Origin of the sequence: Streptomyces sp. NPDC006997, from assembly GCF_040635175.1 — a bacterium.
GTDB lineage: Bacteria > Actinomycetota > Actinomycetes > Streptomycetales > Streptomycetaceae > Streptomyces.
The window spans coordinates 1-55,190 of the sequence record NZ_JBEYHH010000030.1 but is presented as its reverse complement, the minus strand read 5'-3'; the positions used below and the strand labels follow the sequence as shown (position 1 = coordinate 55,190).

General features: G+C 73.6%; 53 protein-coding genes, 1 tRNA gene, 2 pseudogenes and 1 riboswitch (1 of these 57 running past the window's edge). Of the genes and pseudogenes, 24 read left to right on the top strand and 32 right to left on the bottom strand.

Annotated elements, in window-relative coordinates:
- The 3 genes from cysS to ABZ659_RS26650 form a co-directional block, all read left to right on the top strand.
- Positions 1–627, top strand: the 3' portion of a protein-coding gene (gene cysS, locus ABZ659_RS26660; RefSeq protein WP_360224662.1) for a cysteine--tRNA ligase. The gene continues 771 nt to the left of window position 1, outside the view; only the last 627 of its 1,398 coding nucleotides appear in the window; the start codon falls outside the window, past its left edge; its stop codon occupies positions 625–627.
- Between the two features lie 99 nt (positions 628–726).
- On the top strand, positions 727–1,665 hold the full coding sequence (gene rlmB / locus ABZ659_RS26655) for a 23S rRNA (guanosine(2251)-2'-O)-methyltransferase RlmB (protein ID WP_360224660.1): 939 nt from the start codon (positions 727–729) through the stop codon (positions 1,663–1,665).
- 117 nt (positions 1,666–1,782) lie between these two features.
- A complete protein-coding gene (locus ABZ659_RS26650; RefSeq protein WP_360224658.1) occupies positions 1,783–3,492 on the top strand; it encodes a DoxX family membrane protein in 1,710 nt (569 codons plus the stop codon).
- Positions 3,493–3,582: 90 nt separating this feature from the next.
- Here ABZ659_RS26650 and ABZ659_RS26645 read toward each other — a convergent pair whose 3' ends face one another.
- From ABZ659_RS26645 to ugpC, 3 genes are all read right to left on the bottom strand, one after another.
- On the bottom strand, positions 3,583–4,326 hold the full coding sequence (locus tag ABZ659_RS26645) for a nucleotidyltransferase family protein (protein ID WP_360224657.1): 744 nt from the start codon (positions 4,324–4,326) through the stop codon (positions 3,583–3,585).
- Between the two features lie 97 nt (positions 4,327–4,423).
- Positions 4,424–4,879 (bottom strand): hypothetical protein, encoded by a 456-nt coding sequence (locus tag ABZ659_RS26640; protein WP_360224655.1) that lies wholly within the window; start codon positions 4,877–4,879, stop codon positions 4,424–4,426.
- Positions 4,880–5,118: 239 nt separating this feature from the next.
- Complete coding sequence (gene ugpC, locus ABZ659_RS26635) at positions 5,119–6,207, bottom strand: sn-glycerol-3-phosphate ABC transporter ATP-binding protein UgpC (RefSeq protein ID WP_360224653.1); 1,089 nt, start codon at positions 6,205–6,207, stop codon at positions 5,119–5,121.
- Positions 6,208–6,420: 213 nt separating this feature from the next.
- Between ugpC and ABZ659_RS26630 the strand changes: the two genes are divergently transcribed.
- Positions 6,421–6,498, top strand: a tRNA-Thr gene (locus ABZ659_RS26630).
- A 232-nt stretch (positions 6,499–6,730) separates the two neighbouring features.
- Here the strand turns inward: ABZ659_RS26630 and ABZ659_RS26625 are convergent.
- The 4 genes and pseudogenes from ABZ659_RS26625 to ABZ659_RS26610 all read right to left on the bottom strand — a co-directional run.
- Complete coding sequence (locus ABZ659_RS26625; protein ID WP_360224651.1) at positions 6,731–7,615, bottom strand: aminoglycoside phosphotransferase family protein; 885 nt, start codon at positions 7,613–7,615, stop codon at positions 6,731–6,733.
- 35 nt (positions 7,616–7,650) lie between these two features.
- Complete coding sequence (locus tag ABZ659_RS26620) at positions 7,651–9,159, bottom strand: MFS transporter (protein WP_360224648.1); 1,509 nt, start codon at positions 9,157–9,159, stop codon at positions 7,651–7,653.
- A 98-nt stretch (positions 9,160–9,257) separates the two neighbouring features.
- On the bottom strand, positions 9,258–10,235 hold the full coding sequence (locus ABZ659_RS26615) for a zinc-binding dehydrogenase (protein ID WP_360224646.1): 978 nt from the start codon (positions 10,233–10,235) through the stop codon (positions 9,258–9,260).
- A 57-nt stretch (positions 10,236–10,292) separates the two neighbouring features.
- Positions 10,293–10,532: pseudogene (locus tag ABZ659_RS26610) on the bottom strand (FAD-dependent oxidoreductase); the annotation flags it as partial.
- A 74-nt stretch (positions 10,533–10,606) separates the two neighbouring features.
- Between ABZ659_RS26610 and ABZ659_RS26605 the strand changes: the two are divergent.
- Positions 10,607–11,305, top strand: a complete 699-nt coding sequence (locus tag ABZ659_RS26605) for a pentapeptide repeat-containing protein (protein ID WP_360224644.1) — start codon at positions 10,607–10,609, stop codon at positions 11,303–11,305.
- Between the two features lie 8 nt (positions 11,306–11,313).
- Here ABZ659_RS26605 and ABZ659_RS26600 read toward each other — a convergent pair whose 3' ends face one another.
- The gene (locus ABZ659_RS26600; protein WP_360224642.1) at positions 11,314–11,814 is read right to left on the bottom strand and encodes a hypothetical protein; all 501 of its coding nucleotides are present in this window, start codon (positions 11,812–11,814) and stop codon (positions 11,314–11,316) included.
- 242 nt (positions 11,815–12,056) lie between these two features.
- Here ABZ659_RS26600 and ABZ659_RS26595 point away from each other — a divergent pair, with 242 nt between their 5' ends.
- The gene (locus ABZ659_RS26595) at positions 12,057–13,463 is read left to right on the top strand and encodes a M1 family metallopeptidase (RefSeq protein ID WP_360224640.1); all 1,407 of its coding nucleotides are present in this window, start codon (positions 12,057–12,059) and stop codon (positions 13,461–13,463) included.
- Between the two features lie 79 nt (positions 13,464–13,542).
- Here ABZ659_RS26595 and ABZ659_RS26590 read toward each other — a convergent pair whose 3' ends face one another.
- Positions 13,543–14,118 carry a TerD family protein gene (locus ABZ659_RS26590; protein WP_360224638.1) on the bottom strand — a complete coding sequence of 192 codons (576 nt, stop codon included), beginning with the start codon at positions 14,116–14,118 and terminating at the stop codon, positions 13,543–13,545.
- Between the two features lie 157 nt (positions 14,119–14,275).
- Here ABZ659_RS26590 and arfB point away from each other — a divergent pair, with 157 nt between their 5' ends.
- A complete protein-coding gene (gene arfB, locus ABZ659_RS26585) occupies positions 14,276–14,713 on the top strand; it encodes an alternative ribosome rescue aminoacyl-tRNA hydrolase ArfB (RefSeq protein ID WP_360224636.1) in 438 nt (145 codons plus the stop codon).
- Between the two features lie 27 nt (positions 14,714–14,740).
- Here the strand turns inward: arfB and ABZ659_RS26580 are convergent, their stop codons facing one another.
- Positions 14,741–15,232 carry a flavin reductase family protein gene (locus tag ABZ659_RS26580; protein ID WP_360224748.1) on the bottom strand — a complete coding sequence of 164 codons (492 nt, stop codon included), beginning with the start codon at positions 15,230–15,232 and terminating at the stop codon, positions 14,741–14,743.
- 475 nt (positions 15,233–15,707) lie between these two features.
- Here ABZ659_RS26580 and cdgB point away from each other — a divergent pair, with 475 nt between their 5' ends.
- Both cdgB and ABZ659_RS26570 read left to right on the top strand, forming a co-directional pair.
- Positions 15,708–17,363, top strand: coding sequence for a diguanylate cyclase CdgB (gene cdgB, locus ABZ659_RS26575; RefSeq protein ID WP_360224634.1), 1,656 nt, complete (start codon positions 15,708–15,710; stop codon positions 17,361–17,363).
- A 118-nt stretch (positions 17,364–17,481) separates the two neighbouring features.
- A complete protein-coding gene (locus ABZ659_RS26570) occupies positions 17,482–18,432 on the top strand; it encodes a CBM35 domain-containing protein (RefSeq protein ID WP_360224632.1) in 951 nt (316 codons plus the stop codon).
- Between the two features lie 37 nt (positions 18,433–18,469).
- Here the strand turns inward: ABZ659_RS26570 and ABZ659_RS26565 are convergent, their stop codons facing one another.
- The 3 genes from ABZ659_RS26565 to ABZ659_RS26555 form a co-directional block, all read right to left on the bottom strand.
- The gene (locus tag ABZ659_RS26565; protein WP_360224630.1) at positions 18,470–19,399 is read right to left on the bottom strand and encodes a 1-phosphofructokinase family hexose kinase; all 930 of its coding nucleotides are present in this window, start codon (positions 19,397–19,399) and stop codon (positions 18,470–18,472) included.
- Between the two features lie 119 nt (positions 19,400–19,518).
- The gene (gene nagA, locus ABZ659_RS26560) at positions 19,519–20,733 is read right to left on the bottom strand and encodes an N-acetylglucosamine-6-phosphate deacetylase (RefSeq protein WP_360224628.1); all 1,215 of its coding nucleotides are present in this window, start codon (positions 20,731–20,733) and stop codon (positions 19,519–19,521) included.
- The gene (locus ABZ659_RS26555) at positions 20,733–21,677 is read right to left on the bottom strand and encodes an ROK family protein (protein ID WP_360224626.1); all 945 of its coding nucleotides are present in this window, start codon (positions 21,675–21,677) and stop codon (positions 20,733–20,735) included. Before ABZ659_RS26555 ends, nagA begins: the two co-directional genes overlap by 1 nt.
- A 166-nt stretch (positions 21,678–21,843) precedes the next feature.
- On the opposite strand from ABZ659_RS26555, the gene ABZ659_RS26550 reads away from it, so the two are divergent.
- Genes ABZ659_RS26550 through otsB form a run of 3 tightly spaced genes read left to right on the top strand, consistent with a single transcriptional unit; the run spans position 21,844 to position 24,284 of the window.
- Positions 21,844–23,109 (top strand): extracellular solute-binding protein, encoded by a 1,266-nt coding sequence (locus ABZ659_RS26550; protein ID WP_360224624.1) that lies wholly within the window; start codon positions 21,844–21,846, stop codon positions 23,107–23,109.
- Between the two features lie 39 nt (positions 23,110–23,148).
- Positions 23,149–23,385, top strand: a complete 237-nt coding sequence (locus ABZ659_RS26545) for a DUF3263 domain-containing protein (RefSeq protein WP_360224622.1) — start codon at positions 23,149–23,151, stop codon at positions 23,383–23,385.
- A 47-nt stretch (positions 23,386–23,432) separates the two neighbouring features.
- Positions 23,433–24,284: a trehalose-phosphatase gene (gene otsB, locus ABZ659_RS26540; protein ID WP_360224620.1), complete on the top strand. Its 852-nt coding sequence runs from the start codon at positions 23,433–23,435 to the stop codon at positions 24,282–24,284.
- 328 nt (positions 24,285–24,612) lie between these two features.
- Here the strand turns inward: otsB and ABZ659_RS26535 are convergent, their stop codons facing one another.
- Positions 24,613–26,013, bottom strand: a complete 1,401-nt coding sequence (locus tag ABZ659_RS26535; protein WP_360224618.1) for a trehalose-6-phosphate synthase — start codon at positions 26,011–26,013, stop codon at positions 24,613–24,615.
- A gap of 60 nt (positions 26,014–26,073) precedes the next feature.
- Positions 26,074–27,018: a glucosyl-3-phosphoglycerate synthase gene (locus tag ABZ659_RS26530; protein WP_360224616.1), complete on the bottom strand. Its 945-nt coding sequence runs from the start codon at positions 27,016–27,018 to the stop codon at positions 26,074–26,076.
- 163 nt (positions 27,019–27,181) lie between these two features.
- Positions 27,182–27,342: riboswitch (SAM riboswitch) on the top strand.
- A gap of 18 nt (positions 27,343–27,360) precedes the next feature.
- Here ABZ659_RS26530 and thrC point away from each other — a divergent pair.
- From thrC to groL, 4 genes are all read left to right on the top strand, one after another.
- On the top strand, positions 27,361–28,641 hold the full coding sequence (gene thrC / locus ABZ659_RS26525; protein ID WP_360224614.1) for a threonine synthase: 1,281 nt from the start codon (positions 27,361–27,363) through the stop codon (positions 28,639–28,641).
- On the top strand, positions 28,638–28,913 hold the full coding sequence (locus tag ABZ659_RS26520) for a MoaD/ThiS family protein (protein ID WP_108707492.1): 276 nt from the start codon (positions 28,638–28,640) through the stop codon (positions 28,911–28,913). The genes thrC and ABZ659_RS26520 overlap by 4 nt, the downstream gene beginning before the upstream one ends.
- Before the next feature lie 408 nt (positions 28,914–29,321).
- Positions 29,322–29,525 (top strand): cold-shock protein, encoded by a 204-nt coding sequence (locus ABZ659_RS26515; RefSeq protein ID WP_004986573.1) that lies wholly within the window; start codon positions 29,322–29,324, stop codon positions 29,523–29,525.
- A 402-nt stretch (positions 29,526–29,927) separates the two neighbouring features.
- A complete protein-coding gene (gene groL / locus ABZ659_RS26510) occupies positions 29,928–31,553 on the top strand; it encodes a chaperonin GroEL (RefSeq protein WP_360224611.1) in 1,626 nt (541 codons plus the stop codon).
- Between the two features lie 88 nt (positions 31,554–31,641).
- Here groL and ABZ659_RS26505 read toward each other — a convergent pair whose 3' ends face one another.
- From ABZ659_RS26505 to ABZ659_RS26490, 4 genes are all read right to left on the bottom strand, one after another.
- Entirely contained in the window at positions 31,642–33,162 is a 1,521-nt protein-coding gene (locus tag ABZ659_RS26505; RefSeq protein WP_360224609.1) for a polysaccharide deacetylase family protein, read from the bottom strand.
- Entirely contained in the window at positions 33,159–33,287 is a 129-nt protein-coding gene (locus ABZ659_RS26500; RefSeq protein WP_360224607.1) for a hypothetical protein, read from the bottom strand. Before ABZ659_RS26500 ends, ABZ659_RS26505 begins: the two co-directional genes overlap by 4 nt.
- Positions 33,284–34,696, bottom strand: coding sequence for a glycosyltransferase (locus ABZ659_RS26495; RefSeq protein ID WP_360224746.1), 1,413 nt, complete (start codon positions 34,694–34,696; stop codon positions 33,284–33,286). Before ABZ659_RS26495 ends, ABZ659_RS26500 begins: the two co-directional genes overlap by 4 nt.
- Positions 34,697–34,815: 119 nt before the next feature.
- The gene (locus tag ABZ659_RS26490) at positions 34,816–36,189 is read right to left on the bottom strand and encodes a nucleotide sugar dehydrogenase (protein ID WP_360224605.1); all 1,374 of its coding nucleotides are present in this window, start codon (positions 36,187–36,189) and stop codon (positions 34,816–34,818) included.
- 210 nt (positions 36,190–36,399) lie between these two features.
- Here ABZ659_RS26490 and ABZ659_RS26485 point away from each other — a divergent pair, with 210 nt between their 5' ends.
- Together ABZ659_RS26485 and ABZ659_RS26480 are read left to right on the top strand one after the other, a co-directional pair.
- The gene (locus ABZ659_RS26485) at positions 36,400–37,524 is read left to right on the top strand and encodes an NADH:flavin oxidoreductase (RefSeq protein ID WP_360224603.1); all 1,125 of its coding nucleotides are present in this window, start codon (positions 36,400–36,402) and stop codon (positions 37,522–37,524) included.
- 165 nt (positions 37,525–37,689) lie between these two features.
- Positions 37,690–38,028, top strand: a pseudogene (locus ABZ659_RS26480) (MFS transporter); the annotation flags it as partial.
- Between the two features lie 28 nt (positions 38,029–38,056).
- Here ABZ659_RS26480 and ABZ659_RS26475 read toward each other — a convergent pair.
- The 5 genes from ABZ659_RS26475 to ABZ659_RS26455 all read right to left on the bottom strand — a co-directional run bounded on the left by ABZ659_RS26475 (position 38,057) and on the right by ABZ659_RS26455 (position 41,998).
- Complete coding sequence (locus ABZ659_RS26475) at positions 38,057–38,626, bottom strand: hypothetical protein (RefSeq protein ID WP_360224601.1); 570 nt, start codon at positions 38,624–38,626, stop codon at positions 38,057–38,059.
- A gap of 35 nt (positions 38,627–38,661) precedes the next feature.
- Positions 38,662–39,183 carry a DinB family protein gene (locus tag ABZ659_RS26470; protein ID WP_360224599.1) on the bottom strand — a complete coding sequence of 174 codons (522 nt, stop codon included), beginning with the start codon at positions 39,181–39,183 and terminating at the stop codon, positions 38,662–38,664.
- A 96-nt stretch (positions 39,184–39,279) separates the two neighbouring features.
- The gene (locus ABZ659_RS26465) at positions 39,280–39,741 is read right to left on the bottom strand and encodes a DUF5707 domain-containing protein (protein ID WP_360224598.1); all 462 of its coding nucleotides are present in this window, start codon (positions 39,739–39,741) and stop codon (positions 39,280–39,282) included.
- Between the two features lie 203 nt (positions 39,742–39,944).
- Positions 39,945–40,889, bottom strand: a complete 945-nt coding sequence (gene murQ, locus ABZ659_RS26460; protein ID WP_360224596.1) for an N-acetylmuramic acid 6-phosphate etherase — start codon at positions 40,887–40,889, stop codon at positions 39,945–39,947.
- A gap of 215 nt (positions 40,890–41,104) precedes the next feature.
- Entirely contained in the window at positions 41,105–41,998 is an 894-nt protein-coding gene (locus tag ABZ659_RS26455; protein WP_360224744.1) for a MurR/RpiR family transcriptional regulator, read from the bottom strand.
- Positions 41,999–42,149: 151 nt separating this feature from the next.
- On the opposite strand from ABZ659_RS26455, the gene ABZ659_RS26450 reads away from it, so the two are divergent.
- Positions 42,150–42,533 (top strand): hypothetical protein, encoded by a 384-nt coding sequence (locus ABZ659_RS26450; RefSeq protein WP_360224594.1) that lies wholly within the window; start codon positions 42,150–42,152, stop codon positions 42,531–42,533.
- Positions 42,530–42,796 carry a DUF4031 domain-containing protein gene (locus ABZ659_RS26445; RefSeq protein ID WP_360224592.1) on the top strand — a complete coding sequence of 89 codons (267 nt, stop codon included), beginning with the start codon at positions 42,530–42,532 and terminating at the stop codon, positions 42,794–42,796. The genes ABZ659_RS26450 and ABZ659_RS26445 overlap by 4 nt, the downstream gene beginning before the upstream one ends.
- A 71-nt stretch (positions 42,797–42,867) precedes the next feature.
- Here the strand turns inward: ABZ659_RS26445 and ABZ659_RS26440 are convergent, their stop codons facing one another.
- Both ABZ659_RS26440 and ABZ659_RS26435 read right to left on the bottom strand, forming a co-directional pair.
- A complete protein-coding gene (locus ABZ659_RS26440) occupies positions 42,868–43,950 on the bottom strand; it encodes a GNAT family N-acetyltransferase (protein ID WP_360224742.1) in 1,083 nt (360 codons plus the stop codon).
- A gap of 34 nt (positions 43,951–43,984) precedes the next feature.
- On the bottom strand, positions 43,985–44,683 hold the full coding sequence (locus ABZ659_RS26435; RefSeq protein WP_360224590.1) for a hypothetical protein: 699 nt from the start codon (positions 44,681–44,683) through the stop codon (positions 43,985–43,987).
- 84 nt (positions 44,684–44,767) lie between these two features.
- On the opposite strand from ABZ659_RS26435, the gene ABZ659_RS26430 reads away from it, so the two are divergent.
- Both ABZ659_RS26430 and ABZ659_RS26425 read left to right on the top strand, forming a co-directional pair.
- Positions 44,768–45,445 (top strand): maleylpyruvate isomerase family mycothiol-dependent enzyme, encoded by a 678-nt coding sequence (locus ABZ659_RS26430; protein ID WP_360224588.1) that lies wholly within the window; start codon positions 44,768–44,770, stop codon positions 45,443–45,445.
- A 113-nt stretch (positions 45,446–45,558) separates the two neighbouring features.
- Entirely contained in the window at positions 45,559–46,251 is a 693-nt protein-coding gene (locus ABZ659_RS26425) for a copper homeostasis protein CutC (protein WP_360224586.1), read from the top strand.
- 238 nt (positions 46,252–46,489) lie between these two features.
- Here ABZ659_RS26425 and ABZ659_RS26420 read toward each other — a convergent pair whose 3' ends face one another.
- A complete protein-coding gene (locus ABZ659_RS26420) occupies positions 46,490–48,454 on the bottom strand; it encodes a UvrD-helicase domain-containing protein (protein WP_360224740.1) in 1,965 nt (654 codons plus the stop codon).
- A 240-nt stretch (positions 48,455–48,694) separates the two neighbouring features.
- Entirely contained in the window at positions 48,695–50,335 is a 1,641-nt protein-coding gene (locus ABZ659_RS26415) for a DNA repair helicase XPB (RefSeq protein ID WP_360224584.1), read from the bottom strand.
- A gap of 196 nt (positions 50,336–50,531) precedes the next feature.
- Here ABZ659_RS26415 and ABZ659_RS26410 point away from each other — a divergent pair, with 196 nt between their 5' ends.
- Entirely contained in the window at positions 50,532–50,765 is a 234-nt protein-coding gene (locus tag ABZ659_RS26410; protein ID WP_360224582.1) for a hypothetical protein, read from the top strand.
- Here the strand turns inward: ABZ659_RS26410 and ABZ659_RS26405 are convergent.
- The 3 genes from ABZ659_RS26405 to ABZ659_RS26395 form a co-directional block, all read right to left on the bottom strand.
- Entirely contained in the window at positions 50,743–51,009 is a 267-nt protein-coding gene (locus ABZ659_RS26405) for a hypothetical protein (RefSeq protein WP_360224580.1), read from the bottom strand. The genes ABZ659_RS26410 and ABZ659_RS26405 overlap by 23 nt on opposite strands.
- Before the next feature lie 185 nt (positions 51,010–51,194).
- Positions 51,195–51,323, bottom strand: coding sequence for a hypothetical protein (locus ABZ659_RS26400; RefSeq protein WP_360224578.1), 129 nt, complete (start codon positions 51,321–51,323; stop codon positions 51,195–51,197).
- Positions 51,324–51,490: 167 nt separating this feature from the next.
- Positions 51,491–54,031: a helicase C-terminal domain-containing protein gene (locus tag ABZ659_RS26395; protein WP_360224576.1), complete on the bottom strand. Its 2,541-nt coding sequence runs from the start codon at positions 54,029–54,031 to the stop codon at positions 51,491–51,493.
- Between the two features lie 106 nt (positions 54,032–54,137).
- Between ABZ659_RS26395 and ABZ659_RS26390 the strand changes: the two genes are divergently transcribed.
- Complete coding sequence (locus ABZ659_RS26390; protein WP_360224574.1) at positions 54,138–54,986, top strand: hypothetical protein; 849 nt, start codon at positions 54,138–54,140, stop codon at positions 54,984–54,986.
- Here ABZ659_RS26390 and ABZ659_RS26385 read toward each other — a convergent pair.
- A partial coding sequence (locus tag ABZ659_RS26385; protein ID WP_360224572.1) for a peptidoglycan-binding domain-containing protein occupies positions 54,983–55,190 on the bottom strand: 208 nt, incomplete at its 5' end. The two genes, ABZ659_RS26390 and ABZ659_RS26385, sit on opposite strands and share 4 nt — an antisense overlap.

Here is a 55,190-nt window from a genome sequence, read left to right as displayed (position 1 = left end):
GTCACCCTGAGCGGCGAGAAGATGTCCAAGTCGCTCGGCAACTCGGTGCTCGTCGCCGAGATGGTCAGGAAGTGGCGGCCGATCGTGCTCCGCTACTACCTCGGCACCCCGCACTACCGCTCGATGATCGAGTACAGCGAGGAGGCGCTGCGCGAGGCCGACTCCGCGTTCTCCCGGATCGAGGGGTTCGTGCAGCGCGTCGTCGAGCTGGCCGGTGCCGTCGAGCCCGCCGCCGAGGTGCCGTCCGCCTTCGCCGAGGCGATGGACGACGACCTGGGCGTCCCGCAGGCGCTCGCCGTCGTGCACACCACCGTCCGGCAGGGCAACTCCGCCCTCGCCGCCGACGACAAGGAGACCGCGGTCGCCCGGCTGGCCGAGGTCCGTGCCATGCTCGGCGTCCTCGGCCTCGACCCCCTCGACCCCCGGTGGGCCGGGGAGAGCGACCGGGGCGAGGACCTGCGCGGGGTGGTCGACAGCCTCGTCCACCTCGTCCTGGAGCAGCGTGAGGCGGCCCGGGGGCGCAGGGACTGGGCCACGGCGGACGCCATCCGCGACCAGCTCAAGCAGGCCGGGCTGGTCATCGAGGACGGTCCGCAGGGGCCCCGCTGGAGCCTCGGCGAGCGCTGAGCGCGGTGATCGATTGTGCCGCCCGGGCCTCCGGGCGGCACACTGCACAGAAGACGTACGCAGTTCCCCACTCCACTTCTCCCCACAGACAGGTAGGTCATGGCCGCGAACAACCGCCGCATGTCCGGCAAGAAGGGCGCGCAGGTCGGCAGTGGCGGCCAGCGGCGCCGGGGCCTGGAGGGCAAGGGCCCCACGCCACCCGCCGAGATGCGCAAGGGGCACGTCAAGCAGCGGGTCGCCGCCGCGAAGGCCCGCCGGGCGCAGGGACGCACGCCGCAGCGCCGTACCGGCAGGTCGGCGTCCGAGTACGTCGTCGGCCGCAACCCGGTCGTCGAGGCGCTGCGCGGCGGGGTGCCCGCGAGCACGCTGTACGTGCAGCAGTTCATCGACAACGACGAGCGGGTGCGTGAGGCGCTCCAGCTCGTCGCCGAGCGCGGCGGCATCAACCTGATGGAGGCGCCGCGCCCCGAGCTGGACCGGATGACGAACGGCCTCAACCACCAGGGCCTGGTGCTCCAGGTCCCGCCGTACGAGTACGCGCACCCGGAGGACCTCACCGCCGCCGCGGCCGACGCGGGCGAGGACCCGCTGATCGTCGCCCTCGACGGGGTGACCGACCCGCGCAACCTCGGCGCCGTCGTACGGTCCGTCTCCGCCTTCGGCGGCCACGGCGTCGTCGTACCCGAGCGGCGCGCGGCCGGGATGACCGCCGGTGCCTGGAAGACGTCCGCCGGTACGGCCGCCCGGACGCCCGTCGCCCGCGCCACCAACCTGACGCGCGCGCTGGAGGCGTACAAGAAGGCCGGGATCGTCGTCGTCGGGCTCGCGGCGGACGGGGAGGCCGAGGTGCAGGACCTGGCGGCGCTGGACGGGCCGGTCGTCATCGTCGTCGGCAGTGAGGGCAAGGGGCTGTCCCGGCTGGTCGGGGAGACCTGCGACGTGCGGGTGCGGATCCCGATGCCGGGCGGCGCCGAGTCGCTCAACGCCGGTGTGGCGGCGGGGATCGTGCTGTACGAGGCGGCCCGGCGCCGCGCCTGAACGCGCGTGCGGCGGGTCAACCGTACGGGGTAATCCGGGCGTTGAGGACGAGCTTGACGGGGTCCGGACACATCCCCCAGGTCAAAGCAGTGTCCTAAACACACGTCACTCGGTTAGATGAGTGTGGACACCAGAACACCCCGCACGCCCACGGGGGACCCGTCGGGATTCGACGACGCTCCCGCGCTGAGCATGGTGAAGGTGCCGAGCGATCCGGCGCAGGTCATCGTCAATCATGCGAGCTTCCGTGTACAGCTGGGCGCGTCGTCACGGCCGCCCCAGCTGCCGCGGATCGCCCGGCACGCGAGCGCCACCGAGGGCACCGCCCGGATGCCCGCCGTCGGCGCGAGCACAGGCGCGCGGCGCCGCCCCGTCGTCTGGAGCGGGCGCTCCCTCCCCGACGACAGCGGCGCGCACCGGCTGCTCCAGGCCGTGCGCGGTGCGGGCGTCCGCCCCGCCGACGAGTCCGACGCCGGGGCCGCCGCCACCCAGGTCATCCCCCGCGTCGACCCCCAGGACGGCTACGACGCCGGGTACGGCTACGGCGACGGTCTGGACGACGGCCTCGTCCAGACCGTCGAGGCGCCCGTCGTCGGTGCCCAGCGCGGACCCGGCGACGCCACCCGGCTGCTGCCGCACATGCGCACCGTCGCCAGCGCCGACGACGAGGCGGCCCAGGAGCGGGCGGCGTACGCGCCGCGCCCCCACGCCGACGACGGCCCCGGCACCGCAGACGACCCGCCCGAGGGCCCCGCCCCGCGCAGGCACGGCGACGACCCCGCCCGGCATGCCTACTACCCCGGCCGCCGGATGAACCTCGGCGTCGTGCTGCTCCCGCTGCGCGTCTTCCTCGGGTTCATCTCCATCTACGCCGGGATGGGCAAGCTCTGCGACCCCGTCTACTTCGACGGCGGCAAGCGCGGCTCGATGGTGAAGTGGCTCAACACCCTGCACCCCTGGGAAGTCGCCGAGCCGCTGCGGCAGTTCGCCCTCGAACACCCCGTCGGCTCCGGGCTCGTCATCGCCTTCTTCCAGGTCATCGTGGGGGTGCTGACCGTCCTGGGCTGCTGGCAGCGGGTCGCCGCCGTGCTGGGCGCGCTGCTCTCCGCCGCGCTGCTCGTCACCGTCAGCTGGAAGAGCGTCCCCGCCTACGACACCCCCGACATCATCTACCTCGCCGCCTGGTCGCCGCTGATCATCGCCGGGGCGCCCGTCTACTCCGTGGACGGGCGGCTGGCGAGCGGCGCCTGGCGGCGGCTCGGACCGCGCGCCGACATCTGGGAGCTGCGGCTGTACGTGCTGCGGCGCGGCGCCCTCGTCACCGCCATCGCCACCGGGCTGACGCTGCTCATCGGCTCGCTGCTCGGCAGCGCGGTCCGTGACGCCGACCGGGTCGTCGTCCCCGGGCCCGGCGAGGCCCCGCGCAACGAACTGCCGGGCTCGCCGCTGCCCCAGGACCCGGAGGGGCGCCGTACGTCTCCGTCGGCGTCGGCCTCCTCGCCCACCCAGGGTGCCACGCAGGGCGCCTCCTCGGCGCCGCCCACCGCGGGCGCCGCGGCCTCGCCGGGCGCTACCCGGGACACCGGCGCGGTCACCGGCGGCGCGCCCAGCCAGACGCAGGGCACGGCGGGGCAGGCGCCACCGCGGCAGACCTCGCCGGGGCAGCAGGCGCCGAGCACCAGCGCCGGGCCGACCTCCGGCGGTGCGGCGACGAGCGGGGGCGACCCGACGGGCGGTACGGGGGCCGGCACCGGGTCGGGCGGTGGCGCGGGCGGCGGTGACGCGACGTCCGGCCAGCCGGGCCTGGTGGGCGGCCTGCTGGGCTGACCCCGGCTCCCTGACTACCCGGCTACCGCGGCACGACGGAGGCCCCGCGCGTGAGGAACGCGCGGGGCCTCCGTCGTCGTAGCCGTGCTGTCAGCGCTGTGGGCGGTTGATGGCCGCCAGTTCCTTCGCCGCCTCCGTGAGGTCCTTCGCGGTGTCGATGGCGCGCCAGTAGGCGCCCTGGGGGAGCGGGAAACCGGCGAGGCGGAGTTCGCGGGCCAGCTGGGGGAACGTGCTGCGCTCGTGGTCGCCGCGGTCCGGGAGCAGCTTGGCGAAGGCGGGTGAGAAGACGTAGACGCCCGCGTTGATCTCGAACGTGGACGGCGGGGACTCTATGAAGTCCGTGACGTGTCCGAAGCCGTCCGTCTGCACGGCGCCCCACGGCAGCCGCGGACGGGCCAGGGCGAGGGTGGCGACGGCGTCGCGCTCGGTGTGGAAGTCGGCCATGTCGCGCAGCGAGAACCGGGTCCAGATGTCGCCGTTGGTGGCGTACCAGGGCCGGTCGGGGTGCGGGAGGCGGGCGGCGGCGTACTTGAGGCCGCCGCCGCGGCCGAGGGGCTCGGACTCGACGACGGTGGTGACGGAGACGGGCAGGTCGGCGGTGTCCAGCCAGTCCTGGAGCACCTCGGCGAGATGGCCGCAGCTCACCACCACGTCGGTGACGCCCTCCTCCGCGAGCCAGGACAGCTGATGGCCGATGATCGGAGTCCCCGTGCCGGGGATCTCGACCATCGGCTTGGGCCGGTCGTCGGTGTACGGGCGCAGCCGGGAACCCTGGCCACCGGCCAGGATGACGGCTTGGACGGGCCTGGCCGCGGCGGCGTTCGGATCAGTCATGTCCGGAAGCGTAGGCGCGTTCCGCGCGCGGCCGTCCAGCGGGTGTTCGGTAGGGGGCGGTAAAGGTCGGTAAAGGTCGGTAAAGGTCGGTACGGGGTCAGTGGTGGGCGGCGGCCACCCCCGAGGCGAAGGCGGTGTCGCAGACCGGGCGGGCGTAGGACTGGGCGCGCGTCGGGCCGTACACGCGGACGGCGGCGCGGCCGAGGGCGCGGGCCAGGGAGGCGCAGTGCCGGGCGAGCGCCGGGCTCTCGTTGACGGCCTGCTGGAGGTGGGTGAGGGCGACGCCCGGGTCCTTCGCCTGGAGCTCCGTCAGCAGCCGGTCCTGGAGGACCTGGTGCGGGGCGCGGGCGGCGGCCTTGGAGGAGGCGCCGACGGCTGAGGCGTCCGCCGCGGTGAGCACCGGGTGCGAGGGGTTCCCCGACCAGTTGACTCGGGTGACCGCGAGGGTCCCGGAGAGCACCAGGACGACGGGCAGGACGAGGGCGAGGGTGCGGCCGATACGGCGGGCGGGGCCCCGGCCGCGACGCGTCTGTTGGGTGGTGGAGTGCTTCACGCGAGTGAGGGTAGCGCCCGGTAATGATTTGGCGACATTTGGTGAGGGGGCGCCACCGTATCGAGGGACGGAAAAGGGGGCTCTTCGGGGTGCGGGGTTGACGCACGGTGCTCGAAATGGGCGGTGTGCCGGGGTATTTGTCGACAACGGAGACCATGCGAAACGGGCCCCGCGGCGGTTCGCGGGGCCCGTTTCGTCAATCTGGGTGATTCACCCGGCTTCGCCGGTTTCGGCGTGGCTCAGTCCGAGAGGCGCGCGCCCGAGGAGGTGGCGAACACGTGGCTCTCGCCGGCGCGCGGGATGATGTGCAGCGTGCTGCCCTTGTCCGGGACGTGACGGCCGCCGACGCGGACGACGAGGTCCTTGGACTCGCCGCCGACGTTGGCGGTGCCGTAGACGTACGCGTCGGAGCCCAGCTCCTCGACGACGTTCACGGTGATCGCCAGACCCTGGTCGGAGTCGGCGCCGGCCACGTCGAAGTGCTCGGGGCGGACACCGACGGTGACCGTCTTGTCGGTGGTGCCGGAGAGCGCGTCGCGGTCGACGGGGACCACGCTGTTGCCGAACTTCACGCCGCCGTCGGTGATCGGGACCTCGACCAGGTTCATCGCCGGGGAGCCGATGAAGCCGGCGACGAAGAGGTTGGCGGGCTTGTCGTACATGTTGCGCGGGGTGTCGACCTGCTGGAGCAGACCGTCCTTGAGGACGGCCACGCGGTCGCCCATCGTCAGGGCCTCGACCTGGTCGTGGGTGACGTAGACGGTGGTGATGCCCAGGCGGCGCTGGAGGGAGGCGATCTGCGTACGGGTGGAGACACGCAGCTTGGCGTCCAGGTTGGACAGCGGCTCGTCCATGAGGAAGACCTGCGGCTCACGCACGATGGCGCGGCCCATGGCGACACGCTGGCGCTGACCGCCGGAGAGCGCCTTCGGCTTGCGGTCCAGGTACTCGGTGAGGTCGAGGATCTTGGCGGCCTCTTCGACCTTCTGCCGGATCTCCGCCTTGTTGACGCCCGCGATCTTCAGGGCGAAGCCCATGTTGTCGGCGACCGTCATGTGCGGGTAGAGCGCGTAGTTCTGGAACACCATGGCGATGTCCCGGTCCTTGGGCGGCAGGTGCGTGACGTCGCGGTCACCGATGCGGATGGCACCGCCGTTGACGTCTTCGAGACCCGCGAGCATCCGCAGGGAGGTGGACTTGCCGCAACCGGACGGGCCGACCAGGACGAGGAACTCCCCGTCCGCGATGTCGATCTCCAGAGCGTCGACGGCGGGCTTGGTGGAACCCGGGTAGATCCGGGTCGCCTTGTCGAACGTGACTGTGGCCATGGTGAATGAGCCCCTTCTACCGGCAGGAACGTGCCGGACGATCCGTTGTAGGAAGGTGGTGTAGTCCACTGCTGTGGACACGCCCTCGGACGGTACCTCCCGTTCACCTGTTCTGTCAGTAGCCGAAGTGCTGTGAACTTCGCGGAAATTTTCGACAGGGCCCGGCTCGGGGCTGGGTACACTGCACGGGCACGTCGTCGCGCACGCGTGCGCGCCTCCTTAGCTCAGCTGGTCCAGAGCGGCTGTCTTGTAAACAGCAGGTCGTCGGTTCGAATCCGACAGGGGGCTCCACCGGTCCGGACCGCCCGGGTGGCGGTCCCGGCGACTCGGGCAGTCCGGACGCCGGTGCTACTCCCCCCCCGGAGGGGTCGCGGGCACGCGGGTTCGTCCAGAGGTGCTGGAACTGGTTGATGTGGCGGTTGGTGACGTCGCCGTCGATGATGCGCAGCATCGCGTCGTTGGCGCGCCAGGCGGAGTTCGCGGTCGCGGATCGTATGGCATGTAAAGAACCGGACGGCCTGCCTCAGACGGCCTCCCGCAGGACCCGGGCGACGTGCAGGTGCTCCGGGGACGGCGGGTGGCCGGCCTCCGCCTGCCAGACGCAGTTCTGGAGGACGCGCGCGAGGGTCCAGGCCCGCGCCCGACGGCGGTCCAGCGCGAGGACGGCGGTCAGGGCGTCGAAGCGGTGCCGGACGTCGGCCGGGTCGAAGCGGTTGGTGAGCGCCGGGAGGAGTTCGAAGCCGGGGTCGCCCGCGAGGGGCTTGGGGTCGATGGCGAGCCACGGGGCGCGGTCGGCGGCCAGGACGTTGCCGAAGTGCAGGTCCCAGTGGAGGAGCCGGTCCCCGGGTTCCGCGGCGACCTCGCGCAGGGCCGCGGCGCAGTCGGCGAGCAGCGCGCGGGCCGCCGGGTCGGCCACCCGGGCCAGCGCGGGCGGGGTGCGGTCCAGGAGGGCCGGGGCGATGTCGGCCAGGCGGCGCAGGCCGGGCGGTGCCGGGGCGGCGGTCAGGTGGGACAGCAGACGGCCGATGACGAGGGTCGCCTCGTGGACGTCCGGGAGGGCGGCGAGGGTGCGGGCGGAGTGGAGGCGCTCCAGGAGCATCGTGCCCGTGGGCGGGTCGTGCGTGAGGAGTCGTACCGCGCCGGCGCCGTTCCAGGCGCGCAGGGCGAGCGGCTCGCCCGCGGTCTCGGCGTCGGGGAGTTGGAGCTTCAGCACGGCGGGGGCGCCGTCGGCGCGGGCCACCGGCAGGACCAGCGCGCAGACGCCGTACATCGACGGCCCGGCCGGGCGCAGCGCCCACGCGTCGAGGAAGCGGGCGGCGAGCGCGGGCAGCGCGGCGACGAACGCGCGGCCGGCGGCGCCGTTGTGGCGACTCTGGGTGGCCGCCAGTTCCGGCGGGACCTCGATCACCTGCGGGACTGTAGCGGAGCGTCCCCCGACGCCTCTCAGCGCGTCGGCTCCGGTACCGGAGCCGTCGCCGGGGTGCCGTGCTTCGGGGGTTTCGCGGTGACCATCAGGGCCGCCACCACCGCCGCGAGCAGCATCACCGCCGCGGCCCACCAGATCGCGACCGTGTAGCCGTGGACGGTGCCCTCGCGGACGACCTCCGCGCGCCGTGCCGGGTCGGTGAGGTGGGCGGTGACGTAGGCGGTGGTGCTGGTGGTGGCGATGGTGTTGAGCAGGGCCGTGCCGATGGAGCCGCCGACCTGCTGGGCGGTGTTGACGGTGGCCGAGGTGACGCCGGAGTCCCGCGGGGCGACACCCGCGGTCGCGGTGGAGAACACCGGCATGAAGGTGAGGCCCATCCCGAGGCCCATCAGGATCAGCGCGGGCATGATCTCCGTCGGGTACGACGAGTCGACCGTCAGCCGGGTCAGCAGCACCATGCCGCCCGACGCCAGGACCATGCCCGGCGCCATCAGCAGGCGCGGGGCGACGCGCTGGAGGAGACGGGCGGAGACCTGGGTCGCGCCGACGATGATCGCGGCGGTCAGCGGCAGGAACGCCAGTCCGGTCTTCACCGGCGAGTAGCCCAGGATGACCTGGAGGTAGTAGGTCATGAACAGGAACAGTCCGAACATGCCGATCACGGCCAGCGCCATGGTGAGGAAGCAGCCCGCGCGGTCGCGGTCCCGGACGATGTGCAGCGGCAGCAGCGGCCGGGGCGCCCGGTTCTGCCACCACACGAACGCCGTCAGCAGGGCGACGCCGACCGCGAACAGCGCGAGGACGTACGCGTCGGTCCAGCCCCGCGGCTCGGCCTCGCTGAACCCGTAGACGATCGCGACGAGCCCGCCGCAGCCCAGCAGCGCACCGGGGACGTCGAGCCGGGCGCCGGTGTCGCCGGGCCGGTCGTGCAGCAGGACGAAGGCGCCGACGACGGCGACGACGGCGATGGGCACGTTGACGTACAGGCACCAGCGCCAGTCCAGGTACTCGGTGAGCAGCCCGCCGACGATGAACCCGATCGCCGACCCGCTGCCCGCCAGCGCCCCGTACACGCCGAACGCCTTGCCACGCTCCTTCGGGTCGGTGAACGTCGTCGTCAGCAGGGAGAGCGCGGACGGCGCGAGGACGGCGGCGAAGACGCCCTGGAGGGCGCGGGCGCCGAACAACATGCCCGAGCTGGTCGCCGCGCCGCCGAGCGCGGAGGCGCCCGCGAAGCCGATCAGGCCGATGACGAAGGTGCGTTTCCGTCCCACGAGGTCCGCGATCCGGCCGCCGAGCAGGAGCAGTCCGCCGAAGGCGAGGGTGTAGGCGGTGATGACCCACTGCCGGTCCCCGTCGGACATCCCGAGGTCGCGCTGGGCGGAGGGCAGGGCGATGTTCACGATGGTCGCGTCGAGTACGACCATCAGCTGGGCCAGCGCGATCACCACCAGGCCCCACCAGCGGCGCGGGTCGTGCTGGTGGTCCGTCGCGGTGCTGGTTTCACCTTTTCGGGTGACACTCATCCGGCCAGAAGACCACGAATCGGGACGGGTCGCATCCGCGCGGGGGGCGTTGGGGTGGGTCGCCTCTCTGCCGGGCTGGATGCCGTGCGGTCTCCTGGTCACGGCTCCAGCACCACCTTGCCGATCGTGCGGCGGGACTCCAGCGCGCGGTGGGCGGCGGCGGCCCCGGCGAGTGGGAAGCGCTGCACGGCCGGGGTGAGGCGGCCCTCGGCGGCCTCGGTGAGCGCGCGCAGCTCCAGGGTGCGCATCGGGTGGGGACCGCCCGCCTTCGCCATCATCGCCGGCCCGAGCACCTGCTCCGACACGCCCTCGACGAGGTACGGCACCGAGCCCTCCTTGATGCCCTGCGCCGACCAGCCGAAGACGAGGTGCCTGCCGCCGGGGGCGAGCAGGCCGACGGCCGTGCGGGCGGTGTCGCCGCCGACCCCGTCGTAGACGATCGTCACCTTGCCGTCGTACGCGCCGACCCGCTCCGGCCAGGACGGGTCCCGGTAGTCGACGGCCAGGTCGGCGCCGTTCGCCGCGGCCTTGGCCGTCTTCTCCGGGCCGCCCGCGAGGCCGATGACGGTGGCGCCCGCGTTCTTGGCGTACTGCACCAGCAGGGTGCCGATACCGCCCGCGGCGGCCGGGACGAGGACCACGTCGCCCGGGCCCGGCTCCGCGAACCGCACGATCCCCATGGCCGTACGCCCCGTGCCGATCATCGCGACGGCCGCCGCGGCGTCGAGCCCGGGCGGGATGCCGTGCAGGCGGTCGGCGTCGGTGACGGCGAGTTCCGCGTACCCGCCGGGGGCGAACCCGAGGTGGGCGACGACGCGTCTGCCGAGCCAGGCCGGGTCGGTGCCCTCGCCGAGGGAGTCGACGAGCCCGGCGACCTCGCGGCCGGGGACGGTGGGCAGCGGGGTCGGGGCGGGTGCGGGGCCCTGTTGGCCCTCCCGTAGGGCGGTGTCCAGGAGGTGGACACCGGCCGCCGCCACGGCGATCCGGACCTGGCCCGGGCCCGGTCGGGGATCCTCGACCTCTTCAAGGACGAGGTTCTCGGCGGGGCCGAAGGCGTGGAGGCGGATGGCGCGCATGGGTTCCCCCTGGGAGGGCTCGACGTGGTCGGTGCCGGGTCCTCACAGCCTCCGACCTCAAGCGTGCTTGAGGTCAAGGCCGATCCGGTCGCCGCGCCTGCCGAGGGCCGGGGAGACGGCCGTCAGGACGCTGTCGGAGGAGACCTCGGGGGGGGCACGCCCGGCGCGGCCACCCGGTCCCCCGCGAGGTGCACCCCGTCCCCCCGGGTCCCCCGTGGGCCGGTCGCGCCTGCTGGTGCCGGGCAGGTCGACGGCGCCGGCACGGCCGTCCGACGTCGCCTCGCTGCGCCAGGTAATGGGGCATCGCCGCCGGAGGGCAGGTGTGTGCGCAGGTCAGCGGCGCTGTCAGTGGCGGGGTGCAGCATAGGGGCATGGTGAGGCGAGGCGACGGGCGAGCGGGGTGCGGTACGACCGGCGGCGTGCGGGCGGCGCGGCGGCCTGAGGTGCGGCTGGCGGGGCTGGAGCCGTGGAGAGGGGGCGGACTGGAACCGGACGGGGACTATGACGGGCTGGCGTTCGAGGAGGCCGACCTCGGAGGGCAGGACGGCGGGGGTGCCCGCTTCATGGACTGCGCCCTGACCGGCTGCGCCCTGGACGAGACCCGGCTGCGGCGCGCCCGGATCCTGGACACCCGCGTCAGCGCCCCGCGTGGCGTCGGCACGGACCTCGCCGACGCCACGCTGCGGGACGTGGAGGTGCTGGACGCCCGCCTGGGCGGGGTGCTGCTGCACGGTGCCGCGCTGGAGCGGGTCCTGGTCCGGGGCGGCAAGCTCGACTTCGTGAACCTGCGGGGCGCCCGGCTCAGAGACGTCGTCTTCGAGTCCTGCGTCCTGGTCGAACCGGACTTCGGGGGCGCGCGGCTGGAGCGGGTCGGGTTCGTCGACTGTGTGGTGCGGGGAGCGGACTTCGGCGCGGCCACGCTCCAGGACGTGGACCTGCGCGGGGCGACCGAGCTGGGGATCGAACGCGGGGTGGAGCGGCTGGCCGGTGCGGTGATCAGCCCCGGGCAGCTGCTGGAGCTGGCGCCGGTGCTCGCGGGGGCGTTGGGGATCCGGGTGGAGGGGGACTGAGGACCCGGTCAGGGCAGCCGGGGGAAGCGGGCCTGGAGGGTCCAGACGGCGGGGTTCTCGGTGAGGTCCTCGTGCATGTCGCACAGGTCGGCGACGAGGTCGTGCAGGAAGTCCCGTGCCTCACGGCGCAGTTCGGTGTGGGAGAAGGTGAGCGGGGGCTCCTCGCCCGGCATCCAGTCGGCCTCGACGTCCACCCAGCCGAAACGGCGCTCGAAGAGCATCCGGTCCGTCGACTCGGTGAAGTCCAGCTCCGCCCGCTGCGGCCGGGCGGCGCGGGAGCCCAGCGGGTCCTGGTCCAGCAGCTCGACGATGTCGCACAGCGCCCACGCGAAGTCGAGCACCGGCACCCATCCCCAGGCTGTGGACAGCTCCCGGTCCGCCTTGGTGTCGGCGAGGTAGACGTCCCCGCAGAACAGGTCGTGCCGCAGCGCGTGGACGTCCGCACGGCGGTAGTCGGTCTGCGGGGGGTCGGGGAAGCGGGGGGAGAGGGCGTAGCCGATGTCAAGCACGGGCTGATCGTGTCACGGTCTGCTCCACGTCCCGGTCAGGGTCTTCTGCTCCACGCGGTCAGGGGCTGCTCCACGTCCCGGTCAGGGTCCGCGCTCCACGCCCCGGTCACGGCCCCGCCCCCGGCGCGGGGCTTCCCGCACCCCGGCACCGCTCGCCCGCACCCCGTGCCGGGGTGCGGGGCGCCGCCGGGTCGCGGCGCCTCCTCCCCTCCTGCCCTCCGCCCGCCCCATAAGCTCGACGAGTGCGCGCCCCCCGCCCCCTGCTCACCGCCGTCGCTCTCGCCCTCGCCCTCACCGCCTGCGCCGGGGGCGGCGTCTCCGGCTCCCCCGGTGGCGACGGCCTGGGTGACCCGTACTTCCCGAGGGCGGGCAACGGCGGGTACGACGTCCGCCACTACTCCCTCACCCTCGACTACACCCCCGCGACCCGGCACCTCACCGGCTCGGCGACCCTCACCGCCCGGGCGACCCAGGACCTGTCCGCGTTCCGGCTGGACCTGACCGGACTGGACGTCGAGTCGGTCACCGTCGACCGGCGGGCGGCCCGCTGGAACCGGGCCGGGCAGGAGCTGACGGTCCGGCCACGGGACGACCTCCACACCGGGGACGTCTTCCGGGTCGCGGTCCGCTACGGGGGCACGCCGGTCACCGTCACCGACCCGGACGGCTCCGAGGAGGGCTGGCTGCCCACCGGCGACGGCGCCCTCGCGCTCGGCCAGCCGACGGGCTCGATGGCCTGGTTCCCCGGCAACCACCATCCCGCCGACAAGGCGTCGTACGACATCACCGTGACCGTGCCGAAAGGGCTCTGGGCGGTCTCCAACGGCGAGTTGAGGGGCGAGCCGGTGACCCGGGGCGGCCGGACGACGACGTACGCCTGGCGGGTCGCCGAACCCATGGCGAGCCACGCGGCGACGGTGGCGATCGGCCGGTACGCCGTCCGCCGCACCACCACCGGGGCCGGGTTGCCCGTCCTCACCGCCGTCGACCCGGAGCAGGCGGACGCGAGCCGGGCCGCCCTCGACCGGATCCCGGAGGTCGTGGCGTGGGGGGAGCGGAACTTCGGTCCGTACCCCTTCGCCTCCACCGGCGTGATCGTCGACCGGCCCGGGGACGCCGGGTACGCGCTGGAGACCCAGAACCGCCCCGTCTTCCCGGGCGCCCCGGACACCGCGCTCCTCGTCCACGAGCTGGCCCACCAGTGGTACGGCGACTCCGTCACCCCGAGGACCTGGCGGGACATGTGGCTCAGCGAGGGGTTCGCCACCTACGCGGAGTGGCTCTGGCGGGAGGACCACGGCGGCACCACCGCCGAGGAGACCTTCACCGCGCTCTACGACGGCGACGGCACCGACGAGGGAGGCGAGGACCTGTGGGCCTTCCCGCCCGCCGACCCGCCCGACGCCGCGCACGTCTCCAGCCGCCCCGTCTACGACCGTGCCGCCATGGTCCTGCACAGGATCCGGCAGGCGCTCGGCGACGACGACGCCTTCCGTGCCCTCCTGCGCGACTGGGCCACGGCCCACCGGCACGGCAACGCCGACACCGGGGACTTCACGGCCTGGGCGGAACGCCGGTCACCGGAGACGGACTTCGGCGGGATCTGGCGGGACTGGCTGTACGGCGACGGAAAACCCGGCGAGCGGTGAGGTGCCGGGCCCGGCCTGGCAGACCACCGGGCCCCGAACCGTAGGTGTCGGGGCCCGGCGACCGGAAGGACCAGCTCGGTCAGACGTTCACACCGAAGTCCTGGGCGATACCGGCCAGGCCCGAGGCGTAGCCCTGGCCGACGGCGCGGAACTTCCACTCGGCGCCGTTGCGGTACAGCTCGCCGAAGACCATCGCCGTCTCGGTGGCCGCGTCCTCCGACAGGTCGTAGCGGGCGATCTCGGTGCCGCCCGCCTGGTTGACGATGCGGATGTAGGCGTTGCGGACCTGGCCGAAGTTCTGCGAGCGGTTCTCCGCGTCGTAGATGGAGACCGGGAAGACGATCTTGTCGACGTCGGCCGGGAGGGCCGCCAGGTTGACGTTGATCGCCTCGTCGTCGCCCGCGCCCTCACCGGTGCGGTTGTCACCGGTGTGGACGATGGTGTTGTCCGGGGTCTGCTTGTTGTTGAAGAAGACGAAGTGGGCGTCGGAGTAGACCTTGCCCTGGGGGTTGACCGCGATGGCGGAGGCGTCCAGGTCGAAGTCCGTGCCGGTCGTGGTGCGGACGTCCCAGCCGAGGCCCACGGTGACGGCGGTCAGGCCCGGAGCCTCCTTGGTGAGCGAGACGTTGCCACCCTTGGACAGGCTTACAGCCATGGTTCGGGAGTCCCTTCCCTCGGTGTTGTACGCGTTCGAAGCTACAGCTACCCGTAAGAACGCCGCGGAGGGTGCCACAAGTTCCGGGTGTCTTTACTTTCTTTGCCGAACGGGTGCGCCGATATGGGGGTGACGTGGACCGGACAGGCCGGGCACCATGGTCGGCATGTCCGGTCCCTACGTCATCCGTGGCTCCGTCTCCCTGCCCGAGGCCGAGCTGACGTGGCGTTTCTCCCGGTCCTCCGGCCCCGGCGGACAGCATGTGAACACCACCGACACCCAGGTGGAGCTGCGCTTCGACCTGGCCCGCACCGGGGCGCTCCCCGAGGTCTGGAAGCGGCGCGCCCTGGAGAAGCTCTCCGGTCGGCTCGTCGACGGGGTCGTCACCGTGCGCGCCTCGGAGCACCGTTCGCAGTGGCGCAACCGTGAGGCGGCGGCCGTCCGGCTCGCCGCCCTCCTCGCCGAGGCCACCGCGCCCCCGCCGCGCCCGCGCAGGCCGACCCGCGTCCCGCGCGGGATCAACGAACGGCGGCTGCGGGAGAAGAAGCAGCGCGCGCAGACCAAGCGGGGCCGCTCCGGCCGGGACTGGGGCTGACCCCCGCCGGGCTGACCCCCGCCGGGCTCACCCCAGCTGCCGGTACCGCCCCTTGAAGTACGTCAGCGGTCCGCCCTCCGCGCTCGGCACGTGCGCGGTGAGGACGCGGCCCACGACGAGGGTGTGGTCCCCCGCGCGGACGCGCTGCTCGGTACGGCACTCCAGGGTGGCCAGCGCCCCGCCGACCAGGGGCGCGCCGGTGACCTCGCCGCGGACGTAGGGGATGTCGTCGAAGAGGAGGCGGTCGCTGATGCGGCCCTTCATGGCGAACCGGCCCGCGATGTGCCGCTGGCTCTCGGAGAGGACGGAGACCGCCCACTGGGGCTGTTCGGTGAGCAGGTCGTCCATGCGGGAGCCGTCGCGCAGGCTGACCAGGACCAGCGGCGGGTCCAGGGAGACGGACATGAAGGCGGTGGCGGTCATGCCGACGTCCTCGCCGCGCGGTGCCTGGGGGTCGTCGGGGTCCAGCGGCGGTTCCTGCGCGGTGACCAGCACCACGCCCGCGGCCAGCCGGGACATGGCGGCCCGGAACTCGTCGTCGCTCACCCCTTCAGGATGCCCGGCGGCACCGGGCTGGGCGGGGACGGTCAGGGGGGCGGCGGGGGCGAGCGGGAGGGGTGTGGGGGGAGGGACTGCTGTGGGGAGAGGATGGTTCGGCACGTCCAGCACGCTAGTCTCCGGTGCGTGTGCCGCACATCGGGCGGTGGTCCGAGGGGGGACCTGGGCGGATGGTCCTAGGACCACTCGGGGGGCGCCGGAGAACGGACCGTGTCCTGATGCGTTGCCGACAAAGGATGAAACCCCACCCAATTACTCACGATTTGCTGTGACTTGAGTCACAAGAGGCAGTAATTGTTGACCCTGTGTACCGAGTGGGCAGCGCGCTGTGATTCAGTGGCGGGGAAGCTGTGGTGGCACCGTCCAAACGACCGGGGGCGGTGTCGGGACAGCCGTTGATTCTGTTTCACTGCGAGGTCTCGGGGGGAGGGCGAGCATGGAGACCGAGTCGGAACCGTACGTCCAACTTGCGTCCCTGCGGCAGCTGCACCGGGTCATGGCCGACATGAACGCGGCCCGCAGCCTGGCGGACACCTTGCAGACAGTCGCGGACGGCGTGGTCAGCGCCCTCGGCTACGAGCTGGCGTGCGTCAACCTCGTCCGCCCCGACGGCGATCTCGTCGTCGCCGCCTTCTCCGGGAACCCCGCCGCCGAGGCACTGATCACCGGCCGGGTCGGCTCGCGTGACTCCTGGGAGCGGCGGCTGCGGATGGGCGAGCAGTGGGGCGACCTGATCTTCATACCGCACACCGAGGGCTGGATCCTCGACGACGACGACGTCCCGCAGTGGTACACCGACGGCCCCGCCCCCCGCTTCGAGGACGAGTGGCACCCCTCCGACCGGCTCTTCGCCCCCATGTACGGCGGCTCCGGCGACGAACTGATCGGCGTGCTCTCCGTGGACCGGCCGCGCAACGGCCGCCGGCCCGGCGCGTGGGGGCGTGAGGCGCTCCAGATGTACGCCTTCCAGGCCGGGATCGCCATCAGCAACGCCCGGCTGCGCGCGAACATGCAGCGCGCCCTGGTCCGTCTGGAGCGGGAGCAGCAGGCGCTGCGGGCCAGCGAGGAGAGCTTCCGGCAGGCCTTCGAGTACGCGCCCTCCGGCATGGCCATCGCCGAGATGGGCGGCGACCAGCACGGCCGGATCCTGCGCACCAACGACGCGCTGTGCCGACTGCTCGGGCGGCCCGCCTCCGCCATGCGCCGCTACTCGTTCTCCGACCTGGTCCACCCCGAGGACATAGGCACCCTGCTGCGGACCTCGGCCGAGGGCGGCCGGGCCGAGCTGCGCCTGGGCCGCCGGGACGGCTCGTACGTCTGGGTCTCGCTGCGTAACAGCGTCGTCGCGGACGCCGCCGACGGGCCGCGCTTCCTGCTCACCCACGTCGAGGACATCGAGGAGCGCAAGCGCCGTGAGCTGCAGCTCGCCCACCGCGCCTCCCACGACTCCCTCACCGGCCTGCCGAACTCCGCCGAGCTGCGCGCCCGGCTCTCCTCCCGGCTGTGCCAGCAGCGCCCGCACACGGCCCACGGCGGCGTCCTGGAGCCCGTGCCCGCCGACGCGGCCTACGGCCACGCGGTGACGTACGAGAACGACTTCGGCTTCCGCACCGCCGGCGCCGTCGGCGCCGCCTACGACGGCTACGACCACCACGTCCACACCACCGCCCCCGAGGGGCAGCGGGACGACGGCGCCAAGGGGCTCGCGGTGCTCTTCTGCGACCTCGACGGCTTCAAGTCGATCAACGACAGGTTCGGGCACAACGCGGGCGACGCGGTCCTCATCGAGGTGGCCCGGCGGCTCAGCAACGGCGTGCGCGACGGCGACACGGTGGCCCGGCTCGGCGGTGACGAGTTCGTCATCCTCGCCGACGGCCTCGGCCGCGCCGACGCGCAGGACCTCGCGGCCCGCCTCCGCACCGAGATCATCCAGCCGATCCGGGCCGAGGGCCGGGCCGTACGGGTCGGCGCCAGCTTCGGCATCGGGTGGGCACACTGCGGCATGACCGCGGACGAAGTGTTGAAATCCGCTGACGAACGGATGTACGTCGAGAAACGGTCTCGTCCCAAACAGCACAGACGTGCGGGATGACACGCAGGTCAGCACGGTGATGCGGTCCGAGTCACCCGTTTGGGCCAGCAAGAGCGGGTAGGCTCGCCATCCTCACCACACGTACCGCATCCGCCCCGCACCTGAGGAGTACGAAGGGATGACGCCCGGCAACAACGGCGCGAGCACGCCCGAGGACGACGACCCGTTCGGCTACCTCTACGCCGACGGTCAGGCCAACGGCGCCCAGCCACCCTCCGGCGGCGGCTACGGCTACCCGAACTCCGTCAGCAGGGTCAGGGCGGTCGGCGAGCGGCAGTACGGCCAGCAGGCGCCCGCGGCGCCGGTCGGCGGCCCGACGCCCCCGCAGCAGGGCGCCTACGGCCAGCCGAACACGCACTACGCCGCCCCGGAGACCTTCCCCGGCGGCAGCGCCCCCACGTCCCCGCAGCACCCCGTCCAGGGCGGCCGTGGCGGTGGCCGGGGCGGCCGGGGGCCGAACACCAAGGGTCTGCTGATCGGCGCGGTGGCCGTGGTCGCCGCGGTCGTGATCGGCATCGGCGTGGCCATGCTCGGCGGCGACGACACCGACGACGGCAGCACCGACGACCAGGCGGGGCCCACCCCCACCCAGTCCCAGAGCAGCGAGCCGACGCCGTCGAGCAGCGCGGGCGACGACAGCGAGGAGGTGGACCTCCCGGCGATCGACGCCAAGGCGCTCCGCCTCAGCGAGGGCATGGCGACCGCCTCGGACATCCAGGGCGCCCAGGCCGACGGCGGCGTCTACGTCACCGGCTTCAACAAGGTCGGCGCCAAGGTGACCTGGACGGTCAACGGGATCGAGGAGGCCGGCAGCTACCGGCTCGACGTGCGCTACGGCATCCCCGGCACCGACGCCGACGCGACGCTCCTGGTCAACGGCAAGGACACCACCCGCCCGCTGAACATGAAGAACTTCGGCGGCACTCCCGAGGGCGACTGGGAGAAGGGCTGGCAGACCACCTGGGCCACGGTCAACCTCAACAAGGGCACCAACACCATCGAACTGGCCTGCAACGAGGGCAACAAGTGCGACGTGGTGTTCGACCAGTTCTCCCTCAGCGCGGGCTGAGCCCGTCCGGCGGATCCGACGGGGCTGGTCGCCCGTGTCAGGCCGCCGTCGCCTCCCTGGTGACCGCCACGCGGTCCAGCAGGTCCTCGTAGCGTCCGCGGTCGAACTCGCCCGCCGTCGGGGAGCGGACCGCCGCCGCCGACAGGGCCGTCGCCCGGGAGAGGCGGGTGGGCCAGGGGAGCTGTTCGGTCAGGGCCGACAGGAGGCCCGCCACCGCCGCGTCGCCCGCGCCGGTGGGGTTGCCCCGCAGGGGCGTGGGGAGAGCGCTGCGCCAGCGGCCCTCGGGGGTGAGGGCGAGGAGGCCGTCCGGGCCCAGGGAGGCGACCACCGCGCGGGCGCCCCGGCGGCGGGCGTCCTGGGTGGCGCGCAGGGGGTCGTGGGAGCCGGTCAGCTCGGCCAGTTCGTCCGCGTTCGGCTTCACGATGTCGGGGCGGGCCGCGATGCCGCGGCGCAGGGGCTCCCCGCTGGTGTCGAGGAGGACGGAAACGTTCGCGGCGCGGGCGGTGCGGACCAGGCCCGCGTAGGCCCCCACCGGCACGCCCGGCGGCAGGCTGCCGCACAGGGCCACCGCCGCGGCGGGCCGCAGCAGATCCTCGTACGCCTCCTGGAAGGCCCGCCACTCCGCCGGGGTGACCGTCGGGCCGGGCTCGTTGAGCTGCGTGGTGTCCCCGGAGCGTTCGTCGACGACGGCGATGGTGCGCCGGGTCGCCCCGGTGACGGGGACCAGCGCGTCGGTCACCCGGGGCGTGTCGGTCAGCCCGTCCCGCACGGTGCGCCCGGTGCCGCCGCCGGCGAAGCCGGTGACGGTCACCTCGTGGCCGAGGGCGGCCAGCACCCGGGCCACGTTGACGCCCTTGCCGCCGGGCCGCTCGACGACGTCGGTGACCCGGTGCGTGGTGTGCGGGCGCAGGGTGCGTACGTGGTACGTGATGTCCAGTGCGGTGTTCAGCGTGACCGTGAGGATCACCGGGGCCGACCTCCCCCATCGCCTGCGCTTGCGGTGTGTCCCGGGGCACGATCATGCCAAAGAGACGGCGGTCGGCCCAGCCCTCGTACCGCTTCCCTACCGTGTGACCTGGGGTGGGATCACCCCAGTCGCGGCTCCACGACCCACGCGCCCCGGCGCATCACACCCGCCACGTCGAAGGACGCGTCGAGCAGGACGAGGTCGGCGTACCGGCCCGGCTCCAGGGAGCCGACCGAGTCCGACTGGCCGAGCAGCCGGGCCGGGTTGGCCGACAGGGCCGTCACCACGTCCTCGACGGGCAGCCGGTCCACCGTCACCGCCCGCTTGAACGCGCGGTCCAGGGTGAGGGTCGAGCCCGCGATCGCGCCGCCCTCGACGAGGCGTGCCACGCCGTCGGCGACCTCGACCTCCAGCGGGCCGAGCATGTAGCGGCCGTCGCCGAACCCGGCCGCGTCCATCGCGTCGGTGATGAACACCACCCGGTCCGCGCCCGCGTGACGGAACGCCAGTTCCAGCGCGGCGGGGTGCAGATGGGTGCCGTCGTTGATCAGCTCGACGGTGACGCGCTCGTCCTCCAGCAGCGCCGCGATCGGGCCCGGCGCGCGGTGGCCGAGTGTCGGCATCGCGTTGAACAGGTGCGTCGCGACCGTGGCGCCCGCGTCGATCGCCTCGACCGTCTGCTCGTAGGTGGCGTCCGTGTGGCCCACCGCCGCGATCACGCCGTGTTCGGCGAGCAGGCGTACGGAGTCGATGCCGCCGGGGAGTTCGGTGGCGAGGGTGAACATCCTGGCGTGGCCGCGCGCCGCGTCCATCAGCTTGCGGACGTCCGCCGGGTCCGGGTCGCGCAGCAGCTCCTCCGCGTGCGCGCCCTTGCGGCACGGCGAGATGAACGGCCCCTCGAAGTGGATGCCCGCGATGTCGCCCTGCTCGGCCAGCTCGGAGAGGAGCCCGGCGCGCTGGGCGAGGAAGTCCATGTCGCCGGTGACCGTGGAGGCGACGAGCGTCGTCGTGCCGTGCAGGCGGTGGGTGCGGATGCCGGTGAGGACCTCCTCCACCGTGCCGGAGGTGAAGGACGCGCCACCGCCGCCGTGGTTGTGGATGTCGACGAAGCCGGGCACGAGCCAGTGTCCCGACACGTCGATGACCCGCGCGTTCTCCGGTGCGCTCGCGGCGATGCGGGTGCCGTCGACGACCACCTGGCCGCCGGGGACCGTGCCGGTGGGGAGGACGACGCGGGCGCCGGAGAGGACGAGGGGGGCCGTCACGCCGGACGTGGGCTGGGGGGCGGGGGCCGCTGGTCGCGCGGCTTCCTGCGCCCCTGGGGCGGTTGCCATCAGGCCGTTGCCTCCTTGAGGTCGGTCGAGTCGAGGAGATCCCAGGCCAGCAGCCCGGCACCGAGGCAGCCGGCGGTGTCCCCCAGGGCGGCGGGGACGATCGACGGCAGCTTCTGGAAGGTGACGCGCTCTTTCACCGCGTCCCGCAGTGGTGTGAACAAGGTTTCCCCCGCCTCGGCGAGCCCGCCACCGATGATCAGCGTGCGGGGGTCCAGGAGGGTGAGCGCGGTGACCAGGCCGTCGGCGAGGGCCGCCACGGCCTCCTGCCAGACGGTGTGTGCTCTGGCGTCGCCCGCGGCTACCGCTCTCGCGCAGGCCGCGGCGTCGTCCTCCGCTGCGCCCGTCGCCGCGGACCATGCCTGCGACACCGCCGCCGCGGACGCGTACCGCTCCAGGCAGCCGCGCTGGCCGCACGGGCAGGGGGTGCCCCGCGGGCGTACGACGACATGGCCGATCTCGCCCGCGAAGCCGTGCGCGCCCGCCTCCACCCGGCCGTCCAGGCCGATCGCGCCCGCGATGCCGGTGCCCAGCGCCACGAACAGGAACCGGTCCGTGCCCCGGCCCGCCCCGATCCGGCCCTCGGCGAGACCGCCGGTGCGGACGTCGTGGCCGAGGGCGACGGGGATGCCGCCGAGGCGGTCGGCGAGCAGGTCGCGCAGCGGTACGTCGCGCCAGCCGAGGTTGGCGGAGTAGGCCGCCATGCCCCGGGTCTCGTCGACGATGCCGGGCACGGCGACGCCCGCGGCGGTGGCCGGGGCGCCGAGGTGCGTCCGGCCGTGGGCGCTCAGCTCGGCGGCGAAGTCGAGGACGCCCTCCACGACCGCGTCCGGTCCGTGCTCGCGGCCGGTCGGACGACGGGCCTGGTGGAGCAGGGTGCCGTCCGGGCCGACCAGGGCGGCCTTCATGCCGGTGCCGCCCACATCGAGGGCGATGACGTGTTTCACGGAGGACAGTGTGGCCCGTCTACCCTGAAGAGGTCTAGTCCACTTACGTGGTGTAGACCTTGTTCTCTGGTTTTCGAGAGGTGTAGACCTTATTTCGAAAATCGGACAGAGAGGCTTCATGATGGTCTGGGGCGGTACAGCGGTGCGGGTCGTGCGGCGGAGGCGTATGGGGGGTGGACTGGTCTCCGGCGTGTGCGTGCTGGGGCTGGTCGCCGCCGTGGGCGGGTGCGGGATCGGGGGTGGCTCCGGGGACGTCACGCTGCGGCTGGTCGCCGCCGACTACGGCGACAGCTCCGCCAACAGCTCCGAGAAGTACTGGGCGAACGTCGTCGAGGAGTACGAGGACGCGCATCCGGACGTCCGGATCGAGGTCAGCGTCTACTCCTGGAACGACGTCGACCGGAAGGTCAGGGAGATGGTCGACACCGGCGACGCGCCGGACATGGCGCAGATCGGCGCCTACGCGGACTACGCGGCGGAGGGGCTGCTGTACCCCGCCGACGACCTGCTGTCGATCTCCGCCCAGGCCGACTTCGCCGCGCAGCTCGCCGACGCGGGGCGGGTGAGCGGGACGCAGTACGGGATGCCGTTCGCCGCGTCCACGCGGCTGCTGTTCTACAACAAGACCCTGTTCCAGGAGGCCGGGATCACTCCGCCCACCACCTGGGAGGAACTGGCCGCCGACGCCGCCGCGCTGAAGGCGGAGGGCGTCACGTACCCGTACGCGCTGCCGCTCGGGGCGGAGGAGGCGCAGGCCGAGACCATGCAGTGGCTGCTGAGCGGGGGCGGCGGCTACACCGACCAGGCCGGGGCGTACGCCGTCGACTCGCCGGAGAACGTCGAGACGTTCACCTGGCTGCGGGACAGGTTGGTGGGGGAGGGGCTGACCGGGCCCGTCGCGCCCGGGAAGCTGAACCGGGCCGACGCGTTCTCGGCGTTCGCCGCGGGGGACGTGGGGATGCTGAACGGGCATCCCTCGCTGATGCGGATGGCGGCGGACAAGGGGGTGAAGTTCGGCATGGTGCCGATGCCCGGGGTGGACGGTCCGACCAGGGCGACGATGGGCGTCGCGGACTGGATGATGGCGTTCCGGCAGAACGGGCACGGGGCGGAGATCGGGGAGTTCCTCGACTTCGTCTACAGCGAGGAGAACGTGCTCGCCTTCAGCCGTGAGTACCAGCTGCTGCCGGTGACCAACTCCGCGTCCCAGACGATGACCGGGGACGCCGCCGACAAGGACCTCCAGCCGTTCCTCGAGGAACTGCCGCTGTCCGAGCTGTATCCCGTGGGGAAGACGTCGTGGGCCGCGGTCAGCGCGGACGTGAAGCGGCGGATCGGGGGCGCGGTGACCGGTGGGGGGAGTCCGGCCGGGGTGCTCGGGAAGATCGCCGGGACGGCCGTCTCCGCGGAGGGGGCGGCCTCGGGGGCGTAGGCCGGGGGCGGTCGCTGGTTGTTCTGTACCGTGCCTGGCATGGGTGAGCAGGAGCAGCTCGGGTCCCGGGAGCGGGACGTGCTGGCGCTGGAGCGGCGGGGGTTCTCCGGGCCGGGGGCCAAGGAGCGGGCGATACGGGAGGAGCTGGGGATGGCGCCGGTGCGCTACTACCAGCTGCTGAACGCGCTGCTTGATGATCCTCGGGCCGTGGAGCACGATCCCTTGACCGTCAATCGGCTGCGGCGGGTCCGGGAGGCCCGGCGGGGGGAGCGGTGAGCCTCGGGGGGCGGTTGGGGGCTGACCGTCCTGGATAGGTTCGTCCTATGAGTCAACCGAGCGGATCTCTTCCCACGCCGGGGACGCAGGCCGGGCGTGACGGCCTTGAGGCGATGCTGGCGCGGCCCTCGCGTGCGGTGGTCGCCCTCGACTTCGACGGGACGCTGGCGCCGATCGTCGCCGATCCGGAGTCGGCGCGGGCGCATCCGGGGGTGGTGCCCGCGCTGGCCTCGCTGGCGCCGAAGGTGGCGTCCGTGGTGGTGGTCACCGGGCGTCCGGCGGAGGTCGCGGTGCGGTACGGGGGGTTCGCGGGGGTGGCGGGGCTGGAGCACCTGGTGGTGCTCGGGCACTACGGGGCCGAGCGGTGGGACGCCGTGAGCGGGGAGGTGTCGGCGCCGCCGCCGGATGCGGGGGTGGCGGCGGTGCGGGGGGAGTTGCCCGGGGTGTTGGAGCGGTTGGGGGTCGCGGAGGGGGACGCGTGGGTGGAGGAGAAGGGGCGGGCGGTGGCCGTGCACACGCGGCGGGCGGCTGATCCGCAGGCGACGTTCGAGGTGCTGCGGTCTCCGCTGACGGAGCTGGCGTCTCGGCACGGGCTGGTGCTGGAGCCGGGGCGGATGGTGCTGGAGCTGCGGCCGTCGGGGATGGACAAGGGCGTGGCCCTGGTGGACTACGTCCGTGAGACCGGCGCGGAGTCCGTCCTCTACGCGGGCGACGACCTCGGGGACCTGCCCGCCTTCGCCGCCGTCGCCCGGCTGCGGGCCGAGGGGACGTTCGGGGTGCTGGTGTGCAGCAGCGGGTCGGAGGACGTGCCCGCCCTCCGCGAACAGGCCGACCTCACGGTTCCCGGCCCGGAGGGGGTCGTCGCCCTCCTCACGTCCCTGGCCGCCTCGGCTGCGTGATGCCTGCGGCGGCCTGTGGCTGTTTGGTGGGTGGCTGGGGTAGCGCTGTCTGCCGGGGGGTGGTGCGGGGCCGTGCCGGGGGGTGTCCGTCCTCGGAACCGCGCGGGCTGTGGGGTGAGGGGTGTGCGGGGTTTTCCGCGCGAACCACTGCGGGCGGACACCCCCCGACACGTCCCCTTCCGTCGTACGGCGACTGCGGGCCGTGGCCACATCCGGCCTAGCCGCGGGCCGTCGCGCCGCCGTCTCCGCTTGGCTGCGGGCGCCAGCAGCAGCGCCGGGCACCTCGTCGGTGCCGGGGCGCGCAGCTCACGCCGCCCGCCCCGCAGGGTCACCGCTTGAGTTCGTTCAGCTGGTCCAGGAACCACCGCGCCGGTGGCAGGGCCGTCGCCGCCGAGGCCAGGCGCTTGGTGCGTTCCGCGCGTTCGTCGGGTGGCATGGACAGGGCCGTGGCGAGCGCGTCCGCCGTCTGGACGACGTCGTAGGGGTTGACCGTGATCGCGTCCTCGGACAGTTCCTCGTACGCCCCCGCCTCCCGGGAGAGGACCAGCGCGCAGCCGGCGTCCGACACGACCGGCACCTCCTTGGCGACGAGGTTCATGCCGTCCCGGATGGGGTTGACGAGGGCCACGTCGGCGAGGCGGTACGCCGCCAGGGAGCGGGCGAAGTCGTCCTTGACGTGGAGGATGACCGGCGTCCAGGTCGGCGTGCCGTAGTCGGCGTTGATCTGGTCGGCGACGCGTCGCACCTCCGCCGTGTAGTCGCGGTACACGGCGAGGTCCTGCCGGGACGGGTAGGCGAAGGCCACGTGGGTCACGCGGTCGTGCCACTCGGGGCGGGTGTCGAGGAGGTGGCGGTAGGCGTGCAGGCCCCGGACGATGTTCTTGGACAGTTCCGTGCGGTCCACGCGGACGATCGTGCGGCGGGGGGTGCCGTCGGGTGCCGTGCCGATCTCCGTGCGGAGGGCGTTCATCCGGTCCGCCACGTCCGGCTGGTGGGCCCGGTCCCGGAGGAAGTCCGCGTCGGCGCCCAGGCCGTGCACGCCCACCCGGGTCGCGCCGAGGCCGTCGGTGAACGCCTCGCGGCAGGCGGTGAAGGCGTCTGCCCAGCGCCGGGTGAGGAAGCCGAGGCGGTCGGCGCCCAACATGCCGTGGAGGATCTCGGCGGCGATGTCGTCGGGGAGGACGCGGAAGTACTCGGGGGGTGCCCAGGGGGTGTGGGAGAAGTGGCCGATGCGCAGGTCGGGGCGGAGGGCGCGGAGCATTCCGGGGACCAGGGTGAGGTGGTAGTCCTGGACGAGCACGCTCGCCTCGGGGGCCGCCTGCTCGGCCAGTGCCTCGGCGAAGGCGCGGTTGTAGGTGGCGTAGTTGTCCCACTGGGCGCGGAACCCCGCGTCGAAGGTGGGGGCGACGGGGGTCTCGTACAGCATGTGGTGGACGAACCACAGGACCGAGTTCGCGATGCCGTTGTAGGCGTCCGTGTGGACGGACGCCGGGATGTCCAGCATGTGGACGCCCGGTTCCGTGACGCCGCGGCGCAGCGCCTCGCGGTCGCCGTCGCCCAGGGTCGAGCAGACCCAGAGCGCGCCCGCGTCGGGGCCGATCGCGGAGAGGCCGGAGACGAGCCCGCCGCCGCCGCGTCTGGCGTGCAGCGAGCCGTCCTCGTCCACCTGGTAGGAGACCGGGCCGCGGTTGGACGCGACCAGCACCTGTGCAGCCTGCGTGGAAGCCATACGCCTCAACCTAGCCCGGCCCGGAAACGCTCAAACGTGCGGTTCGGCACGCTGGCCCGGTCAGGCCACCTCGCGGGCGGCGTACTCCGCGATCTGTACCATCGGCGGGCGTTCCTCCGTGTCGACGGAGTAGGTGCGCGGCTCGAAGCCGTCCTCCCCTCGTTCGAACTGGGTGAGGGACGGGCGGATCAGGTGGCCGCGGGCCAGGCGGAGCTGGGCGGTGCGGTAGATCGCCGCCGCCATCCGGCCGAGGGCCTGGCCGTCCTGGTGGCGGTGTTTGCGGACGCCCACGTCGACCTGGGCGAGGGCGTCCAGGCCCACCAGGTGCAGGCTGTCGACCAGCATCCCCAGCTCCACGCCGTAGCCGACGGGGAAGGGCAGCTGTTCGAGGAGCGTGCGGCGGGCCGCGTACTCCCCGCCCAGCGGCTGGACGAAGCCCGCGAGCTGGGGCCAGTGCATGTTGAGCAGGGGGCGGGCCATGAGTTCGGTGACCCGGCCGCCCTGGCCGCCGGTGCCGGCGAGGGGGCGGTCGTACATGGCCTTGACGAGGTCCACGCCGGGGTCGGTGAGCAGCGGGCCGACGATGCCGGAGACGAAGTCGGAGGAGAACTCCCTCAGGTCGGCGTCGACGAAGCAGACGATGTCCCCGGAGGTGGCCAGCAGGGAGCGCCAGAGGACCTCGCCCTTGCCGGGGACGGTGGGGACGCGGGGGAGGATCTCGTCGCGGTGGACGACCGTGGCGCCCGCCGCCGCGGCCACCTCGGAGGTCTGGTCGGTGGAGCCGGAGTCCACCACCACGATCTCGTCGACCAGAGGGGTCTGGTGTACCAGGTCGTGGCGGATCGTGGCGACGATGTCGCCTACCGTCTCCTCCTCGTTGAGCGCGGGCAGCACGACGCTGACCGACTGGCCCGTCGCGCGTTTCGCGGCCAGGATCCGGTGGAGCGGTCGGTCCGTCTTGGACCAGGAGCGGGTGCTCAGCCAGCGCTCGACTTCTTCCAGCACAGTTGGCGGCTCCTCACTGTTCGATCAGGTGGTCACAGCGGTTCCGTGTGATCCATCTCGCGGTTCGGACGTCTCTCTCAACTGTCCTGGCCTTCGGTTACAGTCTTGAACAACGCGGATGACCATCGCATGTCGGGGGTCGTCAGTGTTCACAACCACATACCGCTCATCCAGAGGGGCAGAGGGATACGGCCCGTTGAAGCCCCGGCAACCCTCCAGTCGGTTCTCGTAACCGGTCGATGACGACCGTTCTCAGCGAGGCTCCCGGCTAGGGAAGGTGCCAAATCCGTCTCACGGCGAGATGCGTCGTGAGGAAGATGAGGAGAAAGGGCCTCGCCTCACATGGCTGTGCAGACTGTTGCAAGCGCCACCCCCACTGTCGACCTGGGTCCCGCCGCGGCGCTCTCCTGCCGGGAGTGCGGACACCGGGTACCCCTCGGCCCCGTCTTCGCCTGCGAGGAGTGTTTCGGGCCGCTGGAGATCGCCTACGACTTCTCCGGGTACGAGGCCGAAGAACTGCGTCGGCGGATCGCCGCCGGGCCCGCCAACATCTGGCGGTACGCGCCGCTGCTGCCCGTTCCGGCCGACGTGGCCGAGAAGCCCAACCTGAACCCCGGCTGGACCAAGCTCGTCGACGCCCGGAACCTGGCGGCGGAGCTGGGCGTCACCGGCGGTCTGTACGTGAAGGACGACTCCGGCAACCCGACGCACTCCTTCAAGGACCGGGTCGTCGCGCAGGCGCTGGAGGCCGCGCGGGCCTTCGGGTTCTCGACCCTCTCGTGCTCCTCGACCGGGAACCTCGCGGGGGCCGTCGGTGCCGCCGCCGCCCGCGCCGGGTTCCGGTCGTGCGTGTTCATCCCGCACGACCTGGAGCAGGGCAAGGTCGTCATGGCCGCTGTCTACGGCGGGGAGCTGGTCGGCATCGAGGGCAACTACGACGACGTCAACCGGTTCTGCTCCGAGTTGATCGGCGACCCGGCGGGCGAGGGCTGGGGGTTCGTCAACGTGAACCTGCGGCCCTACTACGCCGAGGGGTCCAAGACGCTCGCCTACGAGGTGTGCGAGCAGCTCGGGTGGCGGCTGCCCGACCAGATCGTGGTGCCGATCGCCTCCGGGTCCCAGCTGACGAAGATCGACAAGGGGCTCCGGGAGCTGGTTGAACTGGGGCTGGTCGAGGACCGGCCGTACAAGGTCTTCGGGGCTCAGGCGCTCGGGTGTTCGCCCGTCTCCACCGCCTTCAAGGCCGGGCACGAGGTCGTGCGGCCGCAGAAGCCCGACACCATCGCCAAGTCGCTGGCCATCGGCAACCCGGCCGACGGGCCGTACGTGCTCGACATCGCCCGGCGCACCGGGGGCGCGGTGGAGGACGTCACGGACGCGGAGATCGTGGACGCCATCAAGCTGCTGGCGCGGACCGAGGGCATCTTCGCCGAGACGGCGGGTGGCGTGACGGTGGGCGTCACGCGCAAGCTGATCGAGAACGGCGTCCTCGACCCGACGCTGACCACCGTCGTCCTCAACACCGGTGATGGTCTGAAGACCCTCGACGCGGTGGCCGGTACCGGTCTGACCGCGACCATCCGTCCCAACCTGGAGTCGTTCCGAGAGGCTGGCCTCGCATGAGCGTGACCGTTCGTATCCCCACCATCCTGCGCACCTACACCGGCGGCCGGGCCGAGGTCGCCGCCGAGGGCGCGACCCTCGCCGAGGTCATCTCGGACCTGGAGAAGAACCACACCGGGATCGCCGCCCGCGTCCTCGACGACCAGGGCAAGCTGCGCCGGTTCGTGAACGTGTACGTCAACGACGACGACGTGCGCTTCGAGCAGGGGCTGGAGACGGCCACCCCGGACGGCGCCGGCGTGTCGATCATTCCGGCGGTCGCTGGCGGCTGAACCGGGTCGAGCGTTCTTCTTGTGACCCCCTCCGTAAAAGCGGAGGGGGTCATTCCATGTGATTGAGCGCGGTACAGTTGGGGAACGGGTCGCCTTCCGGATGCCGAGGGGATATGAGTTCCGGCTCCGCGTGCGATAAGAAGTAGCCAAAGTGTGTGCCACTTTTGCGCCATTCAATCCTTTTGTCGGGCCCGACTTGCCCTGAATTCTGGTGAATTTCTGGTAAATTCCCGAACGGGTCTGCCCGGATTTCTCGTCCGACTGACCTGTTGCAGACGGCAGTTGGGCAGATACATTCGGCCGCGGTCGACGCGTTCCGGCGCACGCCCCCGATCCACGGGGGGTGAGGTCTGACCCGGATCCGCGAAGTGTGGATCTGTGCAAGGGCCAGTAATAGGGGAGTTAGGCATGGCTCAGGGCACCGTCAAGTGGTTCAACGCGGAGAAGGGGTACGGCTTCATCGCGGTCGACGGTGGTGCGGACGTCTTCGTCCACTACAGCGCGATTCAGATGGACGGTTACCGCACCCTGGAAGAGGGCCAGCGGGTCGAGTTCGAGATCTCGCAGGGTCAGAAGGGCCCGCAGGCAGACATGGTTCGCGTCACCGCCTGAACGTTCTTCCGCGAAAGGCCCGCACCGGCGGCAGGTTGCTGCCGCCGGTGCGGGCCTTTCGTTGTGTCCGGGGGGCGCGGCCCGGGGCGGGGGGCGCGTGGGGGCGCCGGGGGAGTGTTCGCGGGGGCTGGGCACCCGTCCGGAACCCGGTAGCCGCTTGCGCCCGCCCGTCGCCCGGCCGCCCCCCTCGACGAGCCCGCTTCGCGGGCGCGCCTTGCACTCGACGGGGTCGAGTGCTAATCATTGGCGTTAGCACTCTGAAGGTGAGAGTGACAACGAAGGACCGGGTCGGTGAGGCCCGCAGGCCGGGTGGGGAAGGAACCACGAGGCCGGCGAGCCGTCCGTCGCGGGCGCGGGCGCGGTCCGAAGGAATCACCCCCAGTCCTGGAGGGACCACTTCACATGGCCAAGATCATCGCGTTCGACGAGGAGGCGCGGCGCGGCCTCGAGCGCGGCATGAACCAGCTCGCGGACGCCGTCAAGGTGACCCTCGGCCCCAAGGGCCGCAACGTCGTCCTTGAGAAGAAGTGGGGCGCCCCCACGATCACCAACGACGGTGTCTCCATCGCCAAGGAGATCGAGCTCGAGGACCCGTACGAGAAGATCGGCGCCGAGCTGGTCAAGGAAGTCGCCAAGAAGACGGACGACGTCGCCGGTGACGGTACGACCACCGCGACCGTCCTCGCCCAGGCCCTCGTCAAGGAAGGCCTGCGCAACGTCGCCGCCGGCGCCAACCCGATGGCCCTGAAGCGCGGCATCGAGAAGGCCGTCGAGGCCGTCTCCGGCGCCCTGCTCGACCAGGCCAAGGAGGTCGAGACCAAGGAGCAGATCGCCTCCACGGCCTCCATCTCCGCCGCCGACACCCAGATCGGCGAGCTGATCGCCGAGGCCATGGACAAGGTCGGCAAGGAAGGCGTCATCACCGTCGAGGAGTCCCAGACCTTCGGTCTGGAGCTTGAGCTGACGGAGGGTATGCGCTTCGACAAGGGCTACATCTCCGCCTACTTCGCGACCGACATGGAGCGCATGGAGGCGTCGCTCGAGGACCCCTACATCCTCATCGCCAACTCCAAGATCTCCTCGGTCAAGGACCTGCTCCCGCTCCTGGAGAAGGTCATGCAGTCGGGCAAGCCGCTGCTGATCATCGCCGAGGACGTCGAGGGCGAGGCCCTGTCGACCCTGGTCGTCAACAAGATCCGCGGCACCTTCAAGTCCGTCGCCGTCAAGGCCCCGGGCTTCGGCGACCGCCGCAAGGCCATGCTCGGCGACATCGCCATCCTCACGGGCGGCGAGGTCATCTCCGAGGAGGTCGGCCTCAAGCTGGAGAACGCGACCGTGGACCTCCTGGGTCGCGCCCGCAAGGTCGTCATCACCAAGGACGAGACCACCATCGTCGACGGTGCCGGCTCCGCCGACCAGGTCGCCGGTCGCGTGAACCAGATCCGCGCCGAGATCGAGAACTCCGACTCCGACTACGACCGCGAGAAGCTCCAGGAGCGCCTGGCCAAGCTCGCGGGCGGCGTGGCCGTTATCAAGGCCGGTGCCGCCACCGAGGTTGAGCTGAAGGAGCGCAAGCACCGCATCGAGGACGCCGTGCGCAACGCCAAGGCGGCCGTCGAGGAGGGCATCGTCGCCGGTGGTGGCGTGGCCCTGCTCCAGGCCTCCCAGGTCTTCGAGAAGCTGGAGCTGGAGGGCGACGAGGCCACCGGTGCCGCCGCTGTGAAGCTGGCCCTGGAGGCCCCGCTGAAGCAGATCGCCGTCAACGCCGGTCTCGAGGGCGGCGTCGTGGTGGAGAAGGTCCGCAACCTCACCCCGGGTCACGGCCTGAACGCCGCGACCGGTGAGTACGTCGACCTGATCAAGGAAGGCATCATCGACCCGGCGAAGGTGACGCGCTCCGCGCTGCAGAACGCCGCGTCGATCGCCGCGCTCTTCCTCACCACCGAGGCCGTCATCGCCGACAAGCCGGAGAAGGCCGCCGCGCCCGCCGGTGGCGGCGGTATGCCGGGCGGTGACATGGACTTCTGATCCTCCCGGATCCGGTAGTCCACCGTACGACGCCGAGGGCGGTCCTCCTGGTGACAGGAGGGCCGCCCTCGGGCGTTCCCGGCGTTCCTCAGCGGGCGATCCGTACGGAGGTGAAGCGGGGCCAGGTGCCGTCCGGGTCCTCGTTCCGCACGCCCAGCGCGATGCCGCCGCTGGTCTCGGCGGGCGGCACGCCCTCCGGCCGGGGGACGGTGAGAGTGGTGCCGTCGACCGTGATCCGCACGGACCGGGGCGTCACCCGCAGCGTCAGTTCCCGCTCCGTGGCGGGCGCCAGCCGTCTGCTGGTCACCCGGGGCTCGTCCTCGCCGGGGCCCCGCTGGACGAACCGCAGACCGGCCCGGCTCACCGTGAGGGTGGCCGGGTGGAGGCCGCCGTGCCCCACCTCGACGGAGACGCCGGTGTCCGGCCCGCTCAGACGGTCGGTCCGCGCGGTGACCCGGTAGCCGCCCCAGTCCGCGCTGGCCAGCGGACGGTACGCCGCCGACAGGTGTGTGTGCCGCGCCGAGCCCGCCCCCGTCAGCGCCGCCAGGCCGCCGCCCTGGCCGTCCGGGAACCTCCAGCGGCCGGGGTGGCGCAGAGGCCGCGGCTCGTCCCCCGGCACGGAGGCCGACCACGCGCGCAGGCTCCGCAGCAGCGCCGTGGGGGTCGTGTCCGCCACCACCTCCAGACGCTGCACGAGACCGGCGGCTGCCGCCCGCGGTCCGGCGGGCAGGGGGCGCGGGGCGCTGTTGGTGAGCGTGACGGCGTACCGCTTCCGCAGCAGCCGGTCCAGTACGGCCGTACCCCCGCCGGGCAGGTTGGAGGCGCGGCCCGTCTCCGAGAACGGGTAGGCGAACAGGCGGGGCGCGGGCAGGGCGTGCCCGGTGAGCGCGCGGGTGGAGCGGTCGAGGTCGTGGGCGACGCGGGTCCGGTACTCGGCCGTCGTCTCCAGGCGTCTCGCCGCCTTCCGCCACAGCCGGTTGGCGAGCACCGAGCCCTGCTGTCCGGCGGCGTCGACGGCGGCGCGGCGGTGGCCGTCGTGGGTGTGGGCCTGGAAGTCCCAGCGGCCGGAGCCGGCCATCCGGCCGATCTCGGCCCAGGTGAGGTAGTAGGGGCGGCGGGTACCGACCGCGCCGGTGATCAGGTACGTCGCCGCCCGCATCCGGTGCTTGGCGAGGACCGGGTCGGCGTACGCCCACAGACCCCGGGTGCCGTCGTCGAAGGTGAGGTAGACGGTGCGGGGGGCGGGGGCGCGGCCGGTGGCGAGGTAGCGCAGGAACTCCGCCGACGACAGGGAGCGGTAGCCCGCGCCGCGCAGCGCGGACAGGTGGGCGTCGAACTGCTCCGGGGTGACGGCGTAGCGGCTGTCGGAGTCCGGTGCGACGTCGTGGTAGGCGAGGACGACGGGCGCGGCGGGGTGCCGTACGCGGGCCGGTGCGAACCGTCCGCCGGGGCCGCCCGCCGGAGCCGCGGCCTGCGCGGACACCGCCCTGCGGTGCGCCTCGTACTGCCAGGCCGCGACGAACGGGGTGGCGACGAGGACGACGGCGAGGACGGCGAGCGTGCCGCGCAGGAGGACCCGGCGCGTCCGGCCGCCGAGGGCCGCGGTCACCGGGGCCCGCCCCGGGTCAGGACGACGAGGTACAGCGCCGCGAGGGCGGCCAGGGTGAGGAGGGTGGCCGTGGCGCGGGCGAGGGTGTGCAGGCTCTGGGGGGTTCGTCTCGGAGAGAGTCTCACGCGGGGCTCCTCGTCCAGATACCGCGGCGGAGGGTGAGGACGGCGTACGGCAGCAGCCACGCCAGGACGCAGCAGGACAGCAGGCTCATCAGGGGGCGGTAGCGCCAGCGCCGGTCACCGGGGTTGTCCAGCCGGTACGCCAGCCCCCACAGGGCGCCCTTGAGCAGCACCCCGCACAGGTAGAGCAGGGTCAGCCAGGCCGCCCAGTGCAGCGGCGCCCACACCAGGTGCCAGAAGACCAGCGCGGGGGCGGCCAGGACCCACAGGGCGTGGCCGTAGTAGAGGAGGGCGGGGGCGAGGCCGCGGCGCCACATGAAGCCGCCGGTGAAGAAGAGGTTGCGCACGAAGCTCTTCTTCCAGCGGACCTGCTGGTGCAGGAACGGCCGCCAGCGCGCGGGCACGTTGGTCCACACCTGCGCGGCGCGGCTGTACCCGACCAGCCACCGCCGCTCCGGGTGGTCCCCGGCGCTGACGAGGGGCGAGTCGGCGTGCCGTCGCTTCAGCGCCGCGCCGCGCCACGCCTGTCCGAGCACGTACCCGGTGAGCTGGCGGTCGGTGGCGAAGCGGAAGGGCGCGCCCGCGAACCGGTCCTCGGCCCAGGCGGGCAGGTAGTCGACGACGGCGTCCCTGCGGAACGCGGCGAGCGGTCCGGAGACGCAGGTCACGGAACCGAAGGCCGCCTCGGCCGCCTTGGCGATGCGGAACTGGCCGTCGTACCAGATGTCCTGGACGCGGGTGAGCAGGCTGGCGGGGGCGTTCAGGGCGCGGCAGTGGCCGCTGACCGCGCCGAGGTCGGGGTGGCGGACGAGGGCGCGCACGCACAGCCGTACCGCGTCCGGGGCGACGACGCAGTCGGAGTCGGTGAAGACCAGCACGTCCCCGGTGGCGAGCGCGCAGCCGCGGACCAGGGCGGCCTTCTTGCCGAGGTTGCGGTCGAGGTGGAGGACGGTGACGCCGAGTTCGTCGGCGAGGCGGTCGAGGACGGCGCCGGTGCCGTCCCGGGAGCCGTCGTCGACGACGATGACCTCCAGGCCGGGACAGTCGGAGGCGGCCATCGACCGCACGCACGCCTCCACGAGGCCCACCTCGTCCTTCACGGCGAGCAGGAAGCTGACCCGGGGCCGCTCGGGGAGCGCCGGGAACTCCGCGTGGCGGGGCGCGCGGTGGCGCAGGGTGCGCAGGGCGGGGTCGTCGTAGCGGGCGTAGGCGAGGTAGAGCAGGCAGCAGGTGCCGGTGAGCACGGTGAGGCCGTAGAGGGCGACGGGGCCCGTGAGGTACGGCAGTTGGGCCGCGCGGTGGGCGATCAGGAGCAGGACGGGGACCAGCGCGGCGAGGGCGAGCAGCCGTACCAGGGCGTGGTGTTCGGGCCGGGGCAGTGCGGCGAGGGCGGCGCGGACGCGGCGGGTCAGGAGGCGGCGCAGGGGGGAGCGGGCGGGCGGCGCCGGGGTGATCAGTACGTGCCCGTCGCGGGGGACGGGGAGCCGGTAGCGGACGGCGGTGACGGTGTCCGGCCCGGCGGTCGTGGCGGTCACGGCGTGCCCACCGGGAGGCGGTGCGCGCGGGGCGTGTGACGGGACCCCGGGTCGTGGACGAGCGGCACGGTGTCGAGCCAGGTGAGGTCGTCGCCGGGGTGGACGGTGTGCACGACGACGAGGTCCCAGGGCCGGTCCTGCGGACGGTCCACCGGGCGCAGGACCGCGCCGTCCACGGTGAGTTCGGGGACGAAGGGGTCGCTGTAGGACACGTCGGCGCCCTCGGCGGCGAGCTGCCCGATCACGCGTACGGCGGGGCTCTCCCGCACGTCCGAGACCCCCGGCTTGTAGGCGGCGCCGAGCACCAGCACCCGGGCCCCGGCGGGCCCGCGTCCGGCGGCGCGCAGCAGGTCGGCGGCGTGCCGGGCGACCTGGGCGGGGCGCCGGCGCAGGGCGGCCATGGCGGCGGCGGTGACGGGGGCCGCGGGACCGTCGGGCGGCAGCTGGCCGAGCAGGTAGTGCGGGTCGCAGGGGATGCAGTGGCCGCCGGCGCCGGGCCCCGGGTGGAAGGGCAAAAAGCCGTACGGTTTCGTCGCCGCCGCCTCGATCACCGGCAGCGGCGCGAGGCCGAGGTGCAGACAGGCGTCGGCGAGTTTGTTGGCGAGGGCGATGTTGACGGCCCGGAAGACGTTCTCCCACAGCTTGGCCATCTCGGCGGTCTCCGGGTCGGGCACCGGGTGGAGCCGGGACGCGGTCGGCCCGAGCAGGAACGTCGCGGCCCGGGTGGAGAGGGGGCCGGCGCCGCCGATGACGCGGGGGGTGCGCTCGGGGGTGTGGTGGGTGTTGCCGGGGTCGATGCGCTCGGGCGAGAAGGCGACGAGGACGTCCCGCTCGACGGTGAGCCCGCGCGCGTCCAGCGGCTCGGTGAGCAGCTCGCGTGTGCTGCCGACGTGGCTGGTGGAGGTCAGGACGACCAGCTGGCCCCCGGTCGCGTGCCGGACCACGGTCGCGCAGGCGGCGCGCAGGGCCCGCAGGTCGGGGTCGCGGTCCTCGGTGACGGGGGTGGGCACGCACACCACGACGGCGTCGGCGTCCCGCAGCGGTGCCGGGTCGTCGGTGAGCCGGAGGTCGCCGGTGCGTTCGGCGCACACCAGCGCGGCGTGCTGGGCCGGCAGCAGGTCGACGGCGCCCGCGCGGATGTCGCGCAGCCGTCGCCCGCTGACGTCGACGCCGGTGACGGTGGCCCCGGCGCCGCACAGCGCGAGCGCGGTCGGCAGTCCGACGTACCCGAGTCCGACGACGGCGACGTGGAGCCCGGCGAGCCGCGTCGCCGGGGAGGTGGGCGCCTGGTCCGCCCGTTCGGTCCAGCGCCGGAGCGCGGCCGGGTCCGGGGGACGGGTGGTCTCTGTTCCGGTTGCCGTAAAAGTCACATGGTGATATCTACGGCGCGAAGGAGGCGATGTGGTGCACATGGGGCCGGGGTGGGCGGTTGATTCACCCGGTTGCCCCGGTGCGGGACTGTTCATGCATACGCATAAGAGCGCGTATGCAAGAATGTGCGTGCGCATCAAAGGGTGCGGGTGTGACACCGCGCTCGCGCGCCCGCCGTTCCCTTCCGTCCCCTCTGCCGAGGAGTCCGCATGAGCACCGCACCGCCTGCCGTCCGCGCCGCCGAGATCCTCTCCCGGCCCGCCTCCGTCAACGGTATGACCCTGCGCAACCGCATCGTCATGGCCCCCATGACCCGCGAGTTCTCCCCGGGCGGCGTGCCCGGCGCGGACGTGGCGTCGTACTACTCCCGGCGGGCCGCCGCGGGGGTCGGGCTGATCGTCACCGAGGGGACGTACGTCGGCCACGAGTCGGCCGGGACCAGCGACCGCGTCCCGCGCTTCCACGGGACGGAGCAGCTCGCCGGGTGGGCGCGGGTCGCCGAGGCGGTGCACGCGGCGGGCGGTCGTATCGTGCCGCAGCTGTGGCACATCGGCATGGTGCGGGAGCCGGGCGCCCCGCCGTTCCCGGACGCCCCGGCCGTCGGCCCGTCGGGGCTGCGCGTCGGCGCCGCCGAGCCCACCGGCACGGCGATGACCCGGGCCGACCTCGACGCGGTGGTCGGGGCCTTCGCCGACGCCGCGGCCGACGCCGAGCGGATCGGCTTCGACGGCGTCGAACTGCACGGCGCCCACGGCTACCTCATCGACCAGTTCCTGTGGTCCGGCACCAACCGCCGCACCGACGCCTACGGCGGTGACCCGGTCGCCCGCGCCCGGTTCGCGACCGAGATCGTGGCCGCCGTACGCGAGCGGGTCTCGCCCGGGTTCCCCGTCCTGTTCCGCTACTCGCAGTGGAAGGCGGGCGCCTTCGACGCCCGGCTCGCCGAGACGCCCGAGGAGCTGGAGGCGATCCTCACCCCGCTCGCCGAGGCCGGGGTCGACGCCTTCCACGCCTCCACGCGCCGCTACTGGCTGCCGGAGTTCGACGGCTCCGACCTGAACCTCGCGGGCTGGACGCGGAAGCTGACCGGCAAGGCCGCCATCACGGTCGGGTCGGTGGGTCTCGACGGCGAGTTCCAGAAGGCGTTCCAGGGCGAGGGTGCGCCGGTGCGCGGCCTCGACAACCTCCTCGACCGGCTGGAGCGGGACGAGTTCGACCTCGTCGCCGTGGGCCGGGCGCTGCTCCAGGACCCGGAGTGGGCGGCGAAGGTGCTGGAGGGCCGACTGGACGAGCTGAAGCCGTACGACGCGGCGTCGCTGAAGACGCTGAGCTGAGGGGCCCGGCGAGGCGGGGGCCGCCGCCGCGGCGAGGACGGATTTAGCTTGAGTTACGCAACCAACCGCCATAAGGTTGCCTAGGTCAAGTAATCGAACCGTCCCGCTTTCCCCATCCGGAGGCCCTCGCCATGACCGACGCCCCCGCCCGCCCCGCGGAAACCGGGCGCCGGAATCGGCTTCACCTACGGCTCCATGCCCTCGCTGATCATGGGCGCGGTCGACCCCTCCGAGACGGCGGCGGCCAACAGCCTCAACACCCTCATGCGGTCCCTCGGCACCTCCACCGCCAGTGCGGTGGCCGGGGTGCTCCTCGCCCAGCTGACGACGCCGTTCGGGCCGACGTCCCTGCCGTCGCAGGACGGCTTCCGTACGGTGCTGGCGGTCGGCGCGGGCGCGGCGCTGCTGGCGTTCGCGGTGGCGTCGTTCATCCCGCGGCAGCGGGCCGCGGCGGTGGCGGTCACCCGGGGCGAGGAGCGGGTCACGGCGGCGGAGAGCGCCTGAGGGACGGCGGCCCGGGCCACGGGTCCGGCTACACGTTCCCCATCGGCTCGATGTCGACGCGCACCGGGGTGCCCCACACCCGCAGCACCTCGTAGTCGGTGAACTCGTGCACGAGCCGGTACGCCATCGCGGGCCGGGAGCCGCGCCGCTGCGCCGCCAGGTACAGCTCGGCCTCCCGGCGGTCCCGGCGCGGCGTACCGCACAGCTGCCACTCCTGCCCGTTCCACAGCTCCGGCAGCCAGCGCTGCTGGGGCTGCGGACGGTCGGCGCGGACGCCGTACCGCGAGGGCGCGTTCCCGGTGGGCCGGTGCGGGCTCGCCGGGCCGTTGAACTCCGCCCGGCGGGCCGCGCGGCGCCGCGTCTCGCACAGCAGGCACAGGTCGGGGGCGCTCTCGTCGACCGGCCCCGTCGGGTGCTCGGCACACCGCGTGCTGGGCGCGGCGCCCGTGGCGCTCTCGTCCAGCAGATCCAGCGCGCGCTTCAGATCCGCCTTGACCTCGTGCAGCTTGGCGTCCGGGGTGTCACCGGTGAGCGCCTCACCGTGCTCGCCGAGGAGGCGCAGGGCGCGGCCTAGGGTGGTCAGCTGGGCGTGGTTCATGCCCCCATGGTCACACCGCGCGCCCCGGGCCGGCGTCAGCCCATCGTCTTCGCCCCGTCGAGGGACTCCCGGATGATGTCGGCGTGCCCCGCGTGCTGCGCGGTCTCGGCGATGACGTGCAGCAGCACCCTGCGCGCCGACCACTCGGTTTCGGCGTCGAACCACGGCGCCTTCGGGAGCGGGTGGGAGGCGTCGAGGTCGGGCAGGCCGGCGACCAGCTCGTCCGTCCTGCGGGCCACCTCGGCGTACTCCGCGAGCACACCGGCGAGCGTGTCGCCGGGCAGCATCCGGAACTCGTCGGCGCGCCGGGCGAAGTCGGCCTCGGTCATCGCGTCGAAGTCGCCCAGCGCGGCCGGGCCGTTCACGATGAAGTCGGCCCAGCCCCGCTCCATCGACGCCACGTGCTTGATCAGTCCACCGAGGCACAGCGCGCTCGCGGTGGTCTGCTTCCCGGCCTGTTCGTCGGTGAGGTCACGGGTGGTGAAGCGGAGGAAGCCGCGGTGCTTGCCGAGGGTCTCCAGCAGGTCGGCGCGCTCGGTCGTGAGGGGGCTGGTCATGGTCTCGTCCTCCGGGGTGGTGTTCTTCCGTCGTTCGAGTCCTCACGGTAGAAGGCGAGTAGGTCAGATCCTGGCCTCATTGCGCCCTGGTGGGGCTCAACGGGTCACGTCGAACGTCGTCGCGTCGGCGGAGAAGGTCGTGTCCCCGTCCTCCGCGGTGACGAGGACCGCCGTGTTCCAGACACCGGTCGGCATGGTGGCGGCGTCCCGCCCGGCGTCGATCGGCGCGGTGTACGTGCACACCGAGGTCGTCGCCGAGGTCGCCTCGCAGGTGGCCGTCTCCGCGAACTCCATCTCGTCCGCCGTGGGGTCGAGCTTCGAGTTCTCCGGCCAGGGCAGCACCCGCACGCTCCTGACGCCGGAGTCGTCGGTCACGGTCGTGGTGAAGGTGAAGGCCTCCCCGGGGACCCCCAGCACCACCGAGGTGGCCTCGGCCTCGTCGACCGTCGGCCGCGCGGGGGCGGCGTCGGCGGTGCCGACCAGGGCGAAGGCGGCGACCGCCCCACCGCCCAGAACGGCGACACCGGCGAGCGAGGAGAGCAGCAGACGTGCGGACATGGGAACCCCCGTGGGTGAGGAAGCCGAGTCGAGGTGAGTGAGCCTCAGGGCGCCCTGCCCCCCTGCCGTTCACTGGGTCCATGGTGTGGCTCGGGGGGTTGCCGGGGCCTGAGTACGTCTACTCATCCACGCCGTCGCCTCTTCGGCAGGCAGGCGTGAGTACGCGGGTGAGCCCCCCGCGAGGCACCGCGGCGCACACGCCCTCAACGTCCCGTCGCCGCCGCCTCCAGTGCCGTACGCAGGCGGCCCCCGGAGGTGTGCAGCAGGCGGGCCGCCGTGGGGGCGTCCACTCCGGCCAGGAGGGTCAGGATCGCGTTCTTGGTCTCGCCGTTGGTCGCCGTCAGGGCCGCCTCGATCTCCGCGTCGTCGGCGCCGGTCGCCTGGGCGACGATGCGGTGGGAGCGGGCGCGGAGCTTGGCGTTGGAGGCGCGGACGTCGACCATGAGGTTTCCGTAGGTCTTGCCCAGGCGCATCATCGTGAGCGTGGAGATCATGTTCAGGACGAGTTTCTGGGCCGTGCCCGCCTTCAGACGGGTGGACCCGGAGAGGAGTTCCGGGCCGGTCACGATCTCGATGCCGTGGTCCGCGGCGGACGCCAGCGCGCTGTTCTCGTTGCAGGCGAGGCCGATCGTCAGCGCCCCCCGCACGCGCGCGTGCCGTACCGCGCCGACGGCGTACGGGGTGCGGCCGGACGCCGAGACGCCCACCACCGTGTCGTCGGAGGTGAGCGCGAGGGCCGTGAGGTCGGCGGCGGCCAGGTCGGGGGAGTCCTCGGCGCCCTCGGAGGACGTGACCATCGCCGTCGGGCCACCCGCGATGAGGCCGACGACCTGCCCGGCGTCGGTGTTGAAGGTGGGCGGGCACTCCGAGGCGTCCAGCACACCCAGGCGGCCCGCCGTGCCCGCGCCCGCGTAGACCAGGCGCCCGCCCCTCGCCATCCGCTCCGCCACGGCGTCGATCGCGGCGGCGATCTCCGGCAGGCGCCGGGACACGGCCGCCGGGACCGTGGCGTCCTCGGCGTTCATCAGGCGGGCCAGGTCCAGGGTGGGCAGGCGGTCGATGTCCGCGAGGTCGGGCCGGAAGGCCTCGGTGGTCAGGGTCTCCAACTGGGCGCGCAGGTCGCGGGGGTCGGAGGTCGAGGAGGTCATGGAGAGGCGGCTCTCTTCATCGGCGGGGGGGGCGGTGAAGTCTCAACGTCGGGGGTGGTGAAGCCGTACCGTCAGGCGGTGGTGGAGCCTCAACGCCAGGGGCGGTGAAGCCGTACCGCCAGGCGGTGGTGGAGCCTCAACGCCCGGGGCATGGAGGCTCCAGGCGCCAACGGGCGCCGAAGCTCCAACGCCGAGGGCGGTGCGGGGCCACGGGGTCAGCCGCGCGGAGTGCTCCGGTGGCGGTGGGCCAGCGCCTCGTAGGACGCCGACAGGGCGGGGGCGGCCGTTTCGTAGGTGCGCTGGGCGACGCCCACGAACAGGCAGTCCACGACCAGGAGCTGGCTCGTGCGGGACGACATCGCGGCCGGGCGCAGTTCCGTCTCGCGGGAGGTGGCCGTCGTCAGGACCTGGTCGGCGTACTGGGTGACCGGCGAGGCCGGGCGGCCGGTGATGGCGATCGTCGTGGCGCCGTGGTCGAAGGCGACGCGCAGTGGTTCGATGACGTCGCCCGTGGAACCGGAGTGGGTGATCGCGATCGCCACGTCCCCGGCGCGCAGTTGGACGGCGTTGGTCACGGCGAGGTGCGGATCGCTGTGCGCGTGCGCTATCAGGCCGATGCGCAGCAGCTTCTGGGTGAGGTCCTGCGCGACCAGGCCGGACGCGCCGATGCCGTACACGTCGGTGCGGCGGGCGGCGGCGAGGGCGGCGACGGCGGCGCCGAGCTGGGCGGTGTCGAGCCCGGCGGCGGTGTCGGCGAGGGTCTGCTGCTCGTCGTAGGCCAGTTTCGCCACGACGTCGGCGATGGGGTCGTCCACCGCGATGTCGGTGGTGATGGCGGGCGCGCGGCCGGACTGCTGCTGGGCGGCGAGGCCCGCGAGGGCGAGGCGCAGGTCGCGGTAGCCGGGGTAGCCCAGGAGCCGGGCGGTGCGGACGACGGTGGCCTCGCTGGTGCCGGTCAGCTCGGCGAGACCGGTGACCGTGAGGGCCGCGCAGCCCGCCGGGTCGTGTGCCACGGCCTCGGCGACGCGCTGCATGGAGCGGGTCATCGAGGGGGCGAGGGTGCGTACTTTGGCGGCGAGGGCGGCGGGGGCGGGGGGCGAGACGGCCAGGGCGGCGGCCGAAGCGGCGGTCGGGGCCGGGGAGGCGGTCGGGGCCTTTCCGGCCCGGACCGTGTCCTCGAAAGTTTCCTTCACATTCCGGGTCACTGTTGAAAGGTATTTTCAGTTCGGCCGGCTGGTCAAGAGTGCGCACAATGGGGGCATGGACCACCCCGCCAGCACCCTCGAACAAGCCCTGCACGCCGCCCGCGCCCTGGTACTCGCCGATCTGGTGGCGCGTGAGGCGACGGAGGCGGACGTGGTGTCGCTGGTGGAGGAGTCCGTCGCGCAGCGCCGCTGGTGGGTCGAGCAGTGGCCGGACGGCGCCGAGTTCCTCGCCGGGCTGGTCGCGCAGGACGTGCAGGACGCCCTGCTGGAGCGGTACGGGCGCTGGCCGCTCTGCCCGGTGTGCGGCACCGGCGATCCGCACGCCCTGGAGGTCGAGCCCGAACTCGGTCCCGACCCGCACTGGGTCTGCCACCAGGCGGGCGTGCGGGTCGCCGCGGTCGGCTCCCTGGGCGGGGCCTCCGGTACGTCCGTCTCATGACGGTCTACATCGACCCGCCCGTCTGGCCGGGCCACGGCCGGGTGTGGTCGCACCTCGTCAGCGACCGGTCGTTCGAGGAACTGCACGCGTTCGCCGACCGGTTGGGCGTCCCCCGGCGCGCCTTCGAACGCGACCACTACGACCTCCCGTCACACCGGTACGCGGACGCCGTGGCCGCCGGCGCGGTCGAGGTGAGCAGCCGCGAGATCGTGCGGCTGCTCACCGAGGCGGGGCTGCGCAGACCCAAGGGGCGGAGCGCCTAGGACGTGTGGCGCGCGTCCCGGCTGCCGCCCGACGCCTGGCACGCCCTGGGGTCGGGGAGTGCGGTCACGGCTCAACGGGAGCCGTCGGCGCGCAGTTCGTAGGCGTGGAGCTCACCGTCGTCCCCCGCCGTGCTGGCCCGCGTGAAACCGGCGCGCGTCAGGACCGCCTGGGACGGGGCGTTGGCCGGTTCCACCGTCGCGAAGACCGTCTCGACCTCCTCCCGGGCCAGCGCCCACGCCGACAGGGCGCGCAGGGCCTCGGTGGCGTAGCCGTGGCCGCGGGCCGGGCCGACGAGGTCGTAGCCGATCTCCACGCGGCCGTCCTCGTCGGGGACCCCGTGGAAGCCCATGGCGCCGACCGCGCGGTGGTCGGCGTCGCGGACGAGGACGTACATGCCCCACTCCGGGCGGTGCGTGCCCGCCTCGTACTGCTTCACCAGCAACCCGGCGCCCTCGCGGGTGCCGTCGACAGGGCCGCCCTCGATCCACTCGAAGCCGCCGTCGCCGCCCGCCGCCAGGTCGGCCGCGGCGGCCGGGGTGGCGCCCTCCAGGGTGAGGCGGTCGGAGGGCAGGACCAGGTTGTTGCTCCACCGCCACCCGGTCACCCGGGGGCGGCCGGGCAGCTCGCCGCGTCCGGTCGCCCAGAGCAGGGTGCGCCAGGCGTCGGGGCCCGGGCGGACCTCGGGGAAGATCCGCGTCAGCACGAACTGGCACAGGTCGGCGGAGGGTTCGTAGGCCAGGCCCAGCCCGAGCGCCATGTCGTGGGTGTGCAGCAGCACCTCGGCGACGCCCATCGCGGCGAAGCCCTCGCGGTTCGCGCTGCGGAAGGGGTACGGGTGGAAGGCGCGCACGTGCCGCGGGGTGGTGTCGAGGGTGGCGGTGAAGAGGGCGCCGGTGGTCTCGACGACGTGCAGCAGACCGGCGTTGTCGGCGGGGTCGATGCTGCTGCCCACGCCGTCGACGGTGATGTCGAAGGGGACGTACGCCGTCCGCGCCCGTCCGGCGAGGTTGCCCGCGTAGCAGATCAGGTCGCTGGCGACGTGGGTGGCCGTCTCCCGGCAGCTCCAGTCCAGCGAGCCCGCCCGGGTGGCCTCCCAGTCCCGGTCCGTCGCCGTGCCGAGTACCGCCACCGCGTCCGCGACGGCCTGCCGTATCTGTTCCCCACCGGTGATGCGCATGTCGAGCAGGCTAGACCCGCCGGTGGCCTCGGGACGACAGCATTTCCAGCTCGCCGGTGAGGTTGTGGCGGGCGGTCGCCTCCCAGCGCTCGGCGCCGTACGGGGTGCGGAAGAGGCGCGGCAGGGCGAGGAGTTGGCGCAGTACGGCGGCACGCCCCTCGCGGAAGGCGTCGTTCGGGACGAAGCCGTACTCCTCGCGGACGGCGGCCGTGTAGGCGGCGTACGCGGACGGCGCGGCGGCGAGGACCGCCAGGTCGGCGTCGCACAGGACCTGCCCGTCCGGGTCGTCGGGCGCGGGGTCGTGGGTCACCGTCAGCCTCACCAGCCGCGCCACCTCCGCCGTCTTCGCCTCCGGCACCCCGGCCTCCGGCAGCGCGCGCTCGGCCAGCCGCGCGGAGCGCTCCTCGTTCTCGGAGCGGTCGGGGAAGTAGACCGCGTCGTGGAACCAGGCTGCCAGGCGCACGACGTCCGGGTCCGCCGCGTACTCCTCCAGGACGTCGATGTGGTCGAGGACCGCCGTGAGGTGCGCCAGCGTGTGGTAGCGGCGCTGCGGCTCGGCCCAGCGGGCGAGCAGGTCGTCCGCGTACGGCGCCGGGTCGGGCGCGTCGTCCCCGGGACCCCGGGCGCCCGCCAGGGCACGGGCGAAACGGGCGCGCAGGAGACGGGGGGAGGGCGGCGTGGCGCGCTGGGTGTCCGGGGCATCGGCCATGGGGTCCATTGTGGGCACTCTACGAGACCCCGGCTCGCGGACGCGGCGGCCGTGGACCTCCCGCCAGGGCCTAGCGTGGGCTGCATGACTACTGAGGATGCGCACAACGGACGGGATCCCGAGCTGCCGGGGCGGCTGCTGGTCGTCGAACGGGACGCGCTGCTGCCGGTGTTGCGGGGGCGGGCGGAGGCCGACTTCGGGCTGCCGGTGGCGGCGTGCCCGGGGTGGACGGTGCGGGATGTGCTGGCGCACTGCTCGGCGGCGTTCACGCGGGTACTGGAGCGGCGGTTCGAGGAGGGCGTCTTCTCCCCGGAGTCCAACGACCGGGACATCGCCGAGCGGGCCGACTGGACGCACGCGCGGGTGCTGGACGAGCTGGAGCGCGGGATGACCGAGGTGGGCCCGGTGCTCGCCCGCGGCAAGGGGCCCCTGGACGCGCTGGCGCTCGGCGAGTGGGTGCACGCCGGTGACGTGCGCGAGGCGCTCGGGCTGCCGGAGGCGTACGGCGGGCCGGGGCTGCCGCACGCGCTGGAGCTGCTGGCCCGGGTGACCCGGCAGCGCGGCCACCTCCCGCTCCACGCCGACCTCGACGACCTGGACGAGCCGCTGCTGCTCGGCGACGGCGGCGGTGAGCGCACCCCGGCGCGCTACATCGGCGACGCCCCCACCCTCGTACGCCTCTACACGGGGCGCCCGGTTCCGGAGGGCGCGGGGTTCGAGCTGGCGGGGGTGAAGGAGGGGGAACTGAACATCTACGGCTGAGGAGTGACCGACGCGACGGCCGAACATCGATGTGATCGTGGGCCCGGCCCGGCGTACCCTGAGATTGGACTAGACCTGTAGCCGCTCCGGGGAAACCCAAGGGAAGGGGTCCTATGAGCACGCGTGCGCTCCTGGAGGTGATCGCCCTCGACGCCGAGGACGCGGTCGCCGCCCAGGCCGGAGGCGCGGACCGCCTCGAACTGGTCACCGACATGGCGGCCGACGGACTCACCCCGTCGGCCGGGACCGTCGCCGCGATCCGCGCCGCCGTCGACATCCCGCTGCGCGTGATGCTGCGGCTGGCGGACGGGTTCGCCGCCGGGGACGTCGAGCGGCTGACCGGCACCGCCCGCCGACTGCGGGAGACGGCGGGCGCGGACGAGTTCGTGCTCGGGTTCCTCGACTCCGACGGCGGGGTGGACCTGGCCGCCGTGGAGCGGGTCGTGGGCGTGCTGGACGGCTGCCGGTGGACCTTCCACCGCGCCATCGACCGGGCCGCCGACCGGGACGCCCTGCGCAAACAGCTCGACGGCCTCCCCGGCCTCGACACCTACCTCACGGCGGGCGCCGGTACCGGCGTCGACGAGGGCCTGCCCACCCTGCTCGCCGAGGCGGGCCGGGGCGGGGAGCAGGGCTACGAGCCCCGCATCCTCGTCGGCGGCGGCCTCCGCCTCGACCACGTCCCCGACCTGCTCGCCGCCGGAATCGACGCCTTCCACATCGGCGGCGCGGCCCGGCCGGACGGCTGGTCGGGGCCGGTGTCCGCGACGGCGGTACGCGAGTGGCGCGAGGCGCTGGACGCCTGATGAACGGGGGCTCGGGCCAGCCGTAGCGGCCGCGGGTCAGCTGAAACGGCCGCGGGCCAGCCGTAGCGGCCGCGGGTCAACTGAAACGGCCGCGGGTCAACTGAAACGGCCGCGGGTCGGCCGAATCGGCCGCGGTGGCCCGCCGCGGCGGCCTCAGGCGCGCCGGAACCGCCTCGGGCGCCGCTCGCGGTGGCGGGCCCAGGCCGGCTGCCGCAGGCCCCCCGCCCCCGCCCCCGCCTCACCCCAACTGCGTCGGCAGCGCTGCCGTATGGGTCACGATCAGGCCGGAGACCGCGCGGGTCAGGGCGACGTACAGGCGGCGCAGGCCCGTGCGCTCGTCCGGTTCGCCGTCGACCACGGCGCGGGGTTCGTCCAGGACGACGTAGTCGTACTCCAGGCCCTTCGCCAGCGACGCCGGGACCAGTGTGAGACGGCGCTCCGGCGTGGTCTCCTCGCCGGGGTCCAGCGGGCTCAGACCGGCCGCCGCCAGTGCCTCGGCGAGGGCGGGGATCCGGGCGTCGGCGGCGATGAGACCGATGGAGCCCTCCTCGCGCAGGGAGTCGACGCAGGCCGCGACGACCTCCCCCGCGCCGGTCACCGGGCGGATCTCGAAGGACCCCGGGTTCTCCCGCACCGACGCCACCGGGGTCAGCCCCGGCGCGATGTGCGGCAGCAGCCGGGAGGCGTAGGCGATCACGTCGGTCGGCACGCGGAAGCCCGCCGTCAGCTCCTCCACCGCCGCGTCCGCCTTGCCCAGGTGGGCCAGCGCCTCGGCCCAACTGCGCGTCGCCCACGGCGTGGTGCCCTGCGCCAGGTCGCCGAGGACCGTCGCGGAACCGGTCGTGCAGCGGCGCCCGACCGCCCGGTACTGCATGGGGGACAGGTCCTGCGCCTCGTCCAGGACGACATGGCCGAGCGAGTGGGTGCGCCGCACCAGGTCGGTCGCCTCGTCGATCAGCACCGCGTCCGCCGCCGACCACTTCGCCGACTTCACGGAGCGCGCCGGTCTGGTCCAGAGGACGGCTTTCCGCTCGTCGTCGGTGAGGATCCCCTCCGCGTGTACGGCGAGGAAGTCCGCGTCCGACAGCAGCCGCAGCACCAGCTTCTGCGGATCGACCGGCGGCCAGACCGCCTTCACCGCCGCCTTCACCGCGCTGTTGCGGGCGACCGCGTCCTGCACCCGGTCGTCGGGCGCCTCGCCGGAGCGTTCCATCTGCACCAGCACGGCGTGCGCGATGCGCTGCGGCAGGGCCTCGCGGGCGGCGCCGTAGCGGATGCCCCGCTCCAGCAACTCCCGCACCAACTCCTCCAGTTCGTACGCCGGGACACGCCAGCGCCGTGACCCGCGCACCACCACGACCGGCTCCGTGGGCATGGTGACGTGCGCGTACACCGCCCGGCGCAGCACCTCCGCCATCCGGGCGTCGCCCTTGACGACCGCGGCGGTCGCGTCGTCCGTGCCGCGCACCTCCACGTGCGCCACCAGGTCGTCGACCGTCGCCTGCTTGACCGCCAGCTCGCCGAGGGCGGGCAGCACCTGCTCGATGTAGTGCAGGAAGGACCGGTTCGGCCCGACGACGAGGGTGCCGGTCCGGGCCAGCCGCTCCCGGTGGGCGTACAGCAGGTACGCGACCCGGTGCAGACCGACCGCCGTCTTCCCGGTGCCGGGGCCGCCCTGCACACACACCGTGCCGCCCAGCCCGGACCGTACGATCTCGTCCTGCTCGGGCTGGATCGTCGCCACGATGTCCCGCATCGGGCCCACGCGCGGGCGCTCGATCTCCTGCTGGAGCAGCTTGCTGGAGCGCGCCGCCTCCGCCGGGTCCGACAGGTGCTCGTCCTCGTACGCCGTCAGGTCGCCGCCCGTGTAGCCGAACCGGCGGCGCAGGCCGACGTCCATCGGGTCCTTCTTCGACGCCCGGTAGAACGGCTGCGAGACCGGCGCCCGCCAGTCGATCACCATCGGGTCGCCGTCGGCGTCGTGGACGTGCCGCCGCCCGATATAGAAGCGCTCACCCTCCGCGCCCTCCGCGAGGTCGGCGCCGGGGGCGTGCAGGTAGTCGAGGCGGCCGAAGAACAGCGGGGTGTGGCTCAGGTCGGCGAGCGCCTTGATCCGCTCGTCGATGTGGCGGGCCAGGATCTGCGCGTCCACCCAGTTCGCGGTGGAGTTGCTGAGGTCGAGGGACTCGACGTCCTCCCGCATGGCACGCAGGGCGGCGCGGGACGCGGTGAGGTGCGCGCGCTCACGCGCGAGGGGGTCGGCGGTGGACGCGGACAAGGGGGTGCCTCCGGGTGACCTGCGGGGTGACTGGGAACCGGTTGCCGACCGGTTTCCGTCCGGGCGGCGGCACTCCGTGAAGGGAGGCGGGCAAGAGCGGAGATCCTAGGGGAACGGGAGGGGGCCCGGCCAACGCATTACGCCGGGCCCCTCAGCCGGAGTTCCTCAGCTCTCCGCCAGCAGCTCGTCCGCGTCCATGATCCGGTAGGCGTAGCCCTGTTCCGCGAGGAAGCGCTGCCGGTGGGCGGCGAAGTCCTGGTCGATGGTGTCGCGGGCGACGACCGAGTAGAAGTGCGCCTGGTGGCCGTCGGCCTTCGGGCGCAGCACGCGGCCGAGGCGCTGGGCCTCCTCCTGGCGGGAGCCGAAGGTGCCGGAGACCTGGACGGCGACCGTCGCCTCCGGCAGGTCGATGGAGAAGTTCGCCACCTTCGACACCACCAGCACGCTGATCTCGCCCTGCCGGAACGCCTCGAACAGCTTCTCCCGCTGGGCGTTGGTCGTCTCGCCCTTGATGACGGGGGCGTTCAGGTGCTCGCCCAGCTCGTCGAGCTGGTCGATGTACTGGCCGATGACGAGGATCTGCTGGCCCGCGAACCGGCGGACGATCGCCTCCGTCACCTTCCGCTTGGTGTCGGTCGTCGCGCAGAACCGGTACTTCTCCTCCGCCTCGGCGGTCGCGTAGGCGAGCCGCTCGGAGTCGGTGAGGTTGACGCGGACCTCCACGCAGTCGGCGGGCGCGATGTAGCCCTGAGCCTCGATCTCCTTCCACGGCGCGTCGAACCGCTTGGGGCCGATGAGGGAGAACACGTCCGACTCCCGGCCGTCCTCCCGGACCAGGGTGGCCGTGAGGCCCAGTCGGCGGCGGGCCTGGAGGTCGGCGGTGAACTTGAAGACGGGCGCGGGCAGCAGGTGCACCTCGTCGTAGACGATCAGGCCCCAGTCCCGGGAGTCGAAGAGCTCCAGGTGCGGGTAGACGCCCTTCCGCCGCGTCGTCAGCACCTGGTACGTGGCGATGGTGACCGGGCGGATCTCCTTGCGGGTACCGCTGTACTCGCCGATCTCGTCCTCGGTCAGCGACGTCCGCTTCACCAGCTCGTGCTTCCACTGCCGGGCGGAGACCGTGTTGGTGACCAGGATCAGCGTCGTCGACCTGGCCTGCGCCATGGCCCCCGCCCCGACCAGCGTCTTGCCCGCGCCACAGGGCAGGACGACGACGCCGGAGCCGCCGTGCCAGAAGTTCTCCACCGCCTGCTTCTGGTACGGGCGCAGCGCCCAGCCGTCCTCCGCCAGGTCGATGGGGTGCGCCTCACCGTCGACGTACCCGGCGAGGTCCTCGGCGGGCCAGCCCAGCTTCAGCAGCGTCTGCTTGATCTGCCCGCGCTCCGAGGGGTGCACGGCGACCGTGTCCGGGTCGATGCGGTGGCCGACCAGCGGGGCGATGCGCTTGGAGCGCAGCACCTCCTCCAGGACCGGGCGGTCGGTGGTGGTGAGGACGAGGCCGTGCGCGGGGTGCTTGCTGAGGGTGAGACGGCCGTACCGGTCCATCGTCTCGGCGATGTCGACGAGCAGCGCGTGCGGCACGGGGTAGCGGCTGAACTGCACCAGCGCGTCCACGACCTGCTCGGCGTCGTGCCCGGCCGCGCGCGCGTTCCACAGGCCCAGCGGGGTGACGCGGTAGGTGTGGATGTGCTCGGGCGCCCGCTCCAGCTCGGCGAACGGGGCGATGGCGCGGCGGCAGTCGTCGGCACGCTCGTGGTCGACTTCCAGGAGCAGTGTCTTGTCGGACTGGACGATTAGGCAGGACACACATACCTCCGGAGATAAGGTCGTCTCACGACAGAACCAACGCCTGTCACAGCACGGGCTATGCCCCGTGCCCGACGCCGGAAGGGCGTCCCGGCCAGCGCGCCGGGGATGCGCGCCGCTCTCTATGTTCGCCTATCGCGCGAAACCGACGAGACGACTTCGCCCAGCCAGGGCTGACGCCGACGTCCACCGACCCATGGGGCTCCTCGTCTCGGCGGCGATCCTCTGGTACGTGTCCGGGTCCGTGGGCGCCCACCCGCCGACCCGCAGCAGCGTCAGCCACCGCCACCGCCCGTCGGGTCCTCGGCGAGGTCTGTTCCCCGCGCAGGGCGGGCCGCCCGCCCTGCGCCGCCACCACGCCGAGACCGTGCGCGTCGACGGCGACAGCTACCGGACGCGGCGGGCGGCTACCGCGGGGTGGGCAGAGTGAGGTTGTTGATCAGCGGGCCCTCCACGACGATCCCCTCCGTGACGAGCGGCTCGACGGCTACGGGCAGGGGGGCGGCTACGGGCCGGGGGCGCGACGGGGCGGCGGAGGCGTCCGGGGCGAGCGCGGCGATCATCGCGGCGACGGAGACCAGCGCGGCGACCGACACGGCCACGGCGGTACGGACCTGGGCGGAGGCGGAGGCGGAGGCGGAACGGGGGCGGTGGGGGGAGGGCTTGGCGCGCATGGGGGGCGGCAGGGCCTTTCACGGGTTCGGGGCGTGCACGGGGCCGGTGCGTTTCGAAGGCCCGGGGTGCTCACGGGTTCGGTGTGTTCCGGGGTCCGGGGTGCTCACGGGTTCGGGGTGGGGTGGTCCGTGGGCCGGGCCGGTCGTGGGGCGACGTACCGGTCCGGCCCGTGCAGCGGGGGGCGTCAGATCGGCGGCGTCTCGAGTACCAGACCGGCGACGTCGACGCCGATGGCCGCGGCCTGGGTGGCGAAGGCGCCGATCAGTACGGCGGTGGCGGTCGCTACGGCGGCGACTCGACGGGCAGCGCGCATGGCGGTTCCTCTCTGGTGGGGGGTTCGGTGGGGGTTCGCTCCCACACCGCCTGGCTGCCCCACGTCCCCGCGCCGGATGCCCGACACGGGGCAAGCTCGCTCATGGGTGGGAAGTGTCCGGCGTGGCGTGCATGGATCCGCGCCCTCACCCGCCCGGGCGAGCCGCCTCAGCCCTGCCCGTCCGCCAGCTCCGCCACCCCCGTGATCCGGTGCAGCGGATAGGTGCGGACCGCGTCCGCGGTGTGGTCGTACGCCGTCACGAAGCCGCCCTCGACGCGTACGGGCGCGATGACGCGCTGGCTCGCCGCGCCCTCGGCGTTCACGTAGCCGATCCACAGGGTCTGGCCCGTCAGCACCGCCGCCTGCACGGTGGCGAGGGTCTCCGCGGGGCCGGTGCGGGGCAGCTCCCCGCCCGTCGTCGCCGGGGTGTCGGCGGTCGGCTTGCGCGGGGTCGTGGTGGCGAGGTCGCCCGCGCGGATGGCGCGGATCGCCGCCGTCAGCAGCGTCGCGTCCGGGGTGGGCGGGCCGTCCGGGACCGGCTCCGGGGGCGTGCGCGGGGGCGTGCGGTGGGCGTGGGCGCGGGTGATCAGCACATCGCCCTCCGCGGACTCGGCCGCCGGGGCCAGGCCCATCGCCCGCAGGCCCTCCAGCAGGGCCGCCGGGTCGCTCTGCGCGGCCAGCACGGTCGGCGCGAGGCGGCGCAGCCGCAGTCCGGCGGAGCGCTTGTCGGCGAGGATCTCGTTCAGCAGGGCGTCGTCGTCGCAGCGCACGTACGCCGAGGCGGCGCCCACCCGGAGGTGGCCGTGTCTGCGGGCCACGTCGTCGATGAGGTAGGCGAGCGGCTGCGGTACCGGCGTCCGTGAGTGCGCGGCGAGGAAGGCGTGCAGGTCGGAGGCGCTGCGGCCCGCGTCCAGGGCGCGGCGTACCGAGCCGGGGGTGAAGCGGTAGACCGTCGCCCCGCCCTTGGACTCCACGTCCGCGAGGACGCCGAGCATGTCGGCGAGCGGGCGGCGCAGCGGGCCCGGCGCCACGGCCGTCAGGTCGGCCTGGAGGAGGACGTGGTCCAGGGGTTCGGGGAGGAGCGGGGTGAGCAGGCGGGTGGCCGCCGCGGTGGCGGTGGCCTGTTCCCGGGGTGAGGGGGTGGGGCGGGGCGGGGTGGCGCGGTGGTGGAACGGGAGCTTGTCGCCCGGTCCGGCCCCGGCGGGGGCCTGGGGCGGTCTCGGGTCCGCGCCCAGCAGCGCCCTGCCGTGCGCGGACAGCGCGCCGCGGCCGGTGACGCCGAGCTGTTCCGCCTCGTGCAGCGTCCACTCGGCGAGGCGGGCACGCAGGTCGTCCCCGGCGCGGGGCGGGCGTTCCCAGCGCAGCCGGGCCTGGACGGACTCGGGGGCCGGGGCGGCGCCCTCCGGGAGGTCGGCGAGCAGGTCCAGCACCCGGTGCCGTACCTCCAGCGCCGCGGACCGGTCCAGGCCGGGGCCCAGCGCCGACAGCACGCGGTCCTTCGCGTCCCGGCCGCCCACCAGGCCCGCCGTCCGGGTCCCGGTGAGCCAGGCCTCCGCCAGCCGCGCCCAGCGGTCGGCGGGGGGCAGCTCCCGCCACTCGTCGTAGGCGGGGGTGGCCGCGTACCGCTCGTCGGCCTCGCCGTCGGGGGCCAGCAGTCCGGCGGCGTAGGCGAGCTCCACCCAGAACGCGGCGACCGGTTCGGACACGTCCAGGGCGACCGCCGTGCGCTTGAGGTCCCGCACGCTCAGCCCACCGGCCCGCAGGACCGTCGGGCCGCCCTCGTCCCAGTCCTTCAGCAGCTCCTCGACGGTCGTCAGCGCGGTGTACGCCTGGCCCGCCGCCGTGCTGTCCACAACCTGTGGATGATGGGTGGCGGCGGTGGTGACCGGCGGCGGGGTCGGCTCCGGCGCGCGGTGCGCCCGGCCCGCGCGCAGGTGGAGGGCCACCTCGCGGGGGAGTACGACCGTCCCCGGCGCGGTCGGCAGCAGCAGGCCGCGGTCCAGCAGCCAGCGCAGCCGCGCCGCCGGGTCCGCGGTGACCTGGCCGTACGGCGGGCCCCACACCAGTCGGTCCAGCACCTCCACCGACTCGGCGGGGGCGTCGGCGAGCAGGCCGGTCATCCGGGCGCGGTCCGTGAACAGCTCCGTGAGCGCGGCGACCGCGGAGACCGAGTCGTGCGTGGACGGCAGCCCGGCCGTCGTGACGACCTCCTGGATGCGGCCCGGCGACATGCCCGCCGTCGCCTCCCGCACGGTCGGGCCGAGGCCCGTCGGGGACGGGTGCTGCGGGGTGGGCGAGAGCAGCTCACGCGCGGTGCGCACCAGGCGGAGGGCGTTGTCGGCGCCCCACACCAGCGCCTGTTCGCGGAGCAGGTGCAGGGCGCGCGGCAGGGCGGCCGTGACCGCCGGGTCCCGGTCGTCGCCCGCGAGCAGGCCGAGCAGTTCGTCGTACGTCGCCGGGTCCGACGCGACCGCCAGGGCCTGCGCCGTCTGCACCGCGAAGCGGTCCAGCCGCTCCAGCGCCCGGACGACGGAGGCGCGGGTGCCGGCGCGGGTGGCCAGCTGGGTGAGGTCGGTGGGGACGGGGGTGATGAGGTCGGGACGGCCGCGCAGGAGGGCGGCGAGGGCCGTGTCGTCGCGCGAGCGGAGCGCCTCCGCGAGGGACCGGGGCGCGGTCGGCTTCTCGGTCGGCTTCTCGTGGCTGCTCATCCGGTCAACGGTAGCGGGTGTGGGGGCGGGGGAGGGGATCGGAACGTCTCCACGGCCCGGGTGCGGGCCGCGCTCTTCCCACGCGGGCTGCGCTACCGTCGTCCGGGTGGGGATCGAGAGCGACAAGGTCGTCTACGAGTACCTGAGCCGCGTGGGTGACGTGGCTCAGCAGCGGCAGCTTCCGTCCGGGGTGCGGATGCGGCTGGTGTCGCAGCTGAGGGACGAGATCGACGAGCGTCGGGCGCGGGCCGTGGTGGACAGTCCGGCGGCCGTGCGGCGGATCATCGCTCGGTTGGGCAGCCCGGACGACGTGGTGTCGGCGGCGGGGCCGGGGGTGCCCGCGCAGCGGGACGTCGAGGCGGAGGCCGAGGTGGCGGGGTCCCCGCCGGTCGTGGAGCCGCGTGTCGTGGAGCCGCGTGTCGTCGAGCGGGGGGCGCGGAGCGACTGGTGGCGGGAGCGGGGGCCGTTCGGGGACGAGGTGCCCGGGTTCGTGGGCGGGATCGAGATCGCGGAGGTGCTGCGGCCTCCGGCGGTCGCGGCTGAGGGGGCCGTCGAGGAGGAGGCGGTCGAGGAGGAGGCGGCGGTCGTCAAGCGGCGCTTCCGGGTGCCGTCTCTGCGGGGGTGGGGCAGTCCGCTGTTGTTGCTTGCCGCCGGACTGCTGGTCGCGGGGGCGGTGACGGGGAATCCCGTACCGCTCGCGTTCGGGTGGGTGATCGTCTATCTGTCGCGGCGGCTCAGTCGGAACGAGATGCGGGTGGCCGTGATGGGGTTGCCCGGGGCCGCTGTGGCGTGCGGGGTGTTGTGGCTCTGGGGGCGGGCCGCGGGGCAGTGGGGGGCGCACATCGATGACGGGGCGATGAGCGGTGCCATCGGGGCTACTTGGCCTTGGGTCGTGCGGGGGGCCGCTGTCTCGTCCGCTGTGTTCCTGGTGTGGCGGGCTCGGCGGCGCGCTTAGCCGTGCCTGCGGCGGCCTGTGGCGGTGGTTGCGTGGCGTGCGTAGCGCTGTCTGCCGGGGGTGGGTCGGGACCGCGCCGGGGGGTGTCCGTCCTCGGAACCGCGCGGGCTCCCCGCCTGGAGGGCGCCCCAGGTGGCGGGGCCGACGATGCCGTCGCTGCCCAGTCCGCGCGAGGACTGGTAGTCGCGGACGGCCTGGGTGGTG

Bases quoted from the DNA above. Each gene is read 5' to 3' on its own strand.
- ugpC (WP_360224653.1), bottom strand. From the start codon at position 6,207: ATGGCCACAGTCACGTTCGACAAGGCGACCCGGATCTACCCGGGTTCC.
- ABZ659_RS26445 (WP_360224592.1), top strand. From the start codon at position 42,530: ATGACGGTCTACATCGACCCGCCCGTCTGGCCGGGCCACGGCCGGGTG.
- ABZ659_RS26420 (WP_360224740.1), bottom strand. From the start codon at position 48,454: ATGCGGGAGGACGTCGAGTCCCTCGACCTCAGCAACTCCACCGCGAAC.
- ABZ659_RS26545 (WP_360224622.1), top strand. From the start codon at position 23,149: ATGGGTGAGCAGGAGCAGCTCGGGTCCCGGGAGCGGGACGTGCTGGCG.
- nagA (WP_360224628.1), bottom strand. From the start codon at position 20,733: ATGGCAACCGCCCCAGGGGCGCAGGAAGCCGCGCGACCAGCGGCCCCC.
- ABZ659_RS26435 (WP_360224590.1), bottom strand. From the start codon at position 44,683: ATGGCCGATGCCCCGGACACCCAGCGCGCCACGCCGCCCTCCCCCCGT.
- ABZ659_RS26430 (WP_360224588.1), top strand. From the start codon at position 44,768: ATGACTACTGAGGATGCGCACAACGGACGGGATCCCGAGCTGCCGGGG.
- ABZ659_RS26515 (WP_004986573.1), top strand. From the start codon at position 29,322: ATGGCTCAGGGCACCGTCAAGTGGTTCAACGCGGAGAAGGGGTACGGC.
- ABZ659_RS26580 (WP_360224748.1), bottom strand. From the start codon at position 15,232: ATGTCCCGGCTGGCCGCGGGCGTGGTGCTGGTCACCGCGCAGGAACCG.
- ABZ659_RS26450 (WP_360224594.1), top strand. From the start codon at position 42,150: ATGGACCACCCCGCCAGCACCCTCGAACAAGCCCTGCACGCCGCCCGC.
- otsB (WP_360224620.1), top strand. From the start codon at position 23,433: ATGAGTCAACCGAGCGGATCTCTTCCCACGCCGGGGACGCAGGCCGGG.
- ABZ659_RS26465 (WP_360224598.1), bottom strand. From the start codon at position 39,741: ATGTCCGCACGTCTGCTGCTCTCCTCGCTCGCCGGTGTCGCCGTTCTG.
- ABZ659_RS26570 (WP_360224632.1), top strand. From the start codon at position 17,482: ATGACGCCCGGCAACAACGGCGCGAGCACGCCCGAGGACGACGACCCG.
- ABZ659_RS26620 (WP_360224648.1), bottom strand. From the start codon at position 9,159: ATGAGTGTCACCCGAAAAGGTGAAACCAGCACCGCGACGGACCACCAG.
- ABZ659_RS26645 (WP_360224657.1), bottom strand. From the start codon at position 4,326: ATGACTGATCCGAACGCCGCCGCGGCCAGGCCCGTCCAAGCCGTCATC.
- ABZ659_RS26605 (WP_360224644.1), top strand. From the start codon at position 10,607: ATGGTGAGGCGAGGCGACGGGCGAGCGGGGTGCGGTACGACCGGCGGC.
- ABZ659_RS26650 (WP_360224658.1), top strand. From the start codon at position 1,783: ATGAGTGTGGACACCAGAACACCCCGCACGCCCACGGGGGACCCGTCG.
- ABZ659_RS26470 (WP_360224599.1), bottom strand. From the start codon at position 39,183: ATGACCAGCCCCCTCACGACCGAGCGCGCCGACCTGCTGGAGACCCTC.
- ABZ659_RS26425 (WP_360224586.1), top strand. From the start codon at position 45,559: ATGAGCACGCGTGCGCTCCTGGAGGTGATCGCCCTCGACGCCGAGGAC.
- ABZ659_RS26535 (WP_360224618.1), bottom strand. From the start codon at position 26,013: ATGGCTTCCACGCAGGCTGCACAGGTGCTGGTCGCGTCCAACCGCGGC.
- groL (WP_360224611.1), top strand. From the start codon at position 29,928: ATGGCCAAGATCATCGCGTTCGACGAGGAGGCGCGGCGCGGCCTCGAG.
- ABZ659_RS26405 (WP_360224580.1), bottom strand. From the start codon at position 51,009: ATGCGCGCCAAGCCCTCCCCCCACCGCCCCCGTTCCGCCTCCGCCTCC.
- ABZ659_RS26520 (WP_108707492.1), top strand. From the start codon at position 28,638: ATGAGCGTGACCGTTCGTATCCCCACCATCCTGCGCACCTACACCGGC.
- ABZ659_RS26475 (WP_360224601.1), bottom strand. From the start codon at position 38,626: ATGAACCACGCCCAGCTGACCACCCTAGGCCGCGCCCTGCGCCTCCTC.
- ABZ659_RS26590 (WP_360224638.1), bottom strand. From the start codon at position 14,118: ATGGCTGTAAGCCTGTCCAAGGGTGGCAACGTCTCGCTCACCAAGGAG.
- ABZ659_RS26395 (WP_360224576.1), bottom strand. From the start codon at position 54,031: ATGAGCAGCCACGAGAAGCCGACCGAGAAGCCGACCGCGCCCCGGTCC.
- ABZ659_RS26485 (WP_360224603.1), top strand. From the start codon at position 36,400: ATGAGCACCGCACCGCCTGCCGTCCGCGCCGCCGAGATCCTCTCCCGG.
- ABZ659_RS26615 (WP_360224646.1), bottom strand. From the start codon at position 10,235: ATGCGCGCCATCCGCCTCCACGCCTTCGGCCCCGCCGAGAACCTCGTC.
- thrC (WP_360224614.1), top strand. From the start codon at position 27,361: ATGGCTGTGCAGACTGTTGCAAGCGCCACCCCCACTGTCGACCTGGGT.
- ABZ659_RS26550 (WP_360224624.1), top strand. From the start codon at position 21,844: ATGGGGGGTGGACTGGTCTCCGGCGTGTGCGTGCTGGGGCTGGTCGCC.
- rlmB (WP_360224660.1), top strand. From the start codon at position 727: ATGGCCGCGAACAACCGCCGCATGTCCGGCAAGAAGGGCGCGCAGGTC.
- murQ (WP_360224596.1), bottom strand. From the start codon at position 40,889: ATGACCTCCTCGACCTCCGACCCCCGCGACCTGCGCGCCCAGTTGGAG.
- arfB (WP_360224636.1), top strand. From the start codon at position 14,276: ATGGTCGGCATGTCCGGTCCCTACGTCATCCGTGGCTCCGTCTCCCTG.
- cdgB (WP_360224634.1), top strand. From the start codon at position 15,708: ATGGAGACCGAGTCGGAACCGTACGTCCAACTTGCGTCCCTGCGGCAG.
- ABZ659_RS26400 (WP_360224578.1), bottom strand. From the start codon at position 51,323: ATGCGCGCTGCCCGTCGAGTCGCCGCCGTAGCGACCGCCACCGCCGTA.
- ABZ659_RS26410 (WP_360224582.1), top strand. From the start codon at position 50,532: ATGGGGCTCCTCGTCTCGGCGGCGATCCTCTGGTACGTGTCCGGGTCC.